Origin of the sequence: Arthrobacter sp. StoSoilB22 (assembly GCF_019977315.1) — a bacterium.
Taxonomy (GTDB): domain Bacteria; phylum Actinomycetota; class Actinomycetes; order Actinomycetales; family Micrococcaceae; genus Arthrobacter.
Genome location: NZ_AP024652.1, coordinates 3,949,303 through 4,004,633, shown reverse-complemented (window position 1 = coordinate 4,004,633; position 55,331 = coordinate 3,949,303). Strand labels below are relative to the sequence as shown.

Annotated in this window: 55 protein-coding genes and 2 riboswitches (2 of these 57 only partly in view); of the genes, 23 read left to right on the top strand and 32 right to left on the bottom strand. The window is 62.7% G+C overall.

The window, feature by feature from the left end; translation table 11 throughout:
* From LDN70_RS18565 to LDN70_RS18555, 3 genes are all read right to left on the bottom strand, one after another.
* Positions 1–924: the 5' portion of a cation:proton antiporter gene (locus LDN70_RS18565; RefSeq protein WP_142937739.1), read on the bottom strand. It extends 276 nt beyond the left edge of the window; 924 of the gene's 1,200 nt are visible here — the first part of the coding sequence; its start codon is at positions 922–924; its stop codon lies off the left edge, out of view.
* Positions 925–929: 5 nt separating this feature from the next.
* On the bottom strand, positions 930–1,412 hold the full coding sequence (locus tag LDN70_RS18560; protein WP_142937740.1) for a cation:proton antiporter regulatory subunit: 483 nt from the start codon (positions 1,410–1,412) through the stop codon (positions 930–932).
* Positions 1,413–1,476: 64 nt separating this feature from the next.
* Positions 1,477–2,880, bottom strand: coding sequence for an MFS transporter (locus LDN70_RS18555; RefSeq protein ID WP_223941072.1), 1,404 nt, complete (start codon positions 2,878–2,880; stop codon positions 1,477–1,479).
* Between the two features lie 203 nt (positions 2,881–3,083).
* Between LDN70_RS18555 and LDN70_RS18550 the strand changes: the two genes are divergently transcribed.
* Genes LDN70_RS18550 through mnhG form a run of 6 tightly spaced genes read left to right on the top strand, consistent with a single transcriptional unit; the run spans position 3,084 to position 9,398 of the window.
* A complete protein-coding gene (locus LDN70_RS18550) occupies positions 3,084–6,101 on the top strand; it encodes a Na+/H+ antiporter subunit A (protein WP_223941071.1) in 3,018 nt (1,005 codons plus the stop codon).
* A complete protein-coding gene (locus tag LDN70_RS18545; protein ID WP_142937743.1) occupies positions 6,098–6,598 on the top strand; it encodes a Na(+)/H(+) antiporter subunit C in 501 nt (166 codons plus the stop codon). Before LDN70_RS18550 ends, LDN70_RS18545 begins: the two co-directional genes overlap by 4 nt.
* Positions 6,595–8,178 (top strand): Na+/H+ antiporter subunit D, encoded by a 1,584-nt coding sequence (locus tag LDN70_RS18540; protein ID WP_223941070.1) that lies wholly within the window; start codon positions 6,595–6,597, stop codon positions 8,176–8,178. Before LDN70_RS18545 ends, LDN70_RS18540 begins: the two co-directional genes overlap by 4 nt.
* A complete protein-coding gene (locus LDN70_RS18535; protein WP_166842185.1) occupies positions 8,175–8,741 on the top strand; it encodes a Na+/H+ antiporter subunit E in 567 nt (188 codons plus the stop codon). Before LDN70_RS18540 ends, LDN70_RS18535 begins: the two co-directional genes overlap by 4 nt.
* A complete protein-coding gene (locus LDN70_RS18530; protein ID WP_142937746.1) occupies positions 8,738–9,016 on the top strand; it encodes an MrpF/PhaF family protein in 279 nt (92 codons plus the stop codon). The genes LDN70_RS18535 and LDN70_RS18530 overlap by 4 nt, the downstream gene beginning before the upstream one ends.
* Positions 9,006–9,398, top strand: a complete 393-nt coding sequence (gene mnhG / locus LDN70_RS18525; RefSeq protein ID WP_223941069.1) for a monovalent cation/H(+) antiporter subunit G — start codon at positions 9,006–9,008, stop codon at positions 9,396–9,398. Before LDN70_RS18530 ends, mnhG begins: the two co-directional genes overlap by 11 nt.
* A gap of 59 nt (positions 9,399–9,457) precedes the next feature.
* Here the strand turns inward: mnhG and LDN70_RS18520 are convergent, their stop codons facing one another.
* Both LDN70_RS18520 and LDN70_RS18515 read right to left on the bottom strand, forming a co-directional pair.
* Entirely contained in the window at positions 9,458–9,718 is a 261-nt protein-coding gene (locus LDN70_RS18520) for a DUF4235 domain-containing protein (RefSeq protein ID WP_142937748.1), read from the bottom strand.
* 35 nt (positions 9,719–9,753) lie between these two features.
* Entirely contained in the window at positions 9,754–10,431 is a 678-nt protein-coding gene (locus LDN70_RS18515; RefSeq protein ID WP_223941068.1) for an NUDIX hydrolase, read from the bottom strand.
* 230 nt (positions 10,432–10,661) lie between these two features.
* Positions 10,662–10,798, top strand: a riboswitch (TPP riboswitch).
* A gap of 75 nt (positions 10,799–10,873) precedes the next feature.
* Between LDN70_RS18515 and LDN70_RS18510 the strand changes: the two genes are divergently transcribed.
* Genes LDN70_RS18510 through LDN70_RS18500 form a run of 3 tightly spaced genes read left to right on the top strand, consistent with a single transcriptional unit; the run spans position 10,874 to position 13,892 of the window.
* Positions 10,874–11,494, top strand: coding sequence for an ECF transporter S component (locus tag LDN70_RS18510; RefSeq protein WP_142937750.1), 621 nt, complete (start codon positions 10,874–10,876; stop codon positions 11,492–11,494).
* Positions 11,494–13,101 (top strand): ABC transporter ATP-binding protein, encoded by a 1,608-nt coding sequence (locus LDN70_RS18505; protein ID WP_223941067.1) that lies wholly within the window; start codon positions 11,494–11,496, stop codon positions 13,099–13,101. Before LDN70_RS18510 ends, LDN70_RS18505 begins: the two co-directional genes overlap by 1 nt.
* A complete protein-coding gene (locus LDN70_RS18500; protein WP_166842189.1) occupies positions 13,098–13,892 on the top strand; it encodes an energy-coupling factor transporter transmembrane component T family protein in 795 nt (264 codons plus the stop codon). The genes LDN70_RS18505 and LDN70_RS18500 overlap by 4 nt, the downstream gene beginning before the upstream one ends.
* Before the next feature lie 89 nt (positions 13,893–13,981).
* Here LDN70_RS18500 and LDN70_RS18495 read toward each other — a convergent pair whose 3' ends face one another.
* Entirely contained in the window at positions 13,982–14,581 is a 600-nt protein-coding gene (locus tag LDN70_RS18495; RefSeq protein WP_166842190.1) for a GNAT family N-acetyltransferase, read from the bottom strand.
* A 76-nt stretch (positions 14,582–14,657) separates the two neighbouring features.
* Entirely contained in the window at positions 14,658–16,778 is a 2,121-nt protein-coding gene (locus LDN70_RS18490) for a penicillin acylase family protein (RefSeq protein ID WP_223941066.1), read from the bottom strand.
* Positions 16,779–16,879: 101 nt separating this feature from the next.
* On the opposite strand from LDN70_RS18490, the gene LDN70_RS18485 reads away from it, so the two are divergent.
* Positions 16,880–17,614 (top strand): siderophore-interacting protein, encoded by a 735-nt coding sequence (locus tag LDN70_RS18485; protein ID WP_223941065.1) that lies wholly within the window; start codon positions 16,880–16,882, stop codon positions 17,612–17,614.
* Between the two features lie 27 nt (positions 17,615–17,641).
* Here the strand turns inward: LDN70_RS18485 and LDN70_RS18480 are convergent, their stop codons facing one another.
* Both LDN70_RS18480 and LDN70_RS18475 read right to left on the bottom strand, forming a co-directional pair.
* Positions 17,642–18,121, bottom strand: coding sequence for a hypothetical protein (locus LDN70_RS18480; RefSeq protein ID WP_223941064.1), 480 nt, complete (start codon positions 18,119–18,121; stop codon positions 17,642–17,644).
* The gene (locus tag LDN70_RS18475; protein ID WP_223941063.1) at positions 18,118–19,116 is read right to left on the bottom strand and encodes a WXG100 family type VII secretion target; all 999 of its coding nucleotides are present in this window, start codon (positions 19,114–19,116) and stop codon (positions 18,118–18,120) included. The genes LDN70_RS18480 and LDN70_RS18475 overlap by 4 nt, the downstream gene beginning before the upstream one ends.
* Before the next feature lie 212 nt (positions 19,117–19,328).
* On the opposite strand from LDN70_RS18475, the gene LDN70_RS18470 reads away from it, so the two are divergent.
* Positions 19,329–20,852 (top strand): UDP-N-acetylglucosamine 1-carboxyvinyltransferase, encoded by a 1,524-nt coding sequence (locus LDN70_RS18470; protein WP_142937758.1) that lies wholly within the window; start codon positions 19,329–19,331, stop codon positions 20,850–20,852.
* Between the two features lie 214 nt (positions 20,853–21,066).
* Here LDN70_RS18470 and LDN70_RS18465 read toward each other — a convergent pair whose 3' ends face one another.
* The 5 genes from LDN70_RS18465 to LDN70_RS18445 all read right to left on the bottom strand — a co-directional run bounded on the left by LDN70_RS18465 (position 21,067) and on the right by LDN70_RS18445 (position 25,516).
* The gene (locus LDN70_RS18465; RefSeq protein WP_223941062.1) at positions 21,067–21,711 is read right to left on the bottom strand and encodes a hypothetical protein; all 645 of its coding nucleotides are present in this window, start codon (positions 21,709–21,711) and stop codon (positions 21,067–21,069) included.
* Between the two features lie 10 nt (positions 21,712–21,721).
* The gene (locus LDN70_RS18460; protein ID WP_223941061.1) at positions 21,722–22,930 is read right to left on the bottom strand and encodes an O-succinylhomoserine sulfhydrylase; all 1,209 of its coding nucleotides are present in this window, start codon (positions 22,928–22,930) and stop codon (positions 21,722–21,724) included.
* Positions 22,931–23,341, bottom strand: coding sequence for a rhodanese-like domain-containing protein (locus LDN70_RS18455; protein WP_142937761.1), 411 nt, complete (start codon positions 23,339–23,341; stop codon positions 22,931–22,933).
* Positions 23,338–23,604: a DUF1737 domain-containing protein gene (locus LDN70_RS18450; RefSeq protein WP_223941060.1), complete on the bottom strand. Its 267-nt coding sequence runs from the start codon at positions 23,602–23,604 to the stop codon at positions 23,338–23,340. The genes LDN70_RS18455 and LDN70_RS18450 overlap by 4 nt, the downstream gene beginning before the upstream one ends.
* Positions 23,605–23,617: 13 nt before the next feature.
* Positions 23,618–23,729: riboswitch (SAM riboswitch) on the bottom strand.
* Positions 23,730–23,815: 86 nt separating this feature from the next.
* A complete protein-coding gene (locus LDN70_RS18445) occupies positions 23,816–25,516 on the bottom strand; it encodes a SulP family inorganic anion transporter (protein WP_223941059.1) in 1,701 nt (566 codons plus the stop codon).
* A 153-nt stretch (positions 25,517–25,669) separates the two neighbouring features.
* Between LDN70_RS18445 and LDN70_RS18440 the strand changes: the two genes are divergently transcribed.
* From LDN70_RS18440 to LDN70_RS18420, 5 genes are all read left to right on the top strand, one after another.
* Positions 25,670–26,998, top strand: coding sequence for an NtaA/DmoA family FMN-dependent monooxygenase (locus LDN70_RS18440; protein ID WP_353618842.1), 1,329 nt, complete (start codon positions 25,670–25,672; stop codon positions 26,996–26,998).
* On the top strand, positions 26,998–28,563 hold the full coding sequence (locus tag LDN70_RS18435) for an aromatic amino acid ammonia-lyase (protein WP_223941057.1): 1,566 nt from the start codon (positions 26,998–27,000) through the stop codon (positions 28,561–28,563). The genes LDN70_RS18440 and LDN70_RS18435 overlap by 1 nt, the downstream gene beginning before the upstream one ends.
* Positions 28,557–29,639, top strand: coding sequence for a PLP-dependent cysteine synthase family protein (locus LDN70_RS18430; protein ID WP_142937766.1), 1,083 nt, complete (start codon positions 28,557–28,559; stop codon positions 29,637–29,639). Before LDN70_RS18435 ends, LDN70_RS18430 begins: the two co-directional genes overlap by 7 nt.
* A 252-nt stretch (positions 29,640–29,891) precedes the next feature.
* Entirely contained in the window at positions 29,892–30,035 is a 144-nt protein-coding gene (locus LDN70_RS18425; protein ID WP_165450169.1) for a hypothetical protein, read from the top strand.
* Positions 30,036–30,044: 9 nt separating this feature from the next.
* The gene (locus tag LDN70_RS18420; protein WP_142937772.1) at positions 30,045–30,527 is read left to right on the top strand and encodes a carboxymuconolactone decarboxylase family protein; all 483 of its coding nucleotides are present in this window, start codon (positions 30,045–30,047) and stop codon (positions 30,525–30,527) included.
* 403 nt (positions 30,528–30,930) lie between these two features.
* On the opposite strand, the gene LDN70_RS18415 is transcribed toward LDN70_RS18420, so the two are convergent.
* Positions 30,931–32,385, bottom strand: coding sequence for an amino acid permease (locus LDN70_RS18415; RefSeq protein ID WP_223941056.1), 1,455 nt, complete (start codon positions 32,383–32,385; stop codon positions 30,931–30,933).
* Positions 32,386–32,640: 255 nt separating this feature from the next.
* Positions 32,641–33,582: an aminodeoxychorismate lyase gene (locus tag LDN70_RS18410; protein WP_223941055.1), complete on the bottom strand. Its 942-nt coding sequence runs from the start codon at positions 33,580–33,582 to the stop codon at positions 32,641–32,643.
* A gap of 86 nt (positions 33,583–33,668) precedes the next feature.
* Between LDN70_RS18410 and cls the strand changes: the two genes are divergently transcribed.
* The gene (cls, locus tag LDN70_RS18405) at positions 33,669–35,141 is read left to right on the top strand and encodes a cardiolipin synthase (protein ID WP_223941054.1); all 1,473 of its coding nucleotides are present in this window, start codon (positions 33,669–33,671) and stop codon (positions 35,139–35,141) included.
* 58 nt (positions 35,142–35,199) lie between these two features.
* On the opposite strand, the gene pabB is transcribed toward cls, so the two are convergent.
* From pabB to LDN70_RS18390, 3 genes are all read right to left on the bottom strand, one after another.
* A complete protein-coding gene (gene pabB, locus LDN70_RS18400; protein WP_223941053.1) occupies positions 35,200–37,239 on the bottom strand; it encodes an aminodeoxychorismate synthase component I in 2,040 nt (679 codons plus the stop codon).
* Positions 37,236–37,796, bottom strand: a complete 561-nt coding sequence (locus tag LDN70_RS18395; RefSeq protein WP_223941052.1) for a low molecular weight protein-tyrosine-phosphatase — start codon at positions 37,794–37,796, stop codon at positions 37,236–37,238. The genes pabB and LDN70_RS18395 overlap by 4 nt, the downstream gene beginning before the upstream one ends.
* Positions 37,797–37,906: 110 nt before the next feature.
* Entirely contained in the window at positions 37,907–38,512 is a 606-nt protein-coding gene (locus tag LDN70_RS18390) for a TetR/AcrR family transcriptional regulator (RefSeq protein ID WP_223941051.1), read from the bottom strand.
* A gap of 100 nt (positions 38,513–38,612) precedes the next feature.
* Here LDN70_RS18390 and LDN70_RS18385 point away from each other — a divergent pair, with 100 nt between their 5' ends.
* Positions 38,613–38,933 carry a putative antibiotic biosynthesis monooxygenase gene (locus LDN70_RS18385; protein ID WP_223941050.1) on the top strand — a complete coding sequence of 107 codons (321 nt, stop codon included), beginning with the start codon at positions 38,613–38,615 and terminating at the stop codon, positions 38,931–38,933.
* A 79-nt stretch (positions 38,934–39,012) separates the two neighbouring features.
* On the opposite strand, the gene LDN70_RS18380 is transcribed toward LDN70_RS18385, so the two are convergent.
* The 3 genes from LDN70_RS18380 to uriH are packed head-to-tail and all read right to left on the bottom strand — an operon-like array spanning position 39,013 to position 42,424.
* Complete coding sequence (locus tag LDN70_RS18380) at positions 39,013–39,969, bottom strand: ribokinase (protein WP_223941049.1); 957 nt, start codon at positions 39,967–39,969, stop codon at positions 39,013–39,015.
* On the bottom strand, positions 39,966–41,411 hold the full coding sequence (gene uriT / locus LDN70_RS18375) for a uridine transporter UriT (RefSeq protein ID WP_166842208.1): 1,446 nt from the start codon (positions 41,409–41,411) through the stop codon (positions 39,966–39,968). The genes LDN70_RS18380 and uriT overlap by 4 nt, the downstream gene beginning before the upstream one ends.
* Positions 41,411–42,424, bottom strand: coding sequence for a uridine-preferring nucleoside hydrolase UriH (gene uriH / locus LDN70_RS18370; protein WP_223942686.1), 1,014 nt, complete (start codon positions 42,422–42,424; stop codon positions 41,411–41,413). Before uriH ends, uriT begins: the two co-directional genes overlap by 1 nt.
* A gap of 199 nt (positions 42,425–42,623) precedes the next feature.
* On the opposite strand from uriH, the gene LDN70_RS18365 reads away from it, so the two are divergent.
* Positions 42,624–43,667 carry a LacI family DNA-binding transcriptional regulator gene (locus tag LDN70_RS18365; RefSeq protein ID WP_223941048.1) on the top strand — a complete coding sequence of 348 codons (1,044 nt, stop codon included), beginning with the start codon at positions 42,624–42,626 and terminating at the stop codon, positions 43,665–43,667.
* Here the strand turns inward: LDN70_RS18365 and LDN70_RS18360 are convergent.
* Both LDN70_RS18360 and LDN70_RS18355 read right to left on the bottom strand, forming a co-directional pair.
* The gene (locus tag LDN70_RS18360) at positions 43,651–44,016 is read right to left on the bottom strand and encodes a hypothetical protein (RefSeq protein ID WP_223941047.1); all 366 of its coding nucleotides are present in this window, start codon (positions 44,014–44,016) and stop codon (positions 43,651–43,653) included. The genes LDN70_RS18365 and LDN70_RS18360 overlap by 17 nt on opposite strands.
* 42 nt (positions 44,017–44,058) lie before the next feature.
* Positions 44,059–44,682, bottom strand: coding sequence for a LysE family transporter (locus tag LDN70_RS18355; RefSeq protein ID WP_142937784.1), 624 nt, complete (start codon positions 44,680–44,682; stop codon positions 44,059–44,061).
* A gap of 169 nt (positions 44,683–44,851) precedes the next feature.
* Between LDN70_RS18355 and LDN70_RS18350 the strand changes: the two genes are divergently transcribed.
* Complete coding sequence (locus LDN70_RS18350) at positions 44,852–45,925, top strand: DNA polymerase IV (RefSeq protein WP_502773750.1); 1,074 nt, start codon at positions 44,852–44,854, stop codon at positions 45,923–45,925.
* 37 nt (positions 45,926–45,962) lie between these two features.
* On the opposite strand, the gene LDN70_RS18345 is transcribed toward LDN70_RS18350, so the two are convergent.
* From LDN70_RS18345 to LDN70_RS18325, 5 genes are all read right to left on the bottom strand, one after another.
* Entirely contained in the window at positions 45,963–46,946 is a 984-nt protein-coding gene (locus LDN70_RS18345) for an aldo/keto reductase (protein WP_223941046.1), read from the bottom strand.
* Positions 46,947–46,964: 18 nt separating this feature from the next.
* On the bottom strand, positions 46,965–48,143 hold the full coding sequence (locus LDN70_RS18340; protein WP_502773823.1) for an RNA polymerase sigma factor: 1,179 nt from the start codon (positions 48,141–48,143) through the stop codon (positions 46,965–46,967).
* Between the two features lie 45 nt (positions 48,144–48,188).
* Complete coding sequence (locus tag LDN70_RS18335) at positions 48,189–48,548, bottom strand: YciI family protein (protein ID WP_062068338.1); 360 nt, start codon at positions 48,546–48,548, stop codon at positions 48,189–48,191.
* A 100-nt stretch (positions 48,549–48,648) separates the two neighbouring features.
* The gene (locus tag LDN70_RS18330; protein ID WP_166842212.1) at positions 48,649–49,464 is read right to left on the bottom strand and encodes a methyltransferase domain-containing protein; all 816 of its coding nucleotides are present in this window, start codon (positions 49,462–49,464) and stop codon (positions 48,649–48,651) included.
* 69 nt (positions 49,465–49,533) lie between these two features.
* Positions 49,534–50,046, bottom strand: a complete 513-nt coding sequence (locus LDN70_RS18325; RefSeq protein WP_142937789.1) for a MarR family winged helix-turn-helix transcriptional regulator — start codon at positions 50,044–50,046, stop codon at positions 49,534–49,536.
* 166 nt (positions 50,047–50,212) lie between these two features.
* Between LDN70_RS18325 and LDN70_RS18320 the strand changes: the two genes are divergently transcribed.
* Positions 50,213–52,387, top strand: coding sequence for an MMPL family transporter (locus tag LDN70_RS18320; RefSeq protein WP_223941045.1), 2,175 nt, complete (start codon positions 50,213–50,215; stop codon positions 52,385–52,387).
* Positions 52,388–52,390: 3 nt separating this feature from the next.
* Here LDN70_RS18320 and LDN70_RS18315 read toward each other — a convergent pair whose 3' ends face one another.
* From LDN70_RS18315 to LDN70_RS18305, 3 genes are all read right to left on the bottom strand, one after another.
* Positions 52,391–52,879: a GNAT family N-acetyltransferase gene (locus LDN70_RS18315; RefSeq protein WP_286198866.1), complete on the bottom strand. Its 489-nt coding sequence runs from the start codon at positions 52,877–52,879 to the stop codon at positions 52,391–52,393.
* A 17-nt stretch (positions 52,880–52,896) separates the two neighbouring features.
* Positions 52,897–53,247, bottom strand: a complete 351-nt coding sequence (locus LDN70_RS18310) for an ArsR/SmtB family transcription factor (RefSeq protein ID WP_223941043.1) — start codon at positions 53,245–53,247, stop codon at positions 52,897–52,899.
* 74 nt (positions 53,248–53,321) lie between these two features.
* Positions 53,322–54,059: an aquaporin gene (locus tag LDN70_RS18305; protein ID WP_223941042.1), complete on the bottom strand. Its 738-nt coding sequence runs from the start codon at positions 54,057–54,059 to the stop codon at positions 53,322–53,324.
* Between the two features lie 45 nt (positions 54,060–54,104).
* On the opposite strand from LDN70_RS18305, the gene LDN70_RS18300 reads away from it, so the two are divergent.
* Positions 54,105–54,797: an arsenate reductase/protein-tyrosine-phosphatase family protein gene (locus LDN70_RS18300; protein ID WP_223941041.1), complete on the top strand. Its 693-nt coding sequence runs from the start codon at positions 54,105–54,107 to the stop codon at positions 54,795–54,797.
* Between the two features lie 135 nt (positions 54,798–54,932).
* On the top strand, positions 54,933–55,331 hold the 5' portion of the coding sequence (locus LDN70_RS18295) for an arsenate reductase ArsC (protein WP_142937795.1). Its footprint extends 24 nt past the window's final position; 399 of the gene's 423 nt are visible here — the first part of the coding sequence; its start codon is at positions 54,933–54,935; the stop codon falls past the right edge of the window.

Genomic DNA, 55,331 nt, shown 5'->3' with positions numbered 1-55,331 from the left:
TGTGAGCATCTTGGTTGCGGCGGTGACGAATGCCAGCACCAGCGCCCATCCAAGGACCGGGGGAATGGAGGTGGGGTCCGTGTTGAGTCCAAACGCCACGAAGAAGATGGCAGCAAAAAGATCCCGCAAAGGTTCGAGTATCCTGGTGGCGTTGTGGGCCGTCGCACCGGAGATAGCGATGCCCAACATGAACGCACCCACTGCGGCGGAGACTTGCAGGGCAGATGCAATGCCCGCCACGAGGAGAGCCAGGCCAAGCACGTTGAGGAGGAAGACCTCCGAGTTCTCGCTGTGCACTGCTTGCGAGACCCGGTGGCCGTGCTTGAGCGCAATCACCAGAACCACCGTGACCACGGCGAGGGCAATTCCCACCGTTTGCAGTCCGCCGAGGAATCCCACACCGGCAAGGATGGCGGTCAGGATGGGCAGGTAAATGGCCATTGCCAGGTCTTCAAAGACCAGGATGGAAAGCACAACGGGCGTCTCGCGGTTACCGATTCGGCCGAGGTCGGTGATCACCTTCGCGGCGATGCCGGACGACGAGATATAGGTGACGCCACCCATGACGATTGCACCCACGAGTCCCCATCCCAAAAGCACGGCCAATCCGGCGCCCGGCAGGAAGTTGAGGACAAAGTCCATGACGCCGGCCTGCCACGATCTTCGAAGACCTGTAACAAGCTCCGACGCCGTATATTCCAGTCCGAGCATCAGCAGCAGGAGGATGACGCCGATTTCTCCCGAGAGATGGGCGAACTCGTGCATGCCATCGAGTTTGACGAACCCGCCGGCTCCGAAAGCCAAGCCCCCCACCAAGTAGAGGGGTATGGGGGACATGCCTATTCGGCCCGCTAGTCGAGCCAGGAGACCGAGGCAGAAGACGACGGCCCCCAGTTCAACGAGGGCTAATGCAAGCGGATCCATACCGGTCAACCGTTGCGGAGGATGTCGGCTGCCGAGTCAAGACCTTCCTGCGTGCCGACCGCTACGAGCAAATCGCCGGTGTGAAGTACGACGTCGGGAGCCGGCGACGGGACCACCTCGCCTTCGCGCATGATCGCCACGATGGAGACACCGCTGCGTGTGCGGATCTGCGCTTTGCCCATGGGTTGGTTCACGAAGGGCGACTCCGGTGTGATGGAGAACTGGCGGGTGACGATGCCCGGTATCTCGCGATGCTCCTCGGCCAAGCGCATGGCAATGTGTTGCCCGCCCAGGAGGTTACCTAATGTGGAAGCCTCGTCGGCTGTCAAAGGGATGGATGCCTGGCAGGTGTCAGGATCATCCCAGGTGGACACGAAAAGCTCTGTCTCGCCCTCTCGAAGTTCCACGACACCGATGCGACGGCCCGAGGCCGTGACGAAATCCTTACGGACCCCGAGGCCTGGGAGTTCAGTCTCATCCACGTTCATAGCTTCACCCTAACTCTGTTGTACGGGTCCGGTACGGCGTTCATGCCCAACCGGCCCTATGTAGTTAACGCTCGGGGACCACGGCTATTTCCACTTGGGCCGGCGGCTTCACCGGGAGGATCACCAAGAGGCCCGCGAGCAGCACCACCATGATTCCCAGGATGCCCCAGCGTTGCGCTTCACCTTCTGCAACAAGCGGCGAGGCAATGGTGATGCACAGGGTGAAAAGTGTGGGGGCGAGGAAGCTGACTGCCCTGCCAGTTGTGGCGTAAAGCCCGAACAGTTCACCGGATTCCCCGGCCGGGGCCAGCCTTGCCAGGTACGCCCGTGATGACGATTGGGCTGGTCCCACGAATAAGCAGAGCATCAGACCGAAGACCCAGAACGTGGTGGTCCCGGGCCAATCATTTCCGAAGAAGACGTAGTCCCCATTGCCGAGAACCAGGATGGCTGTGCCCGCGATGAGGAGGCCAACCAAGGAAAGGATAATGACTGACTTGGGTCCGATCCTGTCATCCAGGAAGCCTCCGACGATGGCACCGACAGCCGCTACAACGTTGCCGAAGATGGCGAAGAAGATGACGTCCTTGAGTTCAAATCCGAAAGTACCGGCGGCGATGACGCCGCCGAAGGTAAACACGGCCGCGAGGCCGTCGCGGAAGATGGCGCTGGATAGCAGGAAGTAGATGGTGTGGGGACTGGTCTTGTAGATCGCGCTGATGCGGCGGAACAGCAGTTTGTAGGAGTCCACAAAACCCAGGGATGTGGTGTTTCGCCTCGCGGAAACTTCCGGAACCGCGAACATCACGGGAAGTGCAAAGATGAAGAACCATAGGGCGGAGAAGATGGCAACGAGCCGGATGTTCAGTGAGTCCTGCGTTGACGAGCCGAACCAGTCGAAGGAAGGCTGGACAAACAACTGCAGAACAAGGAGGAGCGCCACGATTCCTCCGAGGTACCCCATAGCCCAGCCAAAGCCACTGACCCTGCCAATGTTCTTGGGGGTTGAGATCTGGGCCAGCATGGCGTTGTAGTTCACGCCTGCAAACTCGAAGAAGATGTTGCCCAGAGCGATCAGGCAGACGCCCAGGAGCAGGAATTCCGGCCTCGGGAAAACGAAGAAGCACAGCGCAGTCAGGACGGCTGTGGCGGCCGTGTTGACTCCAAGCCAGAGCTTGCGGCGCCCTCCGGCATCTGAACGTTGGCCCGTGACGGGAGCAAACAGTGCAATAGCTAGGCCCGCAATTGCCAGCGCGGCACCGAGGGCTGCCGAGGCAGCGTCCTCACCTCCGAAGGCATTAGACGTCAAATAGACGGTGAAAACGAAGGTGGTCATGACCGCTTGAAAGGCAGCTGATCCCCAGTCCCAGGATGCCCAAGCGAGGATTTGTGCCTTTTTGGAGGCAACAGGTCCCGAGGCAAGCTCGGACGTCGGATGGGAGGCTTCGGGAACTGCGGCCGCGTTCATAGCTTGAATGCTATAGGGGGTAGGGATGTCGGTGGGCACATGACAGACCGGTATGTGGACAACGCGGCTTTAAGCCGTCCGCGCAGACGGGTTCCCATGCCGAAAACTGTCGGTCCGCCTTGATAAACTGGGTAAACCGAACCCAACGTATGACCGCCTGCTCCAACTTTTGACAATATGTTCCTGACTTTGCGGAGATAACAGTGATCACAGTTCTCGCCATCACCTTTGTAGCGGCAACTGTGGCGCCCTTGATCTTCCGCAAACTGGGCAGAAATGCGTTCTACGCCCTCGCGGCTGTTCCTGCGGGCGCCTTTGTTTGGCTGGTCTTCCAGTACGAGGCCGCATATTCCGGTGGAGGAATGGAAGAAATCCTTCCATGGATCCCCACCCTTAAGCTCGAGCTCGCTTTCCGTATGGATCCCCTGGCGTGGGTGATGTCGCTCCTGATCCTCGGCGTTGGATCTTTGGTGTTGATTTATTGCGCCCGCTACTTCAAAAACAAGGACGCGGATCTGGGCGGATTCGGAGCTCAACTCCTGGCCTTTGCCGGCGCGATGTTCGGTTTGGTGACTTCCGATGACCTGCTGATGCTGTTCATCTTCTGGGAACTCACCACCATCCTGTCCTACCTGCTGATCGGCTATGCGCGCACCCGTTTGGCTGCGCGCCGTTCGGCGCTCCAAGCACTCATGGTCACTACAGCTGGTGGTTTGGCCATGCTCGTGGGCCTCATCGTCTTGGGCCAGGCTGCAGGAACTTACCGGATTTCAGTGATTTTGGACCAAGCCGGGACGCTCATGAGCGGACCGATGCAAGGAGCGGTGGCTGCCGCCGTCGTACTTGTCCTTGCCGGTGCGGTGACTAAATCGGCGCTTGTTCCGTTCCACTTCTGGCTGCCGGGCGCCATGGCGGCTCCCACACCTGTCAGCGCCTACTTGCACGCGGCAGCGATGGTCAAGGCCGGCATCTATATTGTGGCGCGTCTGGCTCCGGGATTTTCGACGTCGGAGTTCTGGCTTCCCGTGGTTCTCGGCCTGGGCCTGGCCACCATGCTGGTAGGTGGCTACCGTGCGCTTCGCCAAACCGACATCAAACTCATTCTCGCCTATGGCACCGTCAGCCAGCTCGGGTTCCTCACCATGGTGGTGGGCCTGGGCCGACCGGATGCTGCCCTCGCGGGACTGGGTCTGCTGCTGGCCCACGGCCTGTTCAAAGCGGCTCTCTTCTTGGTGGTGGGCATCATTGACCACCAATCCGGAACGCGCGATATCCGCAAGCTTTCCGGGGTTTTCCGTTCTTCGCGTGCCCTCGGAGCGGTGGCCGGTATTGCTGCCGCGTCCATGGCCGGCGTGCCGCCGTTAGCTGGTTTTGTGGCCAAGGAATCGGTATTTGAGGCCTTCGTCCACTACGGCACCGGCGATCATGCTCCGGTGTGGGGCATCTGGATCCTGGTTGGGCTGGTCATCGGTTCCATCCTCACTTTCGCCTACAGCGCCCGCTTCATGTGGGGTGCGTTCGCCGTCAAGCCCGGCGTGGAGCCCACGCCTTTCAAGCCCATCAAGCCCGCCTTCCTGGCCGCACCGGCAATCTTGAGCCTCCTGACCATCGCTTACGGTGTATGGCCGGCACCCGTGGACACCTGGATCCAGCCTTACGCAGCGCTATTCGCTGATGGCGCGGACGCGGTCGACGCCGGACACTTGGCTTTGTGGCATGGCATCACCCCAGCTTTGGGGCTGACAGCGATAACCTTCGCGGCAGGCGCCGCGATGTTCTACGGACGCAACCTCGTCTCCCGGGCACAAAGCGTGGTTCCGGACTGGGTGGATGGCGACCGCGCGTACCAGAACACCATTGGCGCCCTGGACGATATTGCCGTCTGGGTCACCGGCCGCACACAGCGTGGTTCGTTGTACTTCTATCTGGCAGTAATTCTGACGGTAGCGTTCGCTGTGCCGGCCACCGCCTTGATCATGGCCAACAAGCCCCTGCCGGACGGCATCTACCTCATTGACCCGAACTCCCCGCTGCAGATCGTGGCCGGAATCGGGATCGTGGTGGGTGCCCTGGCTGCGGTCCGGGCCAACAAGCGCTTCCTTGCGGTCCTCATGGTGTCAGTAACCGGCTACGGCATCGCCCTCATGTTCGCGTTGCAAGGTGCTCCGGACCTTGCCTTGACCCAGATGCTCGTGGAAACCATCGTGCTGGTGGCCTTTGTGCTCGCCATGCGCAGCCTGCCCGCTGAGCTAAGGGACCGGACCGGTGGCAGGCTCCGGGTGATCCGAGTGATCATCGGCGCAGCCTTCGGTATCACCATGATCTTCGTGGCCATCTACGCCATGGGCGCGCGCGTTGCCACCCCCATCTCACTCGATTTCCCGCGACTGGCCTATGAAGGTGGCGGGGGTCTGAACGTGGTCAACGTGACCCTCGTGGACATTCGGGCCTGGGACACCTTCGGGGAAATCTCCGTGTTGGCCATTGCCGCCACGGGCGTTGCCAGCCTGATCTTCGTCCGCAGCCGCGGCGATCGCATCAAGACCTCCGAAGCCGTACCTGAAGGCAGTGTGGGCCGCCGCACCGGTGTCGACCGTGATTCTCACGACGGCGCCGCCCTGGCCGTCGCCAAGAAGTTCACCGACGTCACGCGCGATGCCTGGCTGGTGGCGGGACGCACGCTGGCGCCGGAGCGACGCTCGATCATCTTTGAAGTAGTGACCAGGCTGATTTTCCACTCGATGATCGTCTTTTCCATCTACCTTCTCCTGGCCGGACACAACTTACCGGGCGGCGGCTTCGCGGGCGGTCTCACCGCCGGCCTAGCCCTCACCATCCGGTACTTGGCCGGTGGCCGGTTCGAGTTGAGCGAGGCAGCGACCATCAGTGCCGGCACCCTTCTGGGGACGGGACTTGCCACCGCGGCAGCCTCCGGTGTGGTTCCACTCTTCCTGGGAGGACAGGTGTTCCAGAGCGCGATCATCGAGTTCTGGCTGCCCGTCTTTGGTGACGTCAAGTTCGTCACGTCCACGATCTTCGACATCGGCGTGTACATCGTGGTGGTGGGGTTGGCGCTGGATGTCCTCCGCAGCCTCGGCGCCGAAATCGACGAGCACTTCGAAGGCAAAGGCGCGCCGCTCGCGGATGAAGATGCCGCCGAGCATCCCGAACTTGCCCACGAAGCCGCTGAATCCGCTGCGCTCGGGAAGGGTAACGCATGAGCATCAACCTGACCCTGCTGATCGTCATGGGCGTGCTGTACGCCTGCGGTATCTACCTAATCCTGGAACGCAGTCTGACCCGAGTGCTGTTGGGTTTGATGCTGCTGGCCAACGCAACCAACATTCTCATCCTGAGCACCGGAGGGTATGCAGGCCTTGCGCCGCTGTTCAGCAAGGAAACGGCCCCGGAGGCATACAGTGATCCTCTGCCGCAGGCACTGATCCTGACGTCGATTGTCATTTCCTTCGCGGTGACGGCCTTCATGTTGGGCATTATTTACCGCACGTGGGTCCTGGCTCGTCAGGATGAGATCCAGGATGACCTTGAAGACGTTCGCGTGGCGAAGACGCCGAGCTTCGATGCCGAGGACGATGCCATCGTGCCGCTGGAAACCTCGGAATTCGCGGTCACTCCTGCCAGCCCGGCGGATCGTGACAAACCGGACGCCACAGAGACCCCCAACACGGCAACAACCCGGGAAGGAGGCAGCGCGTGAATCTCGCGAACCTGTCGCCGCTAGCTGTCCTCCTACCAATTCTGGGTGCTGCCCTGGCGTTCTTGCTGATCCGCCATCAAAGCGCGCAGCGGGTGGTGAGCATTGGCATTCTCAGTGCAACCCTTCTGCTCGAGTGCCTGCTCCTGATCTCCGTATGGGATGGGGGCACCACCTCGGTCACTTTGGGCGGATGGCTGCCCCCGTGGGGTGTGGTCCTGGTAGTGGACCAGTTCTCCTCGCTCATGCTGGTGGTCTCTACCGTGGTGAGCCTTGCGGTGCTCATCTACGCAACGGGTCAGGGTATGGCCGACGGTGACCAGGAAGCCCCGGTCTCAATCTTCCACCCCACCTATCTGATCCTGGTGGCTGGCGTGTCCAACGCCTTCCTCACCGGTGACCTCTTCAACCTCTATGTCGGTTTCGAGATCCTGCTGACAGCAAGTTACGTGCTGATGACGCTGGGCGGAACGGGGCCGCGTATCCGGGCCGGTGTTACGTATGTGGTGGTTTCCGTGGTCTCGTCCGTACTGTTCCTCATTGCGATCGCCATGATCTACGGAGCCACGGGAACCATCACCATGGCGGACCTGGCCATCAAGCTGGCCGAGCTGGACCAGGGCACCCAGAACCTCCTGCATGTGATGCTGTTGGTGGCGTTCGGCATCAAGGCTGCAGTCTTCCCACTGTCTTTCTGGCTTCCTGACTCCTATCCAACTGCTCCCGCCCCAGTCACCGCCGTGTTCGCAGGATTGCTGACAAAGGTGGGTGTCTACGCGATGGTCCGGACAGAGACGCTCTTATTCCCAGGGGACACGCTGAACGTCCCACTGATGGTGGTGGCGCTATTGACCATGATTGTCGGAATTCTGGGTGCCTTGGCCCAGAGCGACATTAAACGTCTGCTGTCCTTTACCTTGGTGAGCCACATCGGTTACATGGTGTTTGGCCTGGCCATGAGCTCAGTGGCAGGTTTGGGCGCCGCGGTCTTCTACGTAGCCCACCACATCACCGTCCAGACCAGTTTGTTCCTGGTCACCGGCCTCATTGAGCGGCGTGGTGGCAGCTCGTCCATTGACCGCTTGGGTGGCTTGGCGAAGCTCTCCCCGCTGCTGGCCTTGTTGTTCTTTATCCCCGCGATGAACCTGGCGGGCATTCCGCCGTTCTCCGGCTTCCTGGGAAAGCTGGGGTTGTTGCAAGCAGGTGTGGAGCTGGGGACGCCGTTGGCGATCACGTTGGTGGTGGGCGGCGTGGTCACCAGCCTGCTGACACTGCTGGCGATCGCCCGTGTCTGGAACAGGGCGTTCTGGCGCAGGCCCGAGGACGCTGAGTATCCGGACCCCGTGCTAAAAACGCCCGGGAACGTGGGAGTACTTCCACGGACCATGGTGGGATCCACAGCTGGACTGGTGGTGTTCGGCGTGGCACTGACCGTCTTTGCAGGCCCGTTGTTCAAGGTCGCTGACGGCTCCGCAGGAATCATGCTGGACCGTTCGGCCTATATTCACTCGGTCCTCGGAGATTCGGTTGTGGTGCCGCCGCTGGTTCGAAGGGATGACGTGCAGACGGGGGATGCCAAATGAGCCGTAAACCGATCTCGTTCCGCACGGAACTGCCGCTGCTCATCTGGTTGGTGATCGTATGGGGTGCCCTGTGGCGGGACTTCAGCCCCGGGAATCTCCTGTTCGGCGCCTTGATTGCCGTGCTGGTGGCCAAGTTCTTCTACCTTCCGCCCGTCGAGCTCAGCGGCAGGTTCAACATTCTTCGCGCCATTCCCTTTGCGCTGATGTTCCTCGCCAAAGTGGTGGCAGCGAGCTTCCTGGTGCTGTACCTGGCTGTCGCAAAAGGGCCCAAGGTCCGCAGCGCCGTCGTCGCCGTTCCGTTGCGGAGCCATTCCGACCTCATGGTGACGGCCACCGGCCACGTGATCTCGTTGATCCCAGGCTCCCTGGTGGTGGAGGTGGACCGCTCCACTTCCACGCTGTACCTGCACGCACTGAACATTTATGAAGAGGCGGATATCGACAAAATTCGTCAGGAAACCCAAGACATCGAAGCAGGATTGATCCGCATTATGGGTACACGCGAAGAAGTCGAGGCGCTCAAGGCCGAACAACGGCCAGGGCTGGAAGGGGCGGCGCTGTGAAGGAAGTAGTTCTGGTGGTTACCGCCGTCATCCTCAGCCTGGCGGCCGCAGGTGCGATTGTCCGCATCGCCGTCGGTCCGTCCCTTCTGGACCGTGTTCTGGCATCAGATGTTTTGCTGGCCATCCTGGGCGCTGCCTTGGCGATTGACATGGCGCTGAACAAGCACCTGAACAACCTGATGCTGCTGGTGGCTCTGGCAGTGATCGGTTTTATTGGCTCGGTGACCGTTGCAAGGTTCGTGGCCGAGCGAAGGGAACAGAGCAATGAATCCTGACGCTTCGGGCCTTGACTCCGTCATTGATGCTGTCACCGCGGTGTTCCTGGTGGTGGGCGCGCTGATGTCCCTGGGCGCAGCCATTGGCTTGTTGAGGTTCCCGGACCTCATGAGCCGCATGCACGCAGCCACCAAACCGCAGGTCCTGGGTCTGTTCCTCATGCTGGCCGCGATTGGACTTCAGATGCGGACATGGTGGGTGTGGCCGGTTCTGTTGGTGGCATGGATCTTCCAGCTCCTCACAGCACCAGTGTCAGCTCACATGGTTGGCCGTTCTGCCTACCGCACCAAACATGGACACCGGGAGAAGCTCACCAAGGATGAACTGGAGGCCGTGGTCCAAAGGGCGGCTGCCGGCCAGGAACCGCGGAGCGACAGCTAGCAGCAGCAACGACGAACGCCGGGTCACCTGCAGGTGACCCGGCGTCGTGGTTTGGATGCCTAGACGATGTCGTGGCTCTTGGCGAAGCGCGCGATGGCCCGCTGGGTGCCCCGGCTCGCCAGGACTTGGATGAGCGTGCTGACAAAGGCGGAGATCAAAGCGAAGGTTAAGGCCGAGCGCAGGCTGGTTTCTGCGTCGTCATGACCAAGGGGGGGCTTGTTGCCTGTTGCCTTTTCCCACCCTTTGTTGACGAGTTTGGTGCCCACGAAGCCTGCCCCGAGGCTTACTCCGGCACCGATCAGCTTAAAGAAGAGGTTCATGTCCCCAGCCTAGCTGGCTACACCCATCGCACGCGTTAGCGACGGTTTTCCCGCTCCTTAAGGAACGCTGCCATGGAGCCCACCGGCGCCAGCACCGGGACGACGCTGTGCTCGGCCGTCCAAACCTGGTCAACTGTTCCGAACCCGGCAAGTTCCTTGAGGAGGTAATAGGTTGGCGGCATCAACTTCAAAGTGCCGGCCGCTTCCGCTGCAAGAATCTCCGCCACAGGCATCCACAATGATTGCCAAGCCTCGGTTGTTTGGTGTTGGGGCGTAGCACCAGCTGTTGGCTTGGCAATGTAGAAGAAGGTGTCGAAGCGCTTGGGCATGTCCGCGGGCGTGATCCAGTTGGCCCACGGGCGGAGGTGTCCGGCTTCGATGGTGAGCCCGGCCTCCTCCTGAACTTCGCGGATGGCCGCAGTGAGTATTCTCCCGGCGTTCCTCACGGCTTCGGCAGGATCCGCGCCCACGGAGCTCTGGTTCCATTCTGACGCGTGGCGTTGAAGCAATTCCTCCGGGTAGTCCCACCCGGACCCGTCCGCGGAGTCCACACGTCCTCCCGGGAAGACCACCATTCCGGCCGCGAAGTCCATGGTGCTGACCCTGTGTTGGACGAAGGCTTCGAGCCCGGCAGGGGCATCACGGAGCAGGATGACGCTTGCGGCCAGACGTGGTTGGGGCACAGCGCTATGGGTGGTGGGAAGGTTCGTCATGACGTGTGCCCCTTTGCCGCGGTGAAGTCTGCTGGTTCATTCTCTCAGGTCCCGTTGTGTGGCCCGGTGTGCATGGAATGGTGTGGGTTTAGGGTGCAGAGTGGGCCTCGCAACGCGCACGGGGGTCAGCACTGTGCTCCGCCGCGGCTGATTGTGACTGAATGCCGCCCAACGGACCAGCGCCCGCCGCGGACTCAGGTGTAAACTGAACCAGCCCATCAGGGCAGATTTGATAACGACAGGGGAGCGCCGCCGTCGGACTCTGCAGAGATGCAGGAGACGCGAGGGCGCTGAGAGTGCGGATAGCCGCAGACCCTCGAACCTGATCCGGTTAGTACCGGCGCAAGGGAGTCGAGCTTCTCAGAGTGTCCGGATCCGGGCGGCGCAGGCCAGCTGGATGACGGGTAGCACTTTCCCCTCCTGTAACCTCAGGAGGCAGAAAATGACCACGGTAAACGTGAAGAAGACCAGTTATAACTGGCGTGTTGTAGACATTGTTGTGGCGGCTTTGATCGCCATTGCCGGCGGCGTGATTTTCTGGGCATGGTCCCAGGGCGCCGCACTGGTCTCCATCCCCATGAATGCGACGTATCCGCCGCTCACCGGTCTGATCGCCGGCGGCTGGATGATCCCTGCGGTCCTGGGCATGCTCATTATCCGCAAGCCGGGTGCAGCGCTGTTCTGCGAGGCTGTTGCCGCCACGGGTGAGCTCATCATGGGTTCGCAGTACGGCACCACGGTGCTCATCTCCGGCATTTTGCAGGGCCTGGGCGCCGAACTCATCTTCGCGGCGTTCCGGTACAAGAAGTTCAACCTGCCCACTGCTCTCCTTGCGGGCGCCGGCGCGGGTCTCTTCTGCGGCCTAAACGACTCCTTCCTGCCCTGGGGCTGGAACATCGCTTACGAGGCCATCGACAAGCTGGCCTACATCACCTTCACCACGATCTCCGGGGCGATCATCGCGGGCGCACTCTCGTGGATTGCGACGCGCGGGCTGGCCAAGACCGGGGTGCTGAGCTCCTTTGCCTCGCGCAAGGCCGCTTCGGAGCCAGTCTTCAACTGATGTCCGCCACACTTAGCGGCGCGGTGCAGCCTGCTGCCATCTCCGCCGAGGGCTGGGGGTGGCGGCATGCAGGCCGGGCCCAAGCTGCCATTGAGGGCCTGGACCTTCGGATTGAACCGGGGGAGCGCGTGCTGCTGCTGGGTCCTTCGGGTGCGGGCAAGTCCACGCTCCTGCATGCCCTTGCCGGGGTTCTGGGGGACGAGGAAGACGACTCGGATGAGACCGGCTCCCTGCTGATTGACGGCGTCGCGCCCCGCGAGCAGCGTGGCCGGGCCGGGCTGATGCAGCAGGACCCTGAGACACAGGTGGTCCTCTCGCGCGTGGGTGACGACGTCGCCTTCGGCGCGGAGAACCTCGCCGTCCCAAGGGACGAGATCTGGGAACGCGTCCATGAAGCGCTCGACGACGTGGGGTTGCGTACCGCGGCAGGCGGCGGTTTGGCGTTGGATCACCCGACGGCGGCACTCTCCGGTGGACAGAAGCAGCGCCTGGCGCTGGCCGGCATTTTGGCGATGCGACCCGGCCTGATCCTGCTGGACGAACCAACAGCAAACTTGGACCCGGCGGGCGTTCTGGAGGTCCGGGATGCGGTAGGGCGGTGCCTGGACAAGACCGGCGCCACCCTTGTTGTGGTGGAACACCGAGTGTCCGTGTGGAAGGACCTGGTGGACCGGATTGTGGTCCTGCAGCCAGGGTCAACAAAGGCGGCGGGCTCGGACGGCTTGGGAGCGGGCCGGGCTACAGGGGGCGTCCTCTTGGACGGGCCGCCGGACCAGGTACTTTCTGAAGCCCGCACCATGCTGATGTCAGCCGGCGTCTGGGTGCCGGGATATGTTCCGGCGACCCGGGAACGGCGGAATGATCCCCACGCCGAACCCCACACCGCGCAGCTCCTCCTCGCGGCGCAGGACCTCGCAGTTTCCCGGGAAAAGCCACGACGCAAGAGGTTCAAGACCATCCCACCCGTGCCGGTTCAAACGGGCATCAGTGCACAGGTCAGGGCAGGCCAAGCGCTGACCATCACGGGTCCGAACGGTGCCGGCAAATCCACTTTCGCGCTCACGTTCGCCGGCCTTCTTGCGCCGGTGGACGGCAAGGTCAGTGCCGCCGTCGACCTTTCCCAGGGTGCCGGTATTGACCCGTACAAGTGGAAAGCCGAGCAGTTGATCTCCCGCATTGGCACGGTTTTCCAGGAACCTGAGCACCAGTTCGTCACAGGCAACGTCCTGGATGAGCTCATGTTTGGTCCAAAGCATCTTGGCCACGGCGAGGAACGCGTGGATGAACTGCTGGAGCGGTTGCGGTTGACGCACTTGGTGGATGCCAACCCGTACACGTTGTCCGGCGGGGAGAAGCGGCGGCTCTCGGTGGCCACGGTGCTCGCGGCCCATCCGAAAGTGCTTGTCCTGGACGAGCCCACGTTCGGTCAGGACGCCAACACCTGGGCAGAACTGGCGTCGTTCCTTTCCGAGCTGCTGGACGCTGGAACCGCGGTGGTCTCCGTGACCCACGATCAGGAATTCAGTGCCGTACTCGGCGGAACGGAATTGCGGCTCGGCCCGGTCCAACAGGGTGAAGCCACACGTCAGGAAGCGGGTGCAGCATGAGGGACGCCTTGAACCTGCGCGGGAACCATGCCCTCCTGACCAAAGCCAACCCGTTGGCCAAGTTCGTATCCGTTTTCCTGATTTCCTTGGTGCTGGCCCTGTCCATCGACTGGGTCTCGGCCTCCACAGCACTGGTTGCGGAACTGGCGCTCTTTCCACTGGCCGGACTCACTCTCAGGCTTCTGTGGCAGCGGGCCTGGCCCCTGATCATCGCGGCAGCGATCGGCGGCTGGAGCACCGCGATTGTGGCGGCGGACAGCGGAGCTGTGCTGCTCGACGTCGGACTCTGGTCCATCAGTGAAGGTTCCCTGGAGCTGGGGCTGGGTTTCATGCTGCGCGGTTTGGCGATTGCGTTGCCGGCCATTCTCCTGATGACCTGCACCGATCCCACCGACTTGGCTGATGCCTTGGCGCAGAAAGCAAAGCTGCCACACCGCTTTGTCCTGGGGTCCCTCGCGGCGATGAGGCTGGTGGGGCTCATGGCCGAGGAATGGCAGACCATTGGCATGGCCCGCCGCGCCCGTGGGGTGGGTTCACAAGGCAGCCCGTTCCAACGCCTGAAAGCAACCCTCGGCCAGAGCTTCGGGCTCCTGGTCCAAGCTGTTCGCAGGGCTTCCCGGCTGGCTGTGACCATGGAAGCGCGCGGTTTCGGCGGGGGCCGGCGGACGTGGGCGCGCGAATCTACGTACTCGCTGTTGGATGCGTGGGTGGTCCTTGGCGGACTGGTGATCGCCGCCGGTGCGGTGCTGACGGCCGTTGGAGCGGGAACTTGGAGTTTCGTCTGGCGTTAGCGCTGGAGGCGTTGGTGAGCTGGGCACCAAGCGTGCCGCCGGTAGCGTTGGGGGCCGCCGGCGGCACTTTTTGTCCTCTCTACGCGGGCTCAGAGAGCCTGCTGCTCCTGGATTTCATCGAAGCCTGCGCGGGTCAGGAACCCCAACTGGGCTTCCTTCTCAGCGAGCTGAATGATGGGACCCAACTCAAAGCACGTCGCTTCCAGGCGGCGGAGGGCCTTGGCGTTGCGGGAGTCCGGTTCCACCACAATCCGGTCCTTGCCCGGCAGGGAGAACATGTACTTGATCAAGGACGTGCCCAGCTTCGGGGTGAAATGCGGGATAGGCCGTGTGGCGGGGGCCAGAAGCAGGTGCATGCCGATGTCCGCCTCGCGGGCGGGGTATGCCTCACCCACGGGATCGTGCAGGGGCTCGTAGGTCTGGAAGAGGGCCAGTGGCTCCCCGTCAAGGAGGGCCAGGAAGGCGTGGTGGGTCTCCAAGGAGTCCAGGAACTCGTAGATCCCTTGGACTTCGTCCCTGGAGTTTTCCGTCATGCCCCAGAACTTGGCGCGGGGTTGGGTGACCCATTCGAAGATGAAGTGGATGTCCTCGGCAGGAACCAGCGGGACAAGCCGCAATGCGCCCCACCCCTCGAGGTCTTCAGCGTAAACGGTGGTGCGGACAGAGAAGTCCTGGGTGGTGGTGGTCATGGCTTCCTTCGGGGCTGATGCGTTCTGATGCGGATGCTGGCGGATGTGGGGTCACGAGAGGGACGGAACGGGCTGGTCAGGGATGATCTTTGGCCAACGAAGGCCAGTCAGTGACCACCAGGGCGAGTTGACCCGCGGTCCAGAGCGGCAGCTGATCGGCGAAGTGCCGGTGACCTGGCGAGCCGGAAGCACCGAAAGGCACAATCCAACGGCTGTTACGCCGATCAGCCAGGTCCCAGACGTAGCGGGCCACGGGCCCACGGAAGCTTCGGTCTTCGACACCTGGGAGACTCTCGGTGCACAGGACGCACCCGGTGTCTCCGCTGAGCTCTGAGGTGGGCGCCGATGACGCGAGGGGGCCGGGGAGGACGTGGACGGCCAGAAGTTTGTGCCGGTCACCCCATGCAGCGCCGTTGAGCATGGACTCCTCCAAGGCAACGTCTTCAAGTGCGGCGGCGGCTTCCACTCGAACGTTAATGCCGAGTTCGGACCCACGCGCCAGGAGGGTCTCCAAGGCGAATCCAATGCGGGATGCCACGGATAACCAAGGCCCGAACAACGCTGAGTAACCAGTGGGCTCACCCAGGGGAGCCAACGCGGAATGCCGTGCCAGTCGCTGGACGATAGCTCCGCGCCACGCTGCAAAGACCGCAGCTTGGTGGCTGCCGGCATCCATCAGTCCATCCCACGTCAACAACAGCGCACGCAGGTCCTTGGCCTCCCTGGACAGGTCCTGGGTGTCAAGGCCGGAGAGCGTTGACCGGAACAACGGCCACGGACCCAGCAGAGTGTCCGTGTGGATGGCCTGCATGGCGTCCACGGATAACGGACCGGCGGTCGACTCCAGCAACTGCCGGATGCGGAGGGCCCGATGCGCGGGCGCGAACTCCATGGCCACCATGTCACCGCCGCCAGCTTCGCGGTCGTTCGCGCTGACCATAAACCTCTGGACCTCGGTGCGGGGCAGGACCACGTACTGTCCCTCCCACTCGTGGCGGGCCGAGAGGGCCGGGACGGGCAATCGCCGGTTGGCCGGATTCCGTTGCGGAACCAACCCGGCGACGAAATGCCGTACGGACCCGGAAACGTCGGCGGCCACTACGCTGTTGACGGGCTCCACCCACGCATCGAAGGCGGCTTCCACGTCGGAAACGCTCCGGCTCCGCAGCAGCGGCAGGAGGGCCTCGAAACCCAACCGCCCCTCGACCCTGGCCGGGAAACGCAAACTCAGTGCGCCGCCGTCGGGCGTTTCAGAGATGACCGGGCCGCGCGCGGTTTCAATAATTTCAACGGCCACTCCCTCACCGTCGCGGACGGTGATGGTTTCGGAACTCACGACGACGGGCTCCCAGCCTTCCGCTCCGCGCGCCTCGATGCGATCACCGGATCTGTCGCTGATCCGGCGCAATTCCTCCACGAAGAGGTCCTGGTAATCGGCCATGGCGTTGGTGATCGCCCAGGCGGTGTTGCCGGTGTGGGCGAAATGGGGGAGGCCGGGAACTCCGGGGAACGCGAATCCGATCGCGTCGAACTCGGGGCAGGCCAGCCGTACCTGTTGGTAGACGCCGGGGAGTTCCATGAGGCGGTGGGGGTCGCCGGCTATCAGCGGCAGGCCGCTGGCCGTCGTCGAGCCGTGGGCCGCCCACGCGTTACTGCCTGACCAGACGGGTGCCTCGATGCTGAACAGGCTGACGGCGTGGTCGCCGAGTGTCCGCGCGACGTGTGCCCGGAACAGTTTGTTGGGGAAGGTGGAGAAGAGGATGTGGTGCACCAGGAAGACGCCCAGCGGCGTCCATGGATTCCACGGCTCGGGTTCGCTGCCGGACTCGTCAAACTCGGCTCCGCCCCTTTGGCCTTCCGCCAGTGCACCATTGACACCCGCCACGTACTGCCCGCACCAGCGTTGAGTGACGGCGTCGAGGTTTTCAAAGCAGCGGCGCGCGGTGTCATCCAGCCGCGCCTGCCGGGCAAAACGGTCCCAGAGCACCGCGTCTGAGCCCAATACTTCGGCTGTGCGGCCTTCCGAGCGCCACCGTTCCAGTTCGATCTGCCAGGAGCGGTCCGTGGCCGCATTCATGCCTTGCAGAAAGGCAAGTTCGTCTGGGGAATCAGCCCATAAATGCGGGATTCCCCACTGATCCCGGTATGTTCCGGAGCCGCCTGCCGGGGCGGGATGGTGCGTTGGGGCAGGCGTCATAATCTTAGGCCGCTTTCGAGCTTAGGTTAGGCTTACTTAAGCTCAAGATAAATGGCTTTGGCCCCGTTCACAAATCGTGGACATTCGTGAAGGAGTGTTGCTTGAAGCGCAATTGGGAAGGCGTCGTCCTCAAAGTCATGGGCGCCAAGGACTTCACCCTGGAGGTCACAGGAAGTGAAGAAATCACCCCCGACTTCCTCCGCGTGCATGTGCGTGACGGCGGACTCCTGGAGCGCAGCGGCATCCATCCCACCATGTGGATCCGGCTCTGGTTCAACGACTCCGGCAAGGCCCACCAGCGCGCCTACACCTTGGTGAACCCTGACCCGGTGACCGGCACGTTCAGCATGGATTTCGCGATGCACCAAGGCGTCGCTGCGGATTGGGCGCGCTCAGTGCAGCCCGGCGACACCATTGATGCCACCGTCCAAGGCAGCTCCTTCACGTTCCCGCAGCCCGCCCCGCGGCGGACGTGGATTGTGGGAGATCCCGCTTCCATCCCGGCCATTAATTCGCTGCTGGACGAGCGCGGGCGTGTAGCTGCCGGCGCAGCTCCCGTGACGGCGTGGCTTGAATACCAACACGACGCCGACCCCTCGCTTGAGGTGCGTACCGTCGATTCCGACGTCGTCACCTGGGTTCCGCGCAAACGTGACGGTGCCGCTCTGGTGGAGGAAGTCTGCGCTGCGCTCACGGCAGACGCTGTTTCCGTGGGAGACGACTTTTTCTGGATCGCCTGCGAAGCATCAAGTACGCGGGCAATCGTCAAGCACCTGAGGAAAGAACTCGGAGTGGACAAGCACCGGATTGATGCGTTGGGGTACTGGCGGGCCTAACGATTGACGGGTTCCTCGCGGTGGGCGTTACTCGCGCCAGGTGAGGTAGCCCTTCTGCCCCTCCGACGGAGTGAGGACCACATCGCGGCCGTACTTCTTCCTGGCATCGGCCCCGGAGAAGGCGTCCGGGACAATACGGACCGCTTTGGTAACTTTGCCGTCTTTCAAGAAAACGAAGAGTGCCGGTGACGCGGTGTAGCGGCTCTCCTTGGTGAGCGGTTCCCCAAAGGCCTCCTCGATATCCTTGGCCGGGGTTCCGGACGTGACAAAACCTGCCTGGTCCCAGTCGAAATCCGTGGCATCGGACAGCTTGAGCGCCGTGCCGTTCGTGGCGGACTCCAGGACCTGACTGTTGAGGTGGTCGTTCGTTTCGGGCATGACGGATCCTCCGAGGGAACAGGCGGCCAAGGCGCAGGCCAGAACTAAGGTGAGCAGGCTGGTCATGGTGACGCGGGGCACCGCAGTCTTGGTGCGGCGTCGTGCGTTTGGGGTGGCAGGACGACTCACGACGTAGTCCTGGACTCGTCGTTGAACTCAGGATCTTCACCAGGGGCTGGCTCGGCGTTGCCGGCGTCGCCCGTCTGGTCGGCGGGGATCTGGTTGGACGGGTGCGGCAACAGGTCTGGTCCCACCACCACAGTGTCTCCGTTATTGACGGCTTCCTCGATCAAGTCTGCAAGCTCCTCAGCACTGGCATCCGGATTGGCAATGGCCACATTGCGACCAACCTCATTGTTGTACAGATCCATTGCTTCGCGTGGAGCCGGGTTTCCGGGGAGTTGCTCGTGGGCGGTGGCGTAGTCCTCAGCCCAGTCAGCGCCAAACTCCTTGACCATGAGGGCGTTCCAATAGGCGTGTCGGAAAGCGTCATTCTGGTCATCGTTGCGGTCTTCGCTGGGGAAGCGCTCATCGGCAACACTGAAGGCGTCGTCGTGAATGCCCTTGAAAGCGTTCAGCTCAAAAGGTCCAAGGCCGTTCAGCAGTTCCGCTTCCTTCTCGGTAACCACTCTTTGGTCCGTCACGAACCGCAACGGATCCCAGTCGCCGGGCCAGTTAGTGGTCTCCGCGTCACTGACCTGGTACTGGTCCAGGATCTCCTGGGGCGTGGGCTGGGTGGGATTGGAGGTCTTTGTTGTGGCGTCCTTCGCCGGTTTGGCGGAGTCGTTCCCGGTCCCGGTCCCGGTCCCGCTTCCGCCGGAGCCGCCGCCTGGGCCGCTGTTGCCTGCGCTGGCGCCCTCAGTGGAGGCACCCGACTGCTGGTCCGCGTTGGTGAGCACAGACTTGGACGCTTCTTCTATCCCACGCGAGGTCCTTTCAAGCAGCGGCCGTAAGTGGCCCTGCCACTCGGAGGCGAAGCGTTTGGCATCCTGTCCCTGCCAATAGCCGCCCTGCGCGATCAGGGAATCGAGTTCCCGGGCGCGGGTGGCCAGCAGCGAGGCCCCGCTGGCAAGGGTTTTCGATAGTGCTTTGAGCTGATCGACGTCGGCGCCGTAGAAAGGCATATTTCCCCCTGAGCTTTCCTGTACATCCTTGGCCAACTCTTCGTGGGGCACAATGGGGAGCTCTGCCCTTGAAGAAACTGAGGGAAAGCGTTCACCCAAGGCGAGTCGCCGACGTCGTGCCCTATATCGCACAGGGCGGGTATGGTGTGATGTTTACCGCTGAATTGGCATGTTGCACTCAACTTCTAGCTCACTTGTGATATTTATTGGTTATGACGCAACCTACCGCCGAACATGTAGGCCTCCTGCTCCGCGACGCCCGTGGCGAAAAAGGCTGGACGCAGGGGCAGCTGGCTACTGAGCTGGGAACCAGCCAGAGCGCAATCGCCCGGATGGAACAGGGCAAACAGAATCTCAGCCTCAGAATGATCGAACGCCTCGAAGCCATTTTTGGGCGGTCCATCGTCAAAGTGGCCAAGCCGCAGATGACCCACCTCCGCGTGGAGGGCGGCCGGACCCTCTCCGGTGAAGTAGACGTCAACAGCAGCAAAAACGCCGGCGTAGCCCTCTTGTGCGCGAGCCTCATTAACCGCGGCACCACCACGCTGCGACGGCTCGCCCGGATCGAGGAAGTCAACAGGATCGTTGAGGTGCTGACCTCCATCGGCATGGAATGTACATGGCTCAACGGCAGCGACCTCCGCATCCGGCGCCCCGAGGTACTGGATCTCGAGTCCATGGATGTTGACGCCGCCCGGCGTACCCGCAGCGTCATCATGCTGCTGGGTCCCCTCCTGGACGAAACCAGCGAATATCTTCTTCCCTACGCCGGTGGCTGCGACCTCGGAACCCGCACGGTGGAACCTCACATGCAGGCGCTTCGCCAGTTCGGCCTCGAAGTGGAGGCGAAGTCCGGTTTCTACTCCGTGACCGCTCCTCCCGCCGACGATCTCGATCGCTCCTTCGTCCTGACCGAACGCGGCGACACCGTCACGGAGAATGCCATCATGGCGGCCGCCCACCGTGAAGGCACCACCATCATCCGCAACGCCAGCCCTAACTACATGGTGCAGGACCTTTGCTTCTACTTGCAGGGCCTCGGTGTGGAAATTGATGGCGTGGGGACCACAACGCTGAAGATCACCGGGCGTTCCGCCATTGATGTGGACATTGAGTACTTCCCGTCCGAAGACCCGATTGAGGCCATGAGCCTGATCACCGCAGGCATCGTGACCAACTCAGAGGTCACCATCCGCAGGGTGCCCATCGAGTTCATGGAAATTGAGCTTGCCACCCTGGAACAGATGGGCCAGAACCTCGAGGTATCCGGGGAATACATGGCACGCAACGGACGCACCAGGCTGGTGGACGTCACCACCAAGCCGTCGGAGCTTCACGCCCCACAGGACAAGATCCACCCCATGCCGTTCCCCGGCCTGAATATCGACAACCTGCCGTTCTTCGCAGTGATCGCAGGCAACGCCGAGGGCCAGACCATGATCCACGACTGGGTGTACGAGAACCGTGCCATCTACCTGACCGAACTCAACAAATTGGGCGCACAGGTGCAGTTGCTGGATCCGCACCGAATCTACGTCAACGGACCCACCAAATGGCGTGCCGCGGAAATCGGCTGCCCGCCGGCTCTCCGCCCGGCCGCCTGCCTGCTCCTTGCCATGTTGGCAGCCAGGGGCACCTCCGAACTTCGCAACATCTACGTGATTGAGCGCGGCTATGAGGACCTTGCAGAGCGACTGAACACCATTGGCGCGAAAATCGAGTACTTCCAGGACTGACGCTGGCGCTCCCGGGACATCCGGCGGCACCCGTTAGTGCTTTTGGCGCTCCCGTTTCCGCCGTTTGCGCCAGATACCTCTGGTGCGGATGGCGGGAACTGGTGCGGAACGGACCGGGAGCCGGCCTCAGCCCTGTCCCCTCTCGGCCTCCTGACGCGGAATGCGTGGTACTGCCCCCGCGCGCATCAGGAACGACCTCCCATGCTGACCCGGGTCAGGCGGCCTTTGCGTCCTGTTCTTCCCACGTCATCAGGTAGGCGCCGACGAGTCCCTCCACCAGATAGAAGCAGAACGGCGGGATGTCCTTTTTGGCTGCCAGGATGGCACCGTAAACGGGTGCGCTGGCCGCAGCCGTGATACCAATCCAGCGGCTTGCGGGTAAGGAAAGAAGGCTCCCGCCGAGCGCGGCCAACGCCACAACATGCAGCCCGGAGTACGCCAGGAACGGCGCGTTGGATCCCCTGCGGTAGGCGAACCCTTCAAGGTCGGATGCTCGCCGGGCGAGGCTTGAGACGAAGAACGGGGCGCCCGCGAGTAAGGCGGCGGCTGCACCGAAAGCCCACTTCCTCGCCCTCCGATGCGATGCGTTTCCTTGAACGGCATCTTGGTCCTGAACAGGGCGTTGGTCCTGAACAGCGCGGGCGAAGGCGGCGAATCCCACCGGCACTGCAACTGTTCCCGCGGCGGTTAGGTGCTGACCCACGATCCAGCCGCGCTGTCCGGCTGTGAGCATGCGCAGCCGCTCGGCGTTGTTGGGGGTGATGTAAACGCGTGAGACTGGAGAGATTCCTACGAACCACACCACCGTGCCGGCAACGATGACCGCTCCGGCACGGCGATAGGGATGGTTCCCGCTCATGGCAGCAAGGTTAGACCTGTTTGAGGGCCTTCTCCAGATCCAGGATGAGGTCGTTTACATCTTCAAGCCCTACGGAGAGGCGGACGACACCATCCGAAAGCCCGATCGCCGCCCGCCCCTCCGGTCCCATGGCCCGGTGGGTGGTGGTGGCAGGGTGGGTGATGAGGGATTTGGAGTCGCCTAGGTTGTTGGAGATGTCAATGACGGAGAGACCGTCGAGCAAGGCGAAGGCAGCCTCTTTGGCTGATCGTCCGGCCGAAGGAGATAGCTCAAAGGTCAGGACGGTGCCGCCCGCCTTCATTTGTTTCGCCGCAAGTTCGTACTGCGGGTGAGACTTCAACAGCGGGTAATTGACCCAGCTGATGGCGGGTTGCTGCTCGAGCCACTCTGCGATCTTCAATGCGGATGCCGAGCTGTGGTTTACACGCAGTCCGATGGTCTCCAAGCCCTTGGTTAGAACCCAGGCGTTGAACGCGGATAGTGAAGGGCCGGTGTGCCGCATGAGTTGCTTGACGGGGCCGTCGATGAATTCTTTGGTGCCCAGGATCGCGCCGCCAAGGACGCGTCCCTGGCCGTCGATGTGCTTGGTGCCGGAGTAAACAATGACGTCCGCTCCCAGCTCACCGCAGCGTTGCAGCAGGGGCGTGGCAAAGACGTTGTCCACCACCACGGTGGCCCCGGCAGCATGCGCCAGTTCGCTGACCGCAGCGATGTCCACGATCTCCTGCATGGGGTTGGACGGAGATTCGAAGAAGACCGCGGTAGTGGGCTCGGAGAGGGCTTCGCGCCACTGCTCCAAGTCCGGGCCGTCTACGAAGACCGTGTGAACGCCCCACCGTGGCAGGATCTCATTGAGGATCACAAAGCAGGAACCGAACAGGGAACGGGCGGCAACCACGCGGTCACCGGCAGCCAGCAGGGCACCCAAGGCAGTGAAGACCGCGGACATACCTGACGCAGTCGCAAAGCAGGCTTCGGTTCCTTCGAGCAGGCGCAGCCGCTCCTGGAACGTTGCAACGGAAGGGTTGCCGTAGCGGGAGTAAACGAAACGTTCGTCCTCACCGGTGAAGGCGCGCTCGGCGGCAGCAGCGGATTCGTAGACGAAACCGGAGTTCAGAAAAACGGGCTCGGACGTTTCCTGGAAGTTGGTACGGTCAAGGCCACCGCGGACGGCCTGGGTATCAGGGCTCCACCCGGCGGCATCGGGATTAGAAGTCACTTACTCAGTCCCCAGATTCGTCGGCAGGCCACGGTTCTTCCAACCGTTGACGGTGCGCTCACCATAGCGGTCCGGTTCACCTTCAAAGCCCTCCAAGACGTTGTAGGCAGTGAAACCGGCTTGCGTGGCGGCGATGGCTGCGGAGATGGAGCGCTGGCCGGAACGGCATAGGAACACCAGCTCAACGCCGTGGTCCTCGGGTGCCTGCTGACGCAAGTCCTCGATGAAGCGGGAGTTGGGGATGCCGCCGGCGAGGTTCCACTGGATGAACAGGGGATCGTTTTCCGTGGCTTTGGTGTCGGGGATACCGATGTGGGCCCACTCGCCCTCGGTGCGGACGTCCACCAGGATGGCACCTTCTTCGAGTTTGGCCCACGCATCCTGCGGGGTCAGGTCACCTGCGTAGCTCATGCGTGTCCCTCGAATGCTGCTTCGTCGTCGTCGCTCTCAAGCTGGTCAACGGCACTGGCAACGGCGGCATCGGCATTGGCGATCGCGGCGGGCAGCACCACTGCTTGGGCAACAATGACGTCCGTGCCGTTGAACGTGGCAGCCGGGCTGCCATGGAGCACATAGCCCTCGGCGAGGGCGCTGTGGATCCGCTCGCAGAAATCACGGGTGTCCGGGCCAGTAATCAGGCGATAGGAAAGTTTTTCTTCAGTGGGTTCAGGCATAGCTGGTGCTCCTCAGTCACGCTTGCAGTTCGAGTTGTCGATACGCCGAGTAGTCACCTGAGGCACCCCGCCGGAGAGAGGGTTGCCGACCAGCAAGTCAGGGCTTCGCGCTGGTACTCATTACTCAAGAAAAACGTAACATCCACGGGCCTTGGGCTGCACTTGCGGGCTGGTGTCCGGCCGTCATGTTGCGTAATCGGCGGTGCTTCCCTTATGCGTTTTTCAGTGCGCGCACGGCTGCGCCCACAGTGGGGAAGAAGTGCTCGGGCGTAAAACGGGCTGCAGTGCCCAGGCGGAGTAGTTTGTCTTTGACAGGCCCCTTCAGTTCGGCGAACACTAAATCCACGCCTTTGCGGGCCAGCCATTCGTCCAATGTGACCAGGTCATCCAGCGCCGTAGTGTCGATCCCGGTGATGGGCTCCGCGGCGAGGATGACATGGGTAACCGGATCCGCGGTCTCCTTCGGGGCTTCGTCCAGTTGCTCCCGGACAAAGGCAGCCAGGACCTGCCCATTACCGAAGAACAGGGGCGCATCAAAGCGGAGGATGAGGAGTCCGGGGATGCGCTCACCTTCGGGGTGCCGCTCCAGATCGTGATAGCCAGGGAGCCCTTCTTCGGCGCCGAGTTCTGTCCGGTACGGATCCCAGGCCCGCCGAACAAAGTCCAGAAGTGCCAAGGCTATGGCTACGACGATTCCCTGCAGTACCCCAACGGTGAGAACGCCCAGGAACGCAGCCAGCATGACCACGGATTCGCTTCGGCTCAGGCTGAAGAGCCGCCTAACACCGGCGGGGTCGGCCAAGGCAATTGCCGCAGCGATGACGACGGCCGCCAGGGTGGCCGAAGGCAGGTACCCGGTCACTCCGGGAGCCAGCAGCATGAAAGCCAGAACCAGCCCCGCACCAACCACCCCGGTCATCTGGGATTTGGCACCAGCATCCACGGCCACCGGGGTCCTGGATGCACTGCCGGAGATGGGGAATCCGCCCAACAACCCTGTGGCTGCGTTGGCTGCCCCCAACGCCGCCATCTCCCGGTTGCCCGAGACTCTCTTTCCTTCCTTCGCTGCCAATGTCTGGGACAGGACGCCAGTGTCCGCGAAAGCCATGAGGGCAATACCGGCCGCAGCGGGAAGCAGCATCAGAGCGTCAGCCCAGCCAATGCCGCCGAGCGCGGGCATCGGCAGCCCCTGCGGCAAAACCCCGGTGACCTTGACGTCGTCGTTCAGGCCCCAAACAGCCGTTGCAATGCAGGAGCCGACCACCGCCAGCAGGACGCCAGGTACCTTCCACTTCAGCAGCCGCGGGATCCAAATGAGGGCCAGGGAACCTACGCCTAGCAGCAGCGCGGTGACGTTGACCCCGCCGCCAAGCAACCCGGTGGTGACCTTCGCGAGTTTTTGCCAGATGTCGCCGTCGGCCTCAATCCCCAGGAACGCCGGGAGCTGGGACAACGCCACCAGCAAGGCGATTCCGTTCAGGTATCCGAGCCTGATGGGTTTGGACAGCAGCCCGGTGATGGCACCGAGATTCAGTGCGGAGCCCGCGAGCATGATCACCCCGATCAACACAGCCAACAGCCCGGCGAGTGCCACCGATCTCTCACTACTGCCGGCCGCAAGCGGAACAATAGCTGCGGCAATCATGGGGGCAAGGGATGAATCGGGTCCCAGGACCAAAATGCGCGAAGGCCCCACTACGGCGTAAACCAGCAACGGAATCACCGTGGCGTAGAGCCCTGTGACGGGTGGCAAACCGGCCGCCTGCGCGTAGGCCATGCCCGCAGGCACCAGCAGGGCAAAGAGCGCAGCACCCGCCACGGCGTCGTGCCGCAGCCATTCACGTTTGTACCCCTTGAGTGCCCAGACGCCCCAAAGGCGGTCCTTGGCGGAAGTGCGGGTGGCTGAACTCATACAGCGATCATTCCGGACGCATGGTGTTTGCGGAACAAGGCGAACGCCGTATGTGGAAATCCATACCGTCATGGGCGGGGCCCAAATGTGACGTCCCGGGAGCATAATTGACCCAGTACGACCCCCTGTAACTTCGCATGAAATCAGGTCGCGGTGAACGGACAAAGCAGTTCTACACTCAAGCCCATGCTGCACTTTGGATGGTTCGTGGGCCACGGTTTCGGTGTCCAGGGTTGGGGGACTCCCGGCTATGGCCTGGGCTACGACTGGAAGAAGCCCGCCCTCTATCAGGAGGCCGTCCGTGCGTTTGAGCGATCCGGCTTGGACCTGTTCATCATTGAAGATTCCCTCACCGTTCCGGACACCTATGGGGGTACGGCCGAGGTTTCCTTGGCCCACGCCTCGTTTGCACCTAAGCACGATCCCCTTGCCTTGGTCCCGTACCTTCTCTCCGCCACGGAGCACCTAGGAATCGTGCCCACGGTCAGCGCTTCCTTCTACCCGCCCTTCACCGCCGCCAGGCTCCTGGCCACGCTGCAACACTTTTCAGAAGGACAGCTCGGCTGGAACGTCGTCACCTCCGGCAGCGACCTCGCCGCACAGAACTATGGGCTGGACCAGCAGATTGAACACGATCTCCGCTATGAGAAAGCGGAGGAGTTCGTGGACGTCGTCAGGCGCCTTTGGCGGAGTTGGGAACCTGGGGCCGTGCTTGAGGATGTTGAAGCCGGGGTGTTCGCGGACCATAACAAAGTGCACCCCATCAACCACCAAGGAGACTTTTTCAAGGTCAGAGGCCCGTTGAACACGGCGCCCCTGCCTGAGGAACCTGTGTTGGTTCAGGCTGGTGCCTCGCCCCGGGGCAAGGCATTCGCAGGCGGCCATGCCGACGTCGCCATTGCCCTCGCTCGTGGGGTTGACGGGATGAAGTCCTACCGTGACTCGATCCGCGCGGAAGCTGCGAAGGCCGGCCGAAATCCCGACGACGTCAAGGTACTTTTCGTCCTGAAGCCCACCGTTGTTGGTTCTACAGCCGAGGCACAGGAGCTGCGGGCGCAGCGGCGTGAACTCACCCAGAGAGTCATCGACAGCCAGCTCAACTCGATCTCCTACCTCTCCGTCATCGACTTCAAGCAGTTCGACCTCGACGCTCCGTTGCCCGAGCTGAGCACCAACAGCAACCAAGGCACATTGGAACACTTCGCCAAGGCTGCCCCTCCAGGTTCCACCCTTCGCCAGATCCTCGAGGCACGCAGCGGCGGAGCAGGCGACTCGATCATCGGCACGGCTGGCGAAATCGCTGACTACCTGGAGGAAACAGGCTCCGCCGTGGGCGGCGATGGGTTCCTGTTCTCCGGCTTCGTGGACCCGGTAACAGTGCACAGCGTGCTGGACAAGCTGACGCCGGAACTGAGGCGTCGCGGGCTGTTGAGGAAGAGTTACGGCAACGGCGGGTTTCGGCAAAACCTCCTGGACTTCTGATGGTGCCCGGAAAGCCGCAGACCTTGGTGATCGGATCGTCTCCGGTGCTGGCTGCGGACGTGGCCCGGGCGGCGGCAGACCCGAGGTTTCATGTGAAACTCAACCAAGATGCGTTGTCTTTGCTAGGCCGCTCGCGGGAAATCGTGGAGTATACCGCCGCCTCCGGCGAACGGGTCTACGGACTGAATACCTTGCTCGGTTCCGGCCGGGATACCGCTGTGGAGGAGAAGTTGCTCCTTTCGTACCAGATCCAGGTGGTCAGGTATCACAACAGCGGGGTGGGCTCATATCTGGACCGCGCTGCATCCAGATCCGTGATCCTGGCCCGGCTCATCGGTTTCAGCAGAGGCGGTTCCGGCGTACGCCCTGGAACCGCCGAGTTCTATGCCGAAATGCTCAACCGCGGCGTCTTTCCCGCCATCCCGCGTGAAGGCTCGGTGGGTTCATCGGACCTGACCCAGCTTGCCGCCGTCGCCGCCGTTGCCATCGGTGAAGGTGAAGCGTTCAACGCGGACGGCGCGCTGGTCCCCGGCGCCAAAGCGCTTGCCGACGCCGGTCTCCAACCCCTTGTCCTCGCCCCGGGGGAGGCCCTCGCCTTGGTAAGTGCCAACGCGTATTCGGTGGGCGGGGGAACCCTCGCATTGCTGCGGCTGCAGCAGCTAGCCGAGCTGGCCGACGTCGCGCTTTCCCTCTCGCTGGAGACGATCGCAAGGTACGACGGCGGCGGGAACCTCAGCCCCTTTTCGCCGGCGATCCAAGCGGCCAAGGCGGTGGACGGGCAGCGGGACTCCGCTGCTGCTGTGCGTCGCCTGCTGAGCGGTGGGTGGTTGGAAGATGTTCGGCCGGAGGTGTCGGTGCAGGACGCGTTGTCGTTCCGGGCCGCACCGCAGACACACGGAGCCTTTCGATCGCTTGTTGCGCAGCTTGCCTCGGCTTTGGACGTGGAGCTGAACGGCCGTGGTGACAATCCGCTGGTCGATGTCGAATCCGGGCGCATGATCTCGGGCGGGAACTTCCAGCCGATGCAGCTGGCGCTCGCCTTTGAGGGTTTGCGGCTGGCCTTGGCGCACGTAGGGATTTCCTGTGAGCGGCGTATCGCCAAGTTGTATCCGCCGCAACGGGCCATCAGGGCGCGCCATTTGCAGGCTGCAGCATCCGGGGAAGCCCTGGCCCAAGAGGAACTTCCCGGGTTGCTCTGGTACTCGGCGGCGGGACTGCTGGCCGAGCTCAAGGCCCTGGCCGCTCCGGCGACGCTCGGCGCACCAACCCTCTCGGCCGACGTCGAAGACCATTCAACGCTTGCCCCGCTCGCGTTGCAGCAACTCGAAAAATCGTTGGACGCAGCGGAGAAGCTCTTGGCGATCGAAGCGCTGACGGCGTCGTACCTGCTGCTCGAAGCGGGAGCCGCGCAACCGCTCGGGAAGGGGACCGGCGCCGTCGTGGGTCGCTTGGCTGACGTACTGGCCCGCCGGCCATCGGCGCCCGACTTGGTGGAACGGGCGCGGACCGAGCTGCGGGACCTCGTTGACCAGGAACTTTCTGAGGAAGGGGAGAAGACCTGGTGAGTACAGAGATTCGCAAACATGGTGTTCACGCCGCTTCCGGGCCTCCTGACGGCTTGGATGCTTCGGTCTTGGAGAGGGTCGGAAACACGCCGTTGGTGAGATTGGAGTCGCTGGGCCGCGGCCTGGGCAGCACCATCCACATCAAGCTCGAGTCCGAAAACCCTGGCGGCTCCATCAAGGACCGGACCGCGCTGAGCATGGTTAGGGCGGCCGAGAAATCCGGGGAACTGCAGCCCGGCGCCACAATTGTGGAGAGCACGTCCGGCAATACCGGGATCGGGCTGGCCCTCATAGGACACCTGACGGGCCACCCCGTGGTGGTGGTTACGGGCGACACGATTTCCGAGGAGAAGCTCGCCGCGCTGCACAACTATGGCGCCCGCGTGATCCTCACCGACTGGAACGCGCCGTCGGAGTCGCCTGAGAACGCACGCGCTGTAGCTGCGCGGATAACCGCTGAGACACCCGGCGCGTGGCGGCCCATGCAGTTCGACAACCCGGCCAATCCAGCCGCTCACTACCAAACCACCGGCCCGGAAATCTGGGAACAAACGGGTGGTTTGGTGACCCACTTTGTCGCAGGTATTGGAACGGGAGGGACCATCAGTGGGAACGGCAGGTTCTTGAAGGAGCAGGTGGCCGCCGCGCGCACGGTCGGGCACCTGGAGGTGGTTGGTGCCGACCCCTACGGCTCTGCCTACAGTGGAGGCCATCCCGGGGAGATCCTGGTGGACGGGGTGGGGAACTCCTGGCCCGAGCCTGAATGGCCCAAAGCCTTCGATCGCTCCATCGTGGACCGTTTCCTGCGCATTCCCAACGACGAGGTCTACACCACCGTCCACCGGCTCCTTGACGAGGAAGGTCTTGCACTCGGTCCGTCGTCCGGGCTGGCTGTGGCTGCGGCCATTCGCGTGGCTCGCGCTGCGCCCCACGGTTCCGTTGTGGTGGCCATAGCGCCCGACGCCGGTACCAACTATATGAGCAAGGCCTTCAACCCGGTGTGGCTGGCCGAGCACGGCATCCGCCTTGCTGCGGACACCCCTGCAGCCCGGGACGCCCGCGACGCCCGCGAGTAGGATCCTCTCTCACGTCCCGCGGGTTTTGGGCGGTCCCTCTCTCACGTCCCGCGGGTTTTGGGCGGATCCTCTCTCACGTCCCGCGGGTTTTGGGCGGATCCTCTCTCACGTCCCGCGGGTTTTGGGCGGTCCCTCTCTCACGTCCCGCGGGTTTTGGGCGGATCCTTTCTCACGTCCCGCGGGTTTTCATGGGGGCTGCTAGCATCTGATACTTCGGTCCGGCACCCTGCCGCCGCAAAATTGGGGGTTTTCTTGTTTTCACTTGTTGGTATTCTCTACACCCTGCTGATGGTGGCTGTCGCGGCTCTGGTGATTTACGCCTTGGTGCTCGCTATCATCTTCTTGCGCCTGCGCATTCAGGAGCTGAAGCGTGGGCAGGAACCCCCGTTGCGCTAGGCTCCAAGCATGCCCGAACAGGAAACAAAACCACGTCTGGCCGGCTATCTGGATAAGCAGCAGCCGGATCTTTACGCGACACTGAGCCACTATTCCCAGCAGCTGGTAGATGAAGCCGACCGGCTTGGCATCCCGCGACGCACCCTTGAACTCATCAACTACTTGTGCTCGCAGATCAATGGCTGTGCCTTTTGCCTTGACCTTCACCACCGGAGGGCCCTGAAATTCGGGGAAACGGAACAACGGCTGTCCCTCGTTGCCGTGTACAAGGAAGTGCAGTTGTTTGAGCCGGCTGAGGCCGTGGCCATGGAGATTGCTGAGCAGATCACCCGCATGAGTTCGTCGAGGCCTAGCCCTCAACTTTTCGAGCAAGCACGCCAGCACTATAGCGACGAGCAGATCAGCGTCCTGTGCATGGCGGCGATCGGGATCAACGCCTTCAACCGCCTTTCAATCTTGAGCGAGCACCCCGTGCGGGTCGCCAAGAAATAGATCGGCAGCCTTTCTTCCAAACCGCGGGCCGCCACCACCTACTTTGGGCGTAAAAGCCGTCCGACATGCCACTTGCAGGGCGTGTCCGGGGTGCCGCGGGTTCAATGTGGGTGGTGAAGGCCCGCAGCCCGGCGCGCGTCCTGGCCCTCTTTCACACCAGATCAGCCCTTGGGCAACCGCAACAGGTTGCCCAAGGGCTGATCTGCTTCTAAACAAGGTCGGGAAGCCGCCGCCGTAGCGTTGGCAGGTAAGGCGTGTGCCGCCGTCGTGAGTTCTTCAAACCGCGGGCCGCCACCACCTACTTTGGGGCGGAAAAACCGTCCGACACGCCACTTGCACGGTGTGTCGGGGTGCCGCGGGTTCAATGTGGGTGGTGAAGGCCCGCAGCCCACTACATGGAGGCCTAAGCGTCAACCGCCTTCTTGAGCGAGCGCCGCCGCCCGTACTTGAAGTAGAAGATGGCGTAGCAGGCGCCCACGAACGGAACCCCAAAGAAGAGTGCCGCCACCTGGTTGGGGTCGAACGCGATGCCGATCAACGACACCAAACAGAGCGCGAACGCGAGGAGCGGAACCAGCGGAAACAGTGGAGCCTTGTAAGGGAGCGTTGAAAGGTCGCCACCGTTTTTGATGAACGTTCGGCGGTAGACGAAGTGTGAAGCGACAATGGACATCCACACACCAACGGTGGCGAAACCGGCTACGGAGACCAGTACCAAGTAAACTGTTTCAGCCGCCACTACGCTGCTGATCAGTGAAGCAAGGCCACCCAGCATGCTGACGCAGAGGGCCACCATGGGGATCCCGCGCTTGGTCAACTTCCGGAATGCCTTGGGTGCGTGGCCTTCATCGGCCAGCGAGAAGAGCATGCGGGCACAGGAGAAGAGCCCGCAGTTGCCGGCGGACAGCAGTGCCGTGATGATCACGAAGTTCATGATGTCCGCCGCATAGGGGATGCCCAGCATGGAGAAGACTGTGACGAACGGGCTCTCGTCCACGCTGACTTGTTCGTACGGGATGGTAGCTGCGATGACCACGATCGCTCCAACGAAGAAGATCATGAGTCTGATGACTGTGGTGCGCATTGCTTTGGGGATGTTCGCGCCCGGGTTGGCTGTCTCTCCTGCGGCGACACCGATCAATTCGGAACCCGAGAACGCGTAGAAAACCGCCAGGCAGGTGACGAAGACGCCGGTGAATCCGTTCGGGAACAACCCGTCCGGTGTGCTGAAGTTCTCGCCGAAGGAGGGAAACTCGCCGGGGGCCAAGGGGTGGAATCCCGCCAAGGCGGCACCTCCCAGGATGATGAGGCCGACGACGGCGGCAACCTTGATGAGCGCGAACCAGAACTCCGATTCACCAAAGACGCGCGATGAAATGGCGTTCAGCGTGAACAGGACGGTGGCGAAGATGAAGCACCAAATCCAGACGTCGACGCCCGGAAACCACCGTTGCATGAGTAAGCCTGCCGCGGTGAACTCGGAACCTAGAGCCACTGCCCAGCAGAGCCAGTACAGCCAAGCGGTGGCAAAGCCAGTGGCCGGGCCGATGGTCCGGGCGGCATAAATGTGGAAGGCACCAGAGACGGGGAACGCAACAGCGAGCTCCCCGAGGCATGCCATCACCAAATAGACGACTACTGCGCCAATGAGGAAGGCGAGGACCGCACCCAAGGGGCCGGCGGTGGCGATGGTGTATCCGGAACTAACGAACAGGCCTGAGCCGATGACGCCGCCCATGGCGATCATGACCAGGTGCCGGGCCTCCATGGACCGGCGGAGTCCTGTTTGGGAGGCATCAGTCTGAGACTGCGCCTCGGTTGCCGATGCTTCGGCTTCTGTGGGGGAGCTGAGTCCCATATTCCCTCCGGGAAGTTTAGCCAGCAAAGTCAGAAGTAGTACCAGCCGGACGTGATCCAACTAACACGAGAACAAGATTCATCACATGACGAATGACCATTTCAAGGAGCCTAAGAAACGCGATTGAACGCGCGGACCACTCACAGTCGAGGGCAAGAAGTTCTAATCATTAAGTCATGCGAGCGATTACTCTACTTGCCATCTGCTAGGTTCCTAGCGGAGCTCCGTCAACGAAAACTCTCGACGTCCGGTGGCTTACTCGATGCCCGCGAACAGTGTGTTGAGCTCTGCAGTGAGCTGCTTCCGAACAGCTGGCGTACCGATTTCCTTGCCGTTGATGTGATTCACGGGAGCAATCAAACGGATGCTCGAGATCAGCCACACGGCGTCGGCGTCAAAAAGGTCCTGCGGGACCAGCGGCCCGTAGCCGAGCTCCCAGCCAGCTGATTTCGCCGCTGCGAACAGCGCCCCCTGCGAGGTGCCGGGCAGGATTCCACTGTCATGCTGCGGGGTGATGAGGCGACGGACAGTCCTGACGGACCCTTCGCCGTCGTCCACTGTTTCAAGGTGAGCCAGCAACACCGTGGAGGTGGGGCCTTCCAGGACGCGGCCGTCCGTGGAGGTGAAAATTGCGTCATCTGCGCCTTGCTTATGCGCAAAACGAAGCGCAGCCATGTTGACCGCATAGGACAGCGTCTTGGCGCCCAGCAACAGCCACGGCGCGCGCTCGCCGGCTTCGGTGTCGAAGCCGCGGTCCAAAAGGACGACGTCGATGCCCGTCTCGCGCTGCCGCCGACTGCCCGCCGGTGACGGGGAAGCCTGCACCCAGCAGGTAGGGCTGGCTGCGCCTTCAACACCACGGGTGACGATCAACTTGACCACAACTTCGTCCTCCTCCGGCGTGGGGGCGGGGTGGGCACCGCGGAACTCGTTGATGGCGGTATCAATCGCCTTGCGCCAGGCTTCCTGCTCCGGAAGCACCAGGTCCAATGCTGCCGCGGAATTGCTCAATCGGTTCAGGTGGGCCTGCACTTTGCGGGGACGTCCTTGAACGGCGAGCAGTGATTCGAACACGCCATCGCCACGGGTGGCGCCAAGGTCCGTGGCCATGATCTGGGGCTGACTGGAGTCGGCAACACGTCCGTTTTCAAAGGCTGGGTCCAGGAAAACCAGGACCGTGGGAGCAGGTGAAGTCATGGTCCCAGCTTAGTGCGGTGCCGTTGCCTGTGACTTTGCCGGATAGGCTGAGGTCACTGTTGTTCTTGGAGCGTGGGGGTTTGCAGGTGCTCTTTCCTTTTCCTTTTGGCCAGGAGTGGACCTGGTTACTGGGTGCGTGGGCCATCGCGGAAGTGGTCATGCGGATCGTCCTTCTGGGCATCATTCCCGGTAACAGGCGCCCCACCACGGCCATGGCTTGGCTTTTGGCTGTGTTCCTCATCCCTTCCGTAGGGTTTGTCCTCTTCCTCCTTTTCGGCAATTTCAAGCTGTCTAAGCGGCGGCGTGAGCAGCAGGAAGAGGTAAATCGGCGCGTCCGTGCCGTCACCTCCGATCTTGCCGATCCGGTGAGCGTTTACTCGGGGCCGGAATGGGTGAAGTCAGCGGGTGAGCTGAACCATCGCCTCGGTTCGCTGCCCATGGTTGACGGCAACAAGGTTGAGCTGATCCCCGGCTACCACGAATCCATCAAAGCCATGGCCGAAGCGGTCAAGGGTGCCAAGAGCTACATCAACGCCGAGTTCTACATCATGAGCAGCGACTCCGTGACGGACGAACTGCTCACCGAGCTCGAGAACGCTGCTGAACGGGGTGTCACCGTCAGGCTGCTCTTCGACCACATCGGAACGCTGCGGGTCAAGGGATACCGTCGCCTGATCCGCCGGCTCAAAGCAGGCAAGATCCAATGGAAGCGGATGCTTCCGCTGCTTCCCATCCATGGTCAATGGCGGCGTCCGGACCTCAGGAACCACCGCAAGATCATGGTGATCGACGGCGAGATTGCTTTCACCGGCTCCCAGAACCTGATTGAACCGTCCTACAACAATCCCAAACACCACAAAGTGGGCCGTAAATGGGTTGAGCTCATGTCCCGGCTCGAGGGGCCAATCGTGGCAACCCTCAATGTAGTGTTCGCCACGGACTGGCTCAGCGAGACCGATGAGTCGCTTGAGGACCAGTTGCGCCTTCCAAGCCGGCCGTCTCCAGGGCACGTCACCGCCCAAGTAGTGCCGAGCGGTCCGGGGTTCGCCACAGAGAACAACCTTCGCTTGTTCAATACACTGATCTATTCAGCGCAGCACAGAATCTCCATTTGCAGCCCGTACTTCGTTCCTGATGACTCCTTGCTTTACGCCATCACCACCGCTGCGCAGCGGGGTGTGGATGTGGAGCTCTTTGTGTCCGAAAAAGGCGACCAGTTCCTGGTCCACCACGCCCAGCGCTCCTACTACGAAGCCTTGTTGGACGCAGGAGTGCGGATCTACCTGTACCGGGCGCCGTATGTCCTCCATGCCAAGCACTTCACCATCGATGACGAAGTGGCCGTTCTCGGTTCCAGCAACATGGACATGCGCTCCTTCTCCCTGAACATGGAGGTTTCGGTGATGCTCTTGGGCGCCGAAACCGTGGACCTCATGCGGACGGTTGAATCCACGTATCGCGAGGTTTCCAAGGAGCTTACGTTGGACGACTGGATGGATAGACCCCCAATTGCCAAGTATGTGGATAACGTGGCCAGATTGACCGCCACGCTCCAGTAGTTTGTGTACAGCTAACGCCCTTTAGAGACGTTCTTGAGGGCATTAGCTGTACAAAAACTCAGCCGGGGAAGTCAGCACCCAGCGTGGACAGCACACCGTATGCCTTGGTCCGGATTTCCTCGTACTCGTCATCAGCCACGGAATCCGCCGTAATGGCCCCACCCACGCCGAGGGACAGGGTTCGCCCGCCATTGCCGTCAGGATTGACCACCAGAGTGCGGATCACCACGGCGAGGTCCGTTGCGGCGTTCAGTGAGAAGTAGCCGATTGCGCCGGAGTAGATCCCCCTGGGCCCGGATTCGAGCTGGTCAAGAATGTCCATGGTGCTGATCTTCGGGGCACCTGTCATGGACCCTGCGGGAAAGGCTGCAGCCAGGGCTTCCGCCCGCGGAGCACCCGGACGAAGGTGTGCGTCTATGGTGCTCACCATTTGGTGGACGGTGGCGTAGCTTTCTATGGCGCACAGCCGGCTGACCGTCACGGAACCCGGGATCGCGAAGTGGCTGAGGTCGTTGCGCAGCAGGTCCACAATCATGATGTTCTCCGCGCGGTCCTTCAGCGACGTCTCGAGGTCGTGCCGCAATGCAGCATCCTCGGAAGCGTCAGTAGACCGGCCGCGGGTGCCTTTGATCGGCTCGGCGCGCATGCCGCCGTCGGACATAATGCGCAGGAACCGCTCAGGTGACGTACTTGCCACCACCAATTCGCCGAACCGAAGGTAACTGGCGAACGGTGCCGGGTTCCGGCGTCGTAGTGCCAGGTAGCTCGCCCACGGGTCCAGGCCGCCGGCAGGGGCTTCCAGCGTGGTGGTAAGGCAGATCTCGTAGGAGTTACCTTCGCTGATTTGGTGCTGCGAGTCCGCGATTTTGCGCTTGTAGTCAGTGGCAGAGTCGCGGCTGACGAACTCAAGGCCGGCAGGTCCCGGATTGAAAGAGACCGCGAGGCCGGCAGCGGGGGAGACTGAAGCCTCGACGGCGGTGCGGGCCGCACGCAACCATTCCTCGGCGTCGGGCGCTTCCAAGGCGAGCAGCCAGACAGTCTGTTCGCGATGATCCACCACCACAGCCCGGCCGGCGAAGAGCAAGGCGGCGTCCGGGGTGTGGGAGGGGACGTCATTCCCGCCGGTTTCGCGCTTGAGTTCGTAGCCGAGGTATCCGAGCCAGCCGAGCGTGAACTGGCCGTCGTAACCTCGGGGCGCGCGGACGGCCCGGCGGCCCCAGACGGAATCGAGCCAGCGGAAGAACGGCCCGGAGGTGCTGACGGAGGCGGAACCGGCGGTCACTTGGGTAGTTCCGGAGCGGTGTAGCGCCGACTGTCCGAACGTGCCGCCGTCGTCAGCCAGGATGCTGAAGCGACTGCGCGCGGCGGCTTGGGAACGGCCGGCGACGGCGGAGGCGTTGGAAGAATCCAGCCACACTGCGTTGGTGGACTTGCCGTAGAGGGAGGCGAAGAGCAGCTCAGCGTCGGGCGTCGCATCCAGGCGCTCGGATCGCAGCTGAAGTCCCCGCCGCGCACTGAGTTCCGGCGACAAAATCGAAGCAACCGAAGGCAGGTACATCAGGGTTCGGAGGACATCGTCCGGAGCGCTGCCGTCGGCAAGGTTCTGCACCCGAATGTCAGCGGCACTGATCACCTGGTCGCTTGAAAGCCACTCATCCTCCTGGGCGGCCCAGCTGTCCCAGTACGGTTCGTAGGTACTTCCGTCACGAGTCAAAGCCCGACGACGGCGCTCGTCGCCGGAGGCTTCCACCCACACCACGGCGTCCAGCATGGGACGGGCGGCGTCCGCCGCCGCGCCTACCCCTTCAACGATCACGATCTCGGCTGGCAGCGTAACGTTCAGGCCGCCGTCGTAGTGTTTGTCCCAATCCCAGCTGGTCCACTCTGCCGCCATGCCTTCGCTGAGCGGCTTCAGGACCGTGCCCACGTAGCGCTCAATGCCGGGCATGAGGCCGTTCCAGCCGGGGTAGATGTCTTCCAGGTGGAACAGCGAAACCTTGTGGTGTTGCCGCAATCGGGCCGCCAGCTCAACGGCCAGCGTGGTCTTTCCTGCGCCGGACCTGCCGTCAACTGCGATGATCACGGGTGCAGGGGTCATGTCATAGAGGTTACCTGCTGGGGCTCGGGGGCTTTCGCGTCTTGAGACGCTGCGATGGCTGCTTTGACGTGCTGCAGTATCCCTGGGATGGCGCCGTTGATGAGCGTCCATGTGTTGTCGAAGTCCGTGTGGCCGCCGTACCAAGGGTCTTCGATGCCGAGGTCAAGGGAGCTGCGGCCTGCCATGTGGGGATCGAAGCTGCGGAGCATCCGGACTTTTCCGAGGGAGGCGTGATCCGGGGCCCCTTCCTGAAGCCAGCCGAAATGGTCAACATCCAGTGCCAGGATCAGGTCCCGTTCGGCGTACCATTCACGCCGCCACTCGCGGGCAACGTGGTCCTCGGAAGCGAGGTGCTGGGCCGTTAGAACCCGTGCGGCGCGGGGGTCGATGGGGTGTCCAACCTCGTAGCCCGTAGTGCCCGCGGAGTCCACCGCCACGAGTTCGCCGAGCCCTTCCGCGCCGAAGGCTTCCGTGAGCATGAGCGCTGCCATGGGCGAGCGGCAGATGTTTCCAGTGCAGACCGTGATGATGCGGTATGGGCTCGTCGTTGAGTACATTCAGCAAGCATGGTTCATGGCGCCCCCTCTTGGCTAGGGGCAACTTCACAACTAAGTCACTTTTCGTGTCAAAGCTGTCACGAGGGGCGGTGCGGGCAAGCGGGTTGCGCTTAGGTGCGGGCCGGTTCCTGCGCCTCGGCGGCAAGCGCTGCAGCCGCCAGGTAGACGGTACGTACGACGGCGGCGCGTCGCCTTTGTGCGCGGCCGGGGTTGTTGCCGGCCATCAGTCCATCGAGTGCCGGGAGTACCGGGGCGGCGTCGCACAGGCTCACGATGGTGATGAGGAGATCCCCTGCATCTTCCCTGGAGACGCCGGGGAGGGCGGCGATGGTGCTGTTGACCTTGGATGCGCAGTTGGCCATCCGCTTTGGCAGCCCCACCACTTCCGTGCCCCGTTCCAGTCCTTCCCAGAACAGGAGGCGTGGGGCCGTGGCATCTTGCTGATGGTGGTCGAAGAGCCTGCCGGCGTAGTCCGCCATGGCTTCGGGTCCGCTGCCTTCGATGGGTACTTCGTCCATGAGGGAGCTGAGGGCGGCGACGATCACGGCGTCGAAGAGCGCGTTCTTATTGCCGAAGTACTGGTAGATCCGCTCCTTGTTGACCCCGGCCTCCGCCGCGATGCGATCAATGCGGGCGCCGGCCAATCCGCGGGTGCAAAACTCACTGGTAGCTGCCTCTAGAAGCAGCGCCTTGGTTCGCTCTGTGTCCCATGCCATAGGAGTCATATTACCAGTTTCCAACTGGATGGTTGTATTTGTTGGAGGGTGGGGTTATTGTGATTCCAAGCCAAAAGCAACCGTTTAGTTGGAGAATGCCATGACGACACAAACAAGCTCCCACATCGCCGTTGAAACCCCAGCGGCCCCGGCCGCCCCTGCCCGTCCGAAAGGGCCGTCCGTTCACATGCGGGCCCTCATCACCTGGCTGGCCATCTTCCCGCTGGTGTCCATCGGCATGCTGCTCCTGGGTCCCATCATGGAGCCGCTCCACCCGGTCCTCCGGGCGCTGCTGCTCACGGCCCTGGTGGTTCCCGCCGCTGTGTATGTTGTGGTTCCCCGCCTCATGGCCGGCCACGGAGCCCTGTCCCGCAAGGCTGTAGAGCGGGCGGCCCAACGAGCAGCCCGCAAGTCCGCTTAACCCAAGTAGGTCGCATTTAAGCGCGTTTTGACGGCTCAAAACGCGCTTAAATGCGACCCAGTTGGGTGCGGGGCTGGGACTAAGCGCCCCGCAGCTGTTCTACGTCGGTGATGGTTGGGTAGGCGGCCTGCGTTCCCTTCTTGGTGGCAGCCAAGGCCGCAGCCACCGAGGCGAAAGATGCAGCATCTGCGAGGGATTCACCAGCTGCCAAGCGAGCAGCCACAGCACCTGTGAAGGCATCACCGGCACCCGTGGTGTCCACTGCGGAAACACGCGTCGGGGCGATACGGGTGATCTGGTCTTCAGCGCCACGGGCCAAGGAATCCAGAACCACGGATCCCTGTGCACCCAGGGTCACCAGCACCCGCTGCAATCCACGGTCGGCGAACTGGCTCCGGACCGGCTCCCAGGCCTCGGCCTCTGCGTCGGCGTCGGGTACATCTGCTTCCGAGCCCAGGAACAACGACGCCTCGTGCGCGTTCACCAGCAGCACATCGCTCAACCCGGCCAAAGCCTCCGGCACCTCCGCGTAAGGCGAGAGGTTTAGCAGAACGGTCGCACCGGCGTCGTGCCCTGCTTGGGCGGCGGCAATCACGGTATCCGTTTCCACCTCCAGGCAGAGGCACACCACGGCTGCATCCTGGAAGGCGTCGGGCGTGACATCCGAAGGCCGGAGGGTGCCATTGGCGCCTGCGGAAATGATGATGCTGTTCTCGCCGCCGGCGTCTACGGAAATGACCGCAACACCAGTAGCGACGTCGGAGCGTCGGACGCGGGACACGTCCACTCCCGCGCTGGCCGTCGAGTCGAGGAGCATGGTGCCGTTGGGGTCGTCTCCCACGGCACCGATCAGGCTGACCTGACCGCCGAGCTTGCTGGCAGCCACGGCCTGGTTGGCGCTCTTGCCGCCGGGATTGACGGCGAACCCGTTGCCGTGAACCGTCTCGCCGGGTTGAGGGAGGCGGTCGCAGTAGATGGTGAGGTCGGCGTTCAGGGAGCCGACGACGACGATTCCCGCCTTGGGTGCGCTGGTCATGCGGTCACCTTTTCGGTTTCGGTCACTTCTGCGTCCACCGGCTTGGGGATCAGGAGTGAGGCTGCGAAGGCTGCCAAAGTGATGGCGAGTCCCACCACAACAACGGTCAGGTAGGACGCCTTGGCATCATTGAGCGAAGCGGTGGCCACGAGGACCGCGGGCAGGACAAGGAAGCTCAGCCCGGCACCGAGGTTGAAGGCGCCGGCGTTCATGCCAGGCAGGAAGCCCGGGTTGCCCTGCGGGGAGAGAACCACGCCCAGTCCGTTGAGCATGATGTTGACGGTACCGGCGTACATGATGCCCAGCAAGGCCGTTCCCACAATCATCATGGGCAGGTTGTTGAGGCCGAAGAACGCGATGATCGCCAGCGCCACCAAGCTGCCAAGCAGGCCGATACGCAGGACCTTGGTGTAGCCGAGCACGGGAGCCAGGCGGCCGCTGATCGGACCAAAGAGCCAGCCCAGCAGCGCGTATGGAGTCAGGATGATGAGCGACATCTCCGTGGGGCCCACGCCGAAGCCCGGATCCGCGGCCTGCACGTAGGCCGGGACGATGCCGTTGATGACCGCGAAGATGCCGGTCATGGTGAGCGTGGTGGTCAGCAGCGGTGCCCACGTGGAGCGCTGGCGCAGGTGCACGGTTTCCACCATGGGCTGCTTGGCCCGCTTTTCAACGGTCCAGAACGCGTAGAACGCGACGGCGGCGATCACCGTGAGGACCACCGCGAGGGTCAGGGTGCCGGAATCGAAGGCGGAGGCAAGCTTGGCGCCCTCGTTCAAGGCTGTCAGCAAAGCGCCCACGGCAATCACAATGCAGAACACACCCAGCCAGTCCATGGTGGTACCCGCAGCAGGCTTGCTTTCACCGGCCAGGACGGCAATCAGCACGGTGGCAACGAGGGCCAGGGCGACCATGAGCCAGAAAATGCTGCGGAAGCCGAAGTTCTCAGCGAAGTAGCCACCCACGAAGGAGTCCACGCCGGCCACGCCACCGTTGACCGCGGTGATGAGGCCCATGAGGGTGCCGTACTTGCGGGGGTTGCTGACCGCGGAGCGGAGCATGATCAGGCACAACGGAACCGTGGGGCCGCTGACGCCCTGGATGATGCGGCCCACGAAGAGCCAGGTAACGTCCGGGGCCAGCGCGGCAATGACCGAGCCCACTGCCATCAGGAGCATCATGCCCACAAGGATCTTCTTGCGGCCCACGATGTCGCTCAGGCGCGGGAGGAAGAGGGAGAACAGGGCGGCAGCCGTGAAGAACCAGGTCTGGGACAGGCCGATGGTGGCCTGGTCAGTGTTGAGCTCGTTGCCCATGGTCACCAGGGCCGGGCTGAGCATGGAGGCGTTGAGCTGGAAGGCCACGCAGGCTGCCAGCAGGGCCACCATGAGCGCGGTGACGTTGCCGCGGGTGGATGTGGATTCGGTTGCGGGGGAGGACATTACTTTGCCTCTCCAGCCAGAACGGTCTCAGCAGCAGCGGTGGCGTCAGCGCCGCCGTCGAGCGTTGGTTCGCCGATCCGTTCGATCGCGTCGGTGACCAGATCCCAGAACTTCTTGTGGTCCAGGTCCACGGCCACGGAGGTGTGGCAGTCCTCCGGCGCAGGCGCGCGGAAGTCGGCCACGGTCATGCCGAGAGTGAGCTTGCCTTGGAGCTCGATGTCCACGGGGACCTTGCGGGTTGTCATGACCGAGGGGTCGATCACGTAGGCAACGGCGCAGGGATCGTGCACCGGCGGGAAGTCGAAGCCCTGGGCGTCCTTGTAGGTCTTCTGGAAGAAGTCCATGAGTTCCATGACGAACTTGGCCGGCTTGGTGCCGATCGCCGCGATGCGGTCCACTACCTCATCCGTGGCCAAAGCCTGGTGCGTGAGATCGAGGCCCACCATCACCACAGGCCACTTTTCGTTGAAAACGATGTGCGCAGCTTCGGGGTCAATGATGATGTTGAACTCCGCTACGGCGCTCCAGTTGCCCACGTGGTAGCCGCCGCCCATGAGGACAACTTCCTTGACGCGCTCAACGATGCGGGGCTCCTTGCGGGCAGCCATGGCGATGTTGGTGAGGCCCGCGGTGGGGACCAAAGTGACGGTGCCCGGCTCATGTGCCATGACGGTTTCAATGATGAGATCGACGGCGTGGCGCGGGTCCAGCTCGATGGCGGACTCAGGCTGTTCCGGTCCGTCCATGCCGGAGTCGCCATGGATGCTGGGGGCCGTTTCGATGGTGCGCACCAAGGGGCGGTCACAGCCGGCGGCGAAGGGGACTCCCGTGATGCCGGCAATCGTGGCCACTGAGAGGGCGTTGCGGGTGACTTTTTCGAGGGTCTGGTTGCCCACCACGGTGGTCACCGCGAGCAGCTCGATGTCCGGGTTGCCGTGTGCCAGCAGCAATGCCACTGCGTCGTCATGGCCAGGGTCGCAGTCAAGAATGATCTTCCTGGGTGCGGGCGTCATGGTGTTGGGGTCCACGTTTTTCTCCACGTCATTGGGGCCTGCCTGGAACTTTCCCGGGCAGGGCAGTATGCATTCAGGGAGATTCTGGCACTGCTTAGCTACGTACGTCAAACGCTTAACGTGATCTTTGAACCTTCAACGTCAAGCGCTTGATGCCTTCTCGCAGGTCAGGACTGGTTGGAGCCGCTACGATCGATGCATGGAATCCCTGGAACGGCGCCATGGCCGCGCGCCCCGCTCGCACCGCGTGACGGCCGCGATGGTGGCCGCCCGCGCAGGCGTTTCCACGGCTACCGTGTCCCTGGTGGCGAACGGCAAAACCCAGGGGCGGGTATCCGACGACAACATCTCCCGTGTTCGTTCCGCCATTGCTGAACTTGGTTACGTGGTGGACAGCATCGGCAGCTCGCTGGCCCGCGGGGTCAGCTCAATCGTCATACTTGTGACGCCGGATGTGTCCAACCCCTTCTTTGCCAACGTCATCGCTGGGGTGCGGGAATCGTTGGGTTCCGAGTATCAGCTGCTGCTCTCCGTGACCGACGCCGGTGAATCACCGCAGGCTGATGACGTCCGCAAGTTGCTGGCTCTCCGCCCTGCCGGACTGCTGGTGGGCGCACCCAGTGCGGAATTCCTGGAAGACCTGTCTGCAGCCCCGCCCCTTGTATTGCTGGATGCCCCGGGGCTCGAGTCCTATGCACCGTCCGTGAACCTTGATGTCGCCCAGGGCGCCCGCGAGCTTGCCCGGCACCTCGCTGCTTCCGGGCACACCCGGGCCGCCTACGTGGACGGCATCACCGGCACTGCCACGTTCCAACTGCGCCGTGAGGCCTTCTTGGCGGAGGCTGCAGCCTGTGGGCTTTTAGTGGCCGACGGGCATGTCATCAGCACCCCGATCGACGTCGGTGCTGCCGCTGCCGCGTTCGCCGAGGCCTGGCCGGAGTGGCAGCGTGAGGGAGTTACCGCCGTCGTTTGCGGTACCGATACGCATGCCTACGGCGTGCTGCAGGAAGCGCGCGTGGAGGGTGTCCGGATCCCTGAGGAGTTGGCCGTGGCGGGCTTCGATGACCTGCCGTACTCAGCCACCAGCAACCCCAGCCTCACCACCGTCCACTTGCCGGCCACACCGCTAGGGCGCAAGGCCGGGGAACAACTGCGGGGACTCATGGAAGGCCTACCGCTGGCAGAGCCACATGTGACGCTAGAAAGTTCGTTGGTAGTGCGGGGATCTACGTCTCTTGGCTAGGTGACAGCGGGCGAAGCTGGTCCTCCGTGATGGGTAGCGACACCGTGAAGTAAATCTGCGGCGCTGTCATATCGCCCCAGTCTTCCTTTTTCACGCGGACAGCGGAGGGCGTAACCTCGGCGATCCGCACGCGAAGCCAACCGCCGTCGTCGAGCAGTAATTCGTGAGGGTCGGCCAGGTAGCGCAGCCCGAGTTCATCAAGAGTTTCCTCGGCGCTCAACCAGTCCACCGTCTCCGTCCTGGGGCGTCCCAGAAGGTCAATGGCAACGAATCCATCGTCTACCGGCTTCATCCAGCCCACGTGCTCGCCATCGTCAGCTCGTCGGTGTTCGATCCAATCGGATTGCATGGCTTCGACGGTAGCACCGCGTTTTGCTATGACGCGCCGTGGCTAGTGGATAACTGCCAGCAGGATGCCGACCAACACGAACAAGCAGCCAAAGACGCGGTTGAGGACTTTCTGGCCCTTTTGGTCATGGGTGAATCTTTGGAAGGACCGGGCTGCGAGGGCGAAGAAGAACCACATCACCATGATGTCAATGACAATCACCGTGGCAGAGAGCACCACATACTGCTGAAGCAGGGGTTCGTTTGGCCTAATGAACTGGGGCATGAAGGCCAGGAAGAACACAATGGCTTTAGGGTTCAGCAGGTTCACCCAGATGCCGCGTTGGAACATGGACAGGGCGGACTCGTTCTTCTTGTCCTCAACCTCTTCCTTGTCCAGGTCCGGCTTGTGCAGGAACTGCCGGATGCCCAGGTACACCAGGTATGCGGCGCCGGCGTAGCGGATCACATTGAAGATCACCGGCGAGTTGGACACCAGCACGCCAACGCCCAGAGCGACGATCACAATGTGGATGACCAAGGCCACCTGTTGACCAAGGATGCCCCAGATGGAGCGTCGGAAGCCGGAATTGAGCGAGTTGCTCATGGTGAAAATGGCACCGGCGCCGGGAGTGAAACTGATCAGGGTGCCGGCGCCAACCAGGGCCAGCCAGAGTGAAAACTGCACATCTCAGCTTATGCCCGTGAAGTGGGTGGTTTGGACGCGTTGCTTCCTGACCCTGTTTGGCTGCGCTGACCACGGAATGCACCCGGAATGTGTTGATTATGGCGCCCCCGGACCTCAAAGTGGGTCAGGAAGCTACAGCCCAGGCCGCGGCTTAGGGCAAACTGGTGCCGTGAGCGGAATCCCGTGGGTGCTGCACGTCGATCTGGACCAGTTCATTGCCGCTGTCGAGATACTCCGGCGGCCCGAGCTCGCGGGCAAACCGATCATCGTGGGAGGCCGGGGGGACCCCACGGAGCGGGCTGTGGTGTCCACCGCGTCCTATGAAGCCAGGGCGTTCGGCGTCGGTTCCGGGATGCCCCTCAGGATCGCAGCCCGGAAAGTGCCGGACGCCATCATCCTGCCGGTTGATCAGGAGGCGTACTTGGCGGCCTCGGACGTGGTGATGACCACGCTGCGCGCGCAGCCGGGAGCCACGGTTCAATTGCTCGGCTGGGACGAGGCTTTTGTGGGCATCCAAACGGAGGATCCGGACGCCTACGCCAAGCAGATCCAGGCCGCCGTCCTGGAGCAAACGCAGCTGCACTGCAGCGTAGGCATCGGCGACACGTTGGTCCGTGCCAAGAACGCCACGGATTTCGGCAAACCGGCAGGCATCTTTCGGCTGACCAAGGAGAACTGGCTGGACGTCATGGGCGACAAGCCCACCAAGGAATTGTGGGGCATTGGAAGCAAAGTGTCCCAACGGCTGGCAAAGCACCACATCACCACGGTGGCTGAGCTGGCAGCATGCAATCCCCAGGATCTCGTCCCGGAGTTCGGCCCCAAGATGGGTCCTTGGTACGCGCAGTTGGGACGCGGTGAGGGTTCCAGCGAGGTGGATGATACTCCGTGGGTGGCCCGGGCACATGGCCGCGAGACCACCTTCCAACAGGACCTCACCGCGCCCGCCCAGATCAGCGACGCCATCAAGGAACTGACCGCCCGCGTCCTGGAAGACGTCGCGGCGGAGGGACGCCCTGTGATCGGGCTGACCCTGAAAGTCCGCTACGCACCGTTTGTCACCAAGACCTACGCCAGGAAGATTCCCGAGACTTTCGACCGCGGGGAAGTCCTTGCGCAGGCCTTGGAGCTCAGCGGAAAAATCGAGCCGGACCGTCCCATCCGGCTCCTCGGATTGCGGGCAGAGATGGCCATGCCCGAGGAGGCCCGTAAGGGACATACGCCGACGCGCGGCGGCTGGTGACGCCGTCGTACGTTTACGCCCGACGGCGGCCCGGCAGCTACCAGCGCGGGTGAATCGCTGCGCGGAAGTAACGGTCGTAGATGTCCTGGACCCCGTCCGTGAGCCCGGTGCCTACAGACTGCAGGCCACCTGCCTCGGCATTTGCCGCTGCCTGCGAAGCGGATCGTGCACCGGGAATGACCGAGGTGACACCGTCCTGCGCGATCACCCAGGCGAGGGCCGCTTGGGCGGTGCTGACGCCGTCGGGCACTAATCCGCTGAACTCCTGCGCGGCCTTGACGCCGGTGGCGAAATCTACGCCGGAGAACGTCTCGCCGACGTCGAAGGAAGACCCGTCGCGGTTGTAATTGCGGTGATCGTTTTCAGGGAACTCGGTGTCCGGCGTGTACTTCCCGGACAGCAAACCGGACGCCAGCGGCACCCTCGCAATAATGCCTACGCCCGCTTCCTTGGCTGCGGGCAGAACCTCATCCAAGGGCTTGAGGCGGAAGGCGTTGAGGATGATCTGCACGGATGCAGTATTCCCGCGCTTGATGGCTTCGAGGGCCTCATCGGTGCGCTCAACGCTGACGCCGTAGTTGCGGACGGCCCCTTCGCTGACGAGGGTGTCCAGTGCGTCGTAGACTTCATCGCTGCTGTAGACGGACGTGGGAGGGCAGTGCAGTTGAACGAGATCCAAGGTGTCCTGTTGCAGGTTCCGCCGCGAGCGGTCGGTCCACGCCCGGAAGTTCTCCAAGGTGTAATTTTCGGGGACCTGATCCACGCGGCGGCCCATCTTGGTGGCAACCGTGATGTCCGTGTCCGGGTTGGTGCGGAGGAAGCGGCCGATGAACTGCTCGCTCCTCCCGTCGCCATAGACGTCTGCGGTGTCGAAGAAATTGACGCCGCCTTCCACCGAGGCTTCAAGAACGGCAAAGGCGTCCTCTTCGGTGACGGAACCCCAGTCGGCTCCCAGTTGCCACGTTCCCAGTCCGATGGTGGAGACGGATCGGCCGGTCTTGCCAAGTATGCGTTGTTCCATGGATTCGACTATATGGGGTTACAGCTCGTCCATCCGCGCTACTTTTCCCATTAAGTACTTTCGTTCGGGCAGGCTTCCTGTCTTCTTGGCCGCCGAGAGGTACGCTGCGCGGGCCTCTACATAGGCGCCGGACATCTCCAGCAGGTGGCCCCGCACGGCGTCCAAACGGTGTGTGCGGCCCAGCGCCGTATCCAGTCCCGCCAACAGTTCAAGCCCGGCGGCCGGACCATGCACCATGGCCACGGCAACCGCGCGATTCAGCGTGACCACGGGGCTGGGTGCCACGGCTTCAAGCACTGTGTACAGCGCCAGAATTTGAGGCCAGTCGGTCTGATCGCTGGAGGCAGCCTCCGAATGAACGGCAGCGATGGCGGCCTGAAGTTGATAAGGCCCCGCGGCCCCGCGACCGAGCACGGAGGACAGCAGCGCGATGCCTTCCTCGATCTGATCCCGGTTCCAGAGGCGTCGGTCCTGCTCCGCCAACGGCACAGGCGTTCCGTCTGCCAACGCACGGGCTGCGCGCCGGGAATCGGTGAGCAGCATCAGTGCCAGCAGGCCAGTCGCCTCCAGCTCTCGCGGCGCAATGGCAACGAGCAGGCGCGTCACCCGGATGGCTTCAGTGGTGAGTTCCTCACGCTGCAGCGACGGACCCGAGCTGGCCGCGTAGCCTTCGTTGAAGATCAGGTACAGCACGTGAAGTACGACGCCGAGCCTTGCCTTGCGCTCGGAAGGCGGCGGCATGGTGAACGTGGCTCCTGCCTTCTGGATCCCCTGTTTCGCACGGCTGATGCGCTGACCCATGGTCGCTTCGGGGACCAGGAAAGCTGAGGCGATTTCCGCCGTCGTGAGTCCTCCAACTGCCCGGAGCGTGAGGGCGAGTTGCGATGGTGCGGTCAACGCGGGGTGGCAGCAGAGGAACATCAGGGTGAGGGTGTCGTCGGCTTCCGAAACCGAGCTGTAGTGGAAGTCGGCGTCCATGGCCGCAACACGTTCCTCGCGTGCGCGGCGGGCGCTTTCGCTTCGCCAGTTATCAACCAGCCGGCGTGACGCGACCGCCATCAGCCATGCCTTCGGGTTGTCCGGGAGTCCGGAAGGCCACTGCAGGGAGGCCTCAAGGAGTGCCTCCTGGACGGCATCTTCGCAGGCATCGAACTGGCCGTGTGTCCGTGCCAGCACGCCGAGGACCTGCGGCGCCAGAGTGCGCAGCAGGTCCTCGATTCGTGCGTCCGGCGGGGAACCCAGTTAGACCTCCGGTGGCGCTTCCTGAACTGCGCGGAGTTCGACTACCTGCGCGTACTTCACAATGCTGGAACAGATCTCCACCGCGCGTTCTTCGCTGGCAACATCGACCACCCAATACCCAACAAGCGACTCCTTGGATTCGGCATAGGGTCCGTCGGTGGTGATGACGCCGTCGGGGGTCTGCTTGACGAGCTTCGCGGTGCTGCCATCGGCGAGGCCCGCGTTGAACACCATCTCACCGGATTCGGTCAGGTCCTTGTCGATCTGGATCATGAATCCGATCATTTCCTGAATCCATGCAGGGTCAGCGGTCTCCATCATTCCCTCGGCAGAACCGAACATCATGATCATGTATTTCATCTCAAACTCCTTGTGAGGGGCGCCCTTTGTGGGTGCTTTCACTCATGGGTCGGAACTGCGGCGGGCTTTTCTACATGGTTCGGCAAACTTTCTCCGGAGATTATGCCCGAGCGATCACCTCGCCGTTGGGAATGAGGAAGAAGCCGTCGTCGGAGGCTCCCCAGCGGTGCCAGCCTGCAGCAATCCGGGCGAGGTCGGCCTCGTTGGCGAAACCGTACTCCAAGGCTTGCTCGGCGAACGCTGAGTGCAGCACCCGTTCGCTCCAGACCCGGGACTGCCACGCGCGTTGTTGGGCGGTGGCGTAAAGCCAGTTGCTGCTGGTGGGCGCTACCTGAGTGAATCCTGCTTGCTGGGCCCACGAAACAAGGCGACGGCCGGCGTCGGGTTCTGCTCCGTTGCGGCGGGCGATCTTCTGGTAGAGCTCCATCCAGTCGTCCAGCTCGGGGACTTCCGGGTACCAGCTCATGCCGTGAAAATCGGCGTCGCGGACCGCAACTATGGCGCCGGGTTTCGCCACTCGGCGCATTTCACGGAGGGCAGCGACGGGGTCGGTCAGGTGCTGGAGGACCTGGTGTGCGTGAACGAGGTCGAAGGACTCGTCCTCAAAATCGAGATCGTAGATGTTGCCGGTCTGGAAGGTCACGTTGTCCACGCCGCGCTCGGTTGCCAGTTCGGTGGCCTGTGCCACGATGTCGGCGGACCGGTCCAAGCCGATCACTTGCCCGGGCGCAACCAGTCCCGCGAAGTCGCAGGTGATGCTGCCGGGTCCGCACCCGACGTCGAGAACTGACGTTCCGGGGGTGAGATGGGGAATCACAAACGCGGCCGAATTCTCGACCGTCCGTGAGGCGTGGGCCCGGACAACCGACTCGTGGTGCCCGTGGGTATAGACATCTTCAGGCTGCTGCGCGTTCATAGGGAAACGCTACCCAACTGGGTCGCATTTGTGAGCGTTTTGGACCCTCAAAACGCGCACAAATGCGACTCAGTTGGGTTCCGCTTCGGCCGCTTCTTCGCGGGCGGCGAGGGTGGCCTCCACCATGTCAGTCATGAACCGGGTCACCAGCGCCAGCTCCGAAGGGCTGTAAGCGGCCATTGCCTTACCCATGCGTATGGCGAGCGGCATGAACATGGCGCTTCCGTCCTGGTACGCCTTAGGGGTCATCTGCAACTGGACCTGCCGGCGGTCCGTCCCGAGTCGTTCGCGCACCACATGTCCGGAGGCGTGCAGGCGATCAACCAATGCGGTAGTGGCAGGGGAGCTGAGCCGGAGTTCGGCGCGGAGAACACCCGGGGTGACCACCTTGCCCGCTGCGGAGTGGCGCATAATGACGGCCAGCGCGTTGAGGTCCGTGCGGTGCATGTCGTTCCGGCCGCCTGCGGCATCTACATAGTGGTTGGCCTCGAGGGTGAAGTCTTGGAGGAGCCGCACAAGTTCTTGGGGAGCCGCGTTTTCGGGGCGCCCCTCGCCGGGGCGCGGGTCTGTGGGGTTCGACATGTCCGCCCTCCTGCCAGCGTTGTCATGTGATTACTGCCTTCCGGATATTACTCCCAGCCATAGGGGATTCCGGCATTAATAGTATTGAGGTCTTGGAATAGTTCCATCATAGAGATAATCTATGATGGAATAAAGCCCTCAAGCACTCCCACCAAAAGAAGGACTCATGAACTCGCAGAAGATACCGTTCTGGCTGCGCTGGCTGATACCAGTGGTGCTGGTCATCACCTGGCTGGGCATCGCAGGAATCGGCGGCCCCACGTTCGGCCGGCTGGAAGAGGTCTCGTCCAACGACCAAGCTTCCTTCCTTCCCGCTGGCGCCGAAGCCACGGAAGCCGCTGACTGGCAGGCCAAATTCCGGGACTCCGAAGAGATCCCGGCAATTGTCATCATCGAGAGTGACGCTTCCTTCACCCCCGCGCAGCTGGGCGAAGCAGCCCAGCTGAAAGCCGACATTGAGGCGCTCAAGCTGGGGAGCGCCGTCGTCGGGCCCATCCCGTCGCAAGACGGCAAGGCAGTTCAGTTCGTTGTCCCCATGGCGTCCTCGGATGAGCTGCGGGAGAAAGTCCAGGAGCTGCGTGACGTCGTGCAGCCCGGCGCGCCGGACGGCATGAAGGCATTTGTCACTGGTCCGGCAGGCCTGACCGCCGACCTCGTCAACGCTTTTGGTGGAATTGATGGCATCCTGCTGCTGGTTGCCCTGGGTGCCGTGTTCGTAATCCTGCTGCTGGTCTACCGCTCGGTGGTGCTGCCAATCGCAGTGCTGCTCACCTCCGTGTTTGCCCTGTGCGCCGCGATCCTTCTGGTGTTTGGAATGGCGAAGGCCGGCTGGATTCAGTTAAACGGGCAGAGCCAAGGCATCCTGTCCATTCTGGTCATTGGCGCGGCGACGGACTACGCGCTCCTGTTCGTGGCGCGGTTCCGGGAGGCGCTCACGCACACCACCAACCGCACCCAAGCGGTGATCACGGCATGGAAGGCCTCCTTCGAGCCCATCCTCGCTTCCGGGGCCACTGTCATCATTGCGCTGCTCTGCCTGCTGTTCTCCGATCTGAATTCCAATAAGGCGCTGGGACCTGTAGCTGCCGCAGGCATTCTGTGCTCCTTGTTCGCTGCGCTCACGCTGCTGCCCGCGCTCATGGCGTTGCTGGGCCGTTCGGCCTTCTGGCCCTTCCGGCCCAAGCTGCTGCCCGACGACGAACGCGAACCGGAGATTGTCACCGGCCTTGAGGGGCAAAAGGGTCTGTGGCGAGCCACGGGTCGTTTGGTCTCCAGGCGCCCGCGGGTTGTGTGGGTGGCTTCGGTCCTTCTCCTCCTGGTCGCTTCCACAGGCTTGTTGCAGTTGAAGGCCAACGGGGTTCCGCAAACGGATGTCATACTTTCCGCGTCCGACGCCGTGGACGGGCAGGAAGCGCTGGCGCGCCACTTCGACGCCGGTAGCGGCAGCCCCGCCGTCGTGGTCGCCTCACAAGGTTCCGCGCAGCAAGTCCTGGACAAGGTCAAAGCAGCCGACGGCGTGGGTGACGCCTACCTGCTGGCTGACGGAAATGTTCCCATCACCGGTGCCCCCGGCGCTCCTGCTGAGCCGGCAGTTCGCGACGGCAGGGTCCTCATCAATGCCACGTTGAACTCGGCGGCAGACTCGATTGAGGCTGAAGAGGCCGTGAAGTCGTTGCGTGTGGCTGTTCGCGAGGTTGATTCCGCAGCATTGGTGGGCGGCGTGACAGCAACTGCGCTGGATACCAACACCACAGCCCAGCGCGACCTGGTGGTCATCATCCCGATCGTGCTGGTGGTCATCCTCTTCATCCTGATGCTCCTGCTGCGCTCGGTGGTGGCGCCGGTGCTGCTGGTGCTGTCCGTGGTGCTCTCCTACGGCGCCGCTATGGGAGTTTCTGCTTGGGTCTTCAACGGAGTGTTCGGCTTCTCCGGTGCCGACGCCACTGTGCCGTTGTTCGGTTTCGTGTTCCTGGTGGCCCTCGGCGTGGACTACAACATCTTCCTCATGAGTCGGGTCCGGGAAGAGTCCTTGAAACATGGGACGCGTCCGGGAATCCTGCGCGGACTGGCCGTCACTGGTGGTGTGATCACCTCTGCCGGCGTGGTCCTGGCGGCCACGTTCGCAGCCCTCGGTGTCATTCCCATCATGTTCCTGGTCCAGCTCGCCTTCATCGTGGCATTCGGCGTGCTACTGGACACGGTGCTGGTCCGATCCCTGCTGGTGCCAGCGCTGGCTTACGACATCGGCAGCAAGATCTGGTGGCCGAGCAAGCTTGCGCGTGAGTCTTCCACGGACGTTGTGGGTCCTCGTGAGGAGGAGCAGGCGTCGGTGGGGCGGTAAGCGTCAGTCAATGACGGGCGAGCGGCGCTCTAGCAGCAGGGTGTCGCGCCATTGTCCGGCGGCGGGTCCGGTGCTCACGCGAGCAATACGGTTCCGCCGCCCGACAATGGCAAACCCATTGGCTTGATGGAGTCGAAGGCTGGTCTCGTTCTCCGGGAAAATGCTGGACTGGATGGTCCAGATTCCCTGCGCCTCGGTGGAAGCAGCCAGGGCCTGCAGAAGGAGTTTCCCAACGCCGTGGCCGCGTGCAGCGCCCGCAACGTAGATGGAATGCTCAACGACGCCGGCGTAGGCCGGACGCGAGGAAACCGGTGAGACTGCGGTCCAGCCGAGGATCACCCCAGTCTCGTTGACCGCTACCAGCCGGTGGTCCGGAAGCCTGGAGTTGTTGAAGGCGGGCCATTCGGGGGCATTTGTTTCGAAAGTGGCGTAGCCGGTGTCGATTCCTTCTTGGAAGATCTCCCTGACCGCCCGCCAGTCTTTGGGCTCCATAGCCCTCAGCGCTACCGTCACAGCGCGGCCAGGGCGCCGGCTACACTGTCCAATGCGCCCGGGACCATGGAGTAATACGCCCACGTGCCGCGCTTCTCCCGGTGAAGCAGGCCTGCATCCACAAGGATCTTCAGGTGGTGCGACACCGTCGGCTGTCCCAGGCCCAGTGGCTCAGTGAGGTCGCAGACGCAGGATTCTCCTGACGGTTCAGCCTTGACCATGGACAGAAGCCGCAGCCGGTTAGGGTCTGCGAGGGCTTTGAAAACCGTTGCCTTCTGCTTGGCTTCATCCGCATTCAGGGCAGGGTGACCCGTTGCTTCGCAGCAGTCTTGCTCCGAGGCGGCTTGCAGTATTGGTAAGGCGGTCATGAACCCATTATGCGCCTACATTGACGGCCATCAATGTCCTTTACTTGGGCATTACCCCCGAGTGCAAGGGTGGATCATGCGTGCTTGTCCGCTGGGTGCGGTACTACGACGTCCTCTGGTGCGCGCGATTCCGTGGGGAACAGAACCGCCAGAAATCCCAGTCCTATGGCAGCGCCAACCAACTGCGCCAGAACAAATCCAGGCGCGGAGGCGGGTGCGATCCCTGCGAAGGTGTCGCTGAAGACCCGTCCTACCGTGACTGCGGGGTTCGCGAAGGACGTCGAGGAAGTGAACCAATAAGCCGCCCCGATGTAGGCGCCAACAGCTGGGGCTGCCAAGAAGCCCCGTTTGGTTGCGGCGAGGGAGAAAATCAGCAGAATAAGTCCGGCCGTGGCCACGATTTCGCCCAACAGGTGGCCCGGAGTTGTGCGCTCCTTGCTGGAGATTGACGTACCCACCTCAAACATGGCGTTCGCCAGCACGCTGCCGCAGATGGCACCCGCAGTCTGCGACGCAATGTACGCGCCTAATTCCCCTAGCGACAGCCCGCCGCCGGTTCGCCTGGCCAGGACCCAGTCCACCAGTGACACCGCAGGATTGAAGTGCGCGCCACTAATGGGTCCAAGGATCAGTATGAGGACGGTCAGCCCGAGCACGGTGGCGGTGCTGTTCTGCAGTAACTGCAGGCCGACGTCATGCGGCGAGAGCTGCTGGGCCGCGATGCCGGAACCGACAACGATGGCTACCAGCAGGCAGGTACCCAGTGCTTCGGCGAGGGCGCGCCGCCAGAGGGCGGTCGGGGAAGAAGTCATGAAGACAGCTTGACTGATGAAAGTAGTTCAGTCAAAATTGAATCAATGGATATTGATCAAAGCTCAAGCCCTCTGGAGAGGGCAGCTCTTCTGGAGAGAGCCGCCAAGTACGCGGCCCTGAGTGACCCTGCGCGGCTCCGCATCGTAGACCTGCTCACCTTGGGGGACCTGTCGCCCACGGAGCTGCAATCGGAATTGGGGATGCCGGCGAATCTGCTGTCGCACCATCTGCGATCCATGGAGCTCGCGGGGCTGGCGGTGCGGCATCGTTCCGAAGCTGACAAGCGCCGAAGCTATGTTCGTCTGGCGCCCGGCGCCCTGGAAGGCCTCACTCCCGGCCGCGAGCACAGGGCGCGGCGCGTCTTATTTGTGTGCACCCGCAATAGCGCCCGCTCGCAACTGGCTACCGCTCTGTGGCGAACGGCTAGTGACATCCCAGCGGTTTCGGCGGGAACGCATCCGGCCGAACATGTGGCACCCGGTGCCGTGGATGTGGCCCGCCGCCACGGCTTGGACCTTGAGGGCGCCAAGCCCCGCTTGATCGACCACGTGGCGGGTGCCGAAGACCTGGTGATCACCGTCTGCGATAACGCCCACGAGGAGCTGCCGGGGCTCCAGGGCATCCACTGGTCCATTCCGGATCCGGTGCGACTTGATAGCGAGCAAGCGTTTGAGGACGCGTTCGCCGACATTTCACGCCGAGTCCACGATCTCGCCCCCCGGCTGCGTGCCGCCTAGCTCTGCAGCCCTCAATATATTGACAATCATCAATCTATGGACCGATACTCAATGCATCGATGATTATCGATATGACACATCGCGGCATTGGTGCGGATCGATCCCGACCAGACCCAACTGACACAGGAGAACACCGTGAGCACCGAAACCGCTAAGAAGCCGTCCGTTCTGTTCGTCTGCGTTCACAACGCAGGGCGCTCACAGATGGCCGCAGCTTTTCTCACCACCCTTTCCAAGGGTGCCATTGAGGTCCGTTCAGCCGGCTCGCAGCCCGCAGACAAGGTGAACCCCGCCGCGGTGGAAGCCATGTCTGAGCTTGGTATCGACATGTCGGCCGAGATCCCCAAAGTCCTCACCACTGAAGCCGTCAAAGAATCAGACGTCGTGATCACCATGGGCTGCGGAGACGAGTGCCCGTACTTCCCCGGCAAGCGCTACGAGGACTGGGTTCTTGAGGACCCCGCCGGGCAAGGTGTGGACGCGGTCCGGCCGATCCGCGACGATATCAAGACCCGCATCGAAGGCCTTATCGCG

What these genes read in the sequence shown, in the direction of transcription:
- LDN70_RS18560 (WP_142937740.1), bottom strand. Translation starts at nt 1,412, where the DNA reads ATGAACGTGGATGAGACTGAACTCCCAGGCCTCGGGGTCCGTAAGGAT.
- LDN70_RS18555 (WP_223941072.1), bottom strand. Translation starts at nt 2,880, where the DNA reads ATGAACGCGGCCGCAGTTCCCGAAGCCTCCCATCCGACGTCCGAGCTT.
- LDN70_RS18545 (WP_142937743.1), top strand. Translation starts at nt 6,098, where the DNA reads ATGAGCATCAACCTGACCCTGCTGATCGTCATGGGCGTGCTGTACGCC.
- LDN70_RS18535 (WP_166842185.1), top strand. Translation starts at nt 8,175, where the DNA reads ATGAGCCGTAAACCGATCTCGTTCCGCACGGAACTGCCGCTGCTCATC.
- mnhG (WP_223941069.1), top strand. Translation starts at nt 9,006, where the DNA reads ATGAATCCTGACGCTTCGGGCCTTGACTCCGTCATTGATGCTGTCACC.
- LDN70_RS18520 (WP_142937748.1), bottom strand. Translation starts at nt 9,718, where the DNA reads ATGAACCTCTTCTTTAAGCTGATCGGTGCCGGAGTAAGCCTCGGGGCA.
- LDN70_RS18515 (WP_223941068.1), bottom strand. Translation starts at nt 10,431, where the DNA reads ATGACGAACCTTCCCACCACCCATAGCGCTGTGCCCCAACCACGTCTG.
- LDN70_RS18510 (WP_142937750.1), top strand. Translation starts at nt 10,874, where the DNA reads ATGACCACGGTAAACGTGAAGAAGACCAGTTATAACTGGCGTGTTGTA.
- LDN70_RS18505 (WP_223941067.1), top strand. Translation starts at nt 11,494, where the DNA reads ATGTCCGCCACACTTAGCGGCGCGGTGCAGCCTGCTGCCATCTCCGCC.
- LDN70_RS18500 (WP_166842189.1), top strand. Translation starts at nt 13,098, where the DNA reads ATGAGGGACGCCTTGAACCTGCGCGGGAACCATGCCCTCCTGACCAAA.
- LDN70_RS18495 (WP_166842190.1), bottom strand. Translation starts at nt 14,581, where the DNA reads ATGACCACCACCACCCAGGACTTCTCTGTCCGCACCACCGTTTACGCT.
- LDN70_RS18490 (WP_223941066.1), bottom strand. Translation starts at nt 16,778, where the DNA reads ATGACGCCTGCCCCAACGCACCATCCCGCCCCGGCAGGCGGCTCCGGA.
- LDN70_RS18475 (WP_223941063.1), bottom strand. Translation starts at nt 19,116, where the DNA reads ATGCCTTTCTACGGCGCCGACGTCGATCAGCTCAAAGCACTATCGAAA.
- LDN70_RS18470 (WP_142937758.1), top strand. Translation starts at nt 19,329, where the DNA reads ATGACGCAACCTACCGCCGAACATGTAGGCCTCCTGCTCCGCGACGCC.
- LDN70_RS18465 (WP_223941062.1), bottom strand. Translation starts at nt 21,711, where the DNA reads ATGAGCGGGAACCATCCCTATCGCCGTGCCGGAGCGGTCATCGTTGCC.
- LDN70_RS18455 (WP_142937761.1), bottom strand. Translation starts at nt 23,341, where the DNA reads ATGAGCTACGCAGGTGACCTGACCCCGCAGGATGCGTGGGCCAAACTC.
- LDN70_RS18450 (WP_223941060.1), bottom strand. Translation starts at nt 23,604, where the DNA reads ATGCCTGAACCCACTGAAGAAAAACTTTCCTATCGCCTGATTACTGGC.
- LDN70_RS18445 (WP_223941059.1), bottom strand. Translation starts at nt 25,516, where the DNA reads ATGAGTTCAGCCACCCGCACTTCCGCCAAGGACCGCCTTTGGGGCGTC.
- LDN70_RS18435 (WP_223941057.1), top strand. Translation starts at nt 26,998, where the DNA reads ATGGTGCCCGGAAAGCCGCAGACCTTGGTGATCGGATCGTCTCCGGTG.
- LDN70_RS18420 (WP_142937772.1), top strand. Translation starts at nt 30,045, where the DNA reads ATGCCCGAACAGGAAACAAAACCACGTCTGGCCGGCTATCTGGATAAG.
- LDN70_RS18415 (WP_223941056.1), bottom strand. Translation starts at nt 32,385, where the DNA reads ATGGGACTCAGCTCCCCCACAGAAGCCGAAGCATCGGCAACCGAGGCG.
- LDN70_RS18410 (WP_223941055.1), bottom strand. Translation starts at nt 33,582, where the DNA reads ATGACTTCACCTGCTCCCACGGTCCTGGTTTTCCTGGACCCAGCCTTT.
- pabB (WP_223941053.1), bottom strand. Translation starts at nt 37,239, where the DNA reads ATGACCCCTGCACCCGTGATCATCGCAGTTGACGGCAGGTCCGGCGCA.
- LDN70_RS18395 (WP_223941052.1), bottom strand. Translation starts at nt 37,796, where the DNA reads ATGTACTCAACGACGAGCCCATACCGCATCATCACGGTCTGCACTGGA.
- LDN70_RS18390 (WP_223941051.1), bottom strand. Translation starts at nt 38,512, where the DNA reads ATGGCATGGGACACAGAGCGAACCAAGGCGCTGCTTCTAGAGGCAGCT.
- LDN70_RS18385 (WP_223941050.1), top strand. Translation starts at nt 38,613, where the DNA reads ATGACGACACAAACAAGCTCCCACATCGCCGTTGAAACCCCAGCGGCC.
- LDN70_RS18380 (WP_223941049.1), bottom strand. Translation starts at nt 39,969, where the DNA reads ATGACCAGCGCACCCAAGGCGGGAATCGTCGTCGTCGGCTCCCTGAAC.
- uriT (WP_166842208.1), bottom strand. Translation starts at nt 41,411, where the DNA reads ATGTCCTCCCCCGCAACCGAATCCACATCCACCCGCGGCAACGTCACC.
- uriH (WP_223942686.1), bottom strand. Translation starts at nt 42,424, where the DNA reads ATGACGCCCGCACCCAGGAAGATCATTCTTGACTGCGACCCTGGCCAT.
- LDN70_RS18365 (WP_223941048.1), top strand. Translation starts at nt 42,624, where the DNA reads ATGGAATCCCTGGAACGGCGCCATGGCCGCGCGCCCCGCTCGCACCGC.
- LDN70_RS18360 (WP_223941047.1), bottom strand. Translation starts at nt 44,016, where the DNA reads ATGCAATCCGATTGGATCGAACACCGACGAGCTGACGATGGCGAGCAC.
- LDN70_RS18345 (WP_223941046.1), bottom strand. Translation starts at nt 46,946, where the DNA reads ATGGAACAACGCATACTTGGCAAGACCGGCCGATCCGTCTCCACCATC.
- LDN70_RS18335 (WP_062068338.1), bottom strand. Translation starts at nt 48,548, where the DNA reads ATGAAATACATGATCATGATGTTCGGTTCTGCCGAGGGAATGATGGAG.
- LDN70_RS18330 (WP_166842212.1), bottom strand. Translation starts at nt 49,464, where the DNA reads ATGAACGCGCAGCAGCCTGAAGATGTCTATACCCACGGGCACCACGAG.
- LDN70_RS18325 (WP_142937789.1), bottom strand. Translation starts at nt 50,046, where the DNA reads ATGTCGAACCCCACAGACCCGCGCCCCGGCGAGGGGCGCCCCGAAAAC.
- LDN70_RS18320 (WP_223941045.1), top strand. Translation starts at nt 50,213, where the DNA reads ATGAACTCGCAGAAGATACCGTTCTGGCTGCGCTGGCTGATACCAGTG.
- LDN70_RS18315 (WP_286198866.1), bottom strand. Translation starts at nt 52,879, where the DNA reads ATGGAGCCCAAAGACTGGCGGGCGGTCAGGGAGATCTTCCAAGAAGGA.
- LDN70_RS18310 (WP_223941043.1), bottom strand. Translation starts at nt 53,247, where the DNA reads ATGACCGCCTTACCAATACTGCAAGCCGCCTCGGAGCAAGACTGCTGC.
- LDN70_RS18305 (WP_223941042.1), bottom strand. Translation starts at nt 54,059, where the DNA reads ATGACTTCTTCCCCGACCGCCCTCTGGCGGCGCGCCCTCGCCGAAGCA.
- LDN70_RS18300 (WP_223941041.1), top strand. Translation starts at nt 54,105, where the DNA reads ATGGATATTGATCAAAGCTCAAGCCCTCTGGAGAGGGCAGCTCTTCTG.